This is a genomic window from Streptomyces sp. NPDC057743, assembly GCF_042798755.1.
Taxonomy (GTDB): Bacteria; Actinomycetota; Actinomycetes; order Streptomycetales; family Streptomycetaceae; genus Streptomyces.
In genome coordinates, this window is sequence record NZ_JBHVJX010000047.1 from 1 (window position 1) to 49019 (window position 49019).

The 49019-nt window shown below is 69.4% G+C and carries 41 protein-coding genes and 2 pseudogenes; 16 read left to right on the forward strand and 27 right to left on the reverse strand.

Annotated elements, in window-relative coordinates:
* The first annotated feature begins 174 nt into the window (after nt 1-174).
* Entirely contained in the window at nt 175-537 is a 363-nt protein-coding gene (locus ACFVFQ_RS34030; protein ID WP_383423608.1) for a cytidine deaminase, read from the forward strand.
* Between the two features lie 98 nt (nt 538-635).
* Nucleotides 636-1583: a GTPase Era gene (gene era / locus ACFVFQ_RS34035; protein WP_383423610.1), complete on the forward strand. Its 948-nt coding sequence runs from the start codon at nt 636-638 to the stop codon at nt 1581-1583.
* A gap of 543 nt (nt 1584-2126) precedes the next feature.
* On the opposite strand, the gene ACFVFQ_RS34040 is transcribed toward era, so the two are convergent.
* Both ACFVFQ_RS34040 and ACFVFQ_RS34045 read right to left on the reverse strand, forming a co-directional pair.
* Entirely contained in the window at nt 2127-2393 is a 267-nt protein-coding gene (locus ACFVFQ_RS34040) for a protealysin inhibitor emfourin (protein WP_383423612.1), read from the reverse strand.
* Nucleotides 2394-2455: 62 nt separating this feature from the next.
* Nucleotides 2456-3547 (reverse strand): M4 family metallopeptidase, encoded by a 1092-nt coding sequence (locus tag ACFVFQ_RS34045; RefSeq protein WP_383423614.1) that lies wholly within the window; start codon nt 3545-3547, stop codon nt 2456-2458.
* 291 nt (nt 3548-3838) lie between these two features.
* On the opposite strand from ACFVFQ_RS34045, the gene leuA reads away from it, so the two are divergent.
* A complete protein-coding gene (leuA, locus tag ACFVFQ_RS34050) occupies nt 3839-5596 on the forward strand; it encodes a 2-isopropylmalate synthase (protein WP_383423616.1) in 1758 nt (585 codons plus the stop codon).
* A 238-nt stretch (nt 5597-5834) separates the two neighbouring features.
* The gene (locus tag ACFVFQ_RS34055) at nt 5835-6554 is read left to right on the forward strand and encodes a TerB family tellurite resistance protein (RefSeq protein ID WP_383423618.1); all 720 of its coding nucleotides are present in this window, start codon (nt 5835-5837) and stop codon (nt 6552-6554) included.
* Nucleotides 6555-6702: 148 nt separating this feature from the next.
* Here ACFVFQ_RS34055 and ACFVFQ_RS34060 read toward each other — a convergent pair whose 3' ends face one another.
* From ACFVFQ_RS34060 to ACFVFQ_RS34095, 8 genes are all read right to left on the reverse strand, one after another.
* Nucleotides 6703-7935 (reverse strand): cytochrome P450, encoded by a 1233-nt coding sequence (locus tag ACFVFQ_RS34060; RefSeq protein ID WP_383423620.1) that lies wholly within the window; start codon nt 7933-7935, stop codon nt 6703-6705.
* Nucleotides 7851-9278, reverse strand: coding sequence for a cytochrome P450 (locus ACFVFQ_RS34065; RefSeq protein ID WP_383423622.1), 1428 nt, complete (start codon nt 9276-9278; stop codon nt 7851-7853). The genes ACFVFQ_RS34060 and ACFVFQ_RS34065 overlap by 85 nt, the downstream gene beginning before the upstream one ends.
* Nucleotides 9275-9853, reverse strand: coding sequence for an ATP/GTP-binding protein (locus ACFVFQ_RS34070; protein ID WP_383423624.1), 579 nt, complete (start codon nt 9851-9853; stop codon nt 9275-9277). The genes ACFVFQ_RS34065 and ACFVFQ_RS34070 overlap by 4 nt, the downstream gene beginning before the upstream one ends.
* Nucleotides 9854-9875: 22 nt before the next feature.
* Nucleotides 9876-10238, reverse strand: a complete 363-nt coding sequence (locus ACFVFQ_RS34075) for a DUF742 domain-containing protein (protein WP_383423626.1) — start codon at nt 10236-10238, stop codon at nt 9876-9878.
* Nucleotides 10235-10663 (reverse strand): roadblock/LC7 domain-containing protein, encoded by a 429-nt coding sequence (locus ACFVFQ_RS34080; RefSeq protein ID WP_383423629.1) that lies wholly within the window; start codon nt 10661-10663, stop codon nt 10235-10237. The genes ACFVFQ_RS34075 and ACFVFQ_RS34080 overlap by 4 nt, the downstream gene beginning before the upstream one ends.
* A complete protein-coding gene (locus ACFVFQ_RS34085) occupies nt 10660-12240 on the reverse strand; it encodes an ATP-binding protein (protein WP_383423632.1) in 1581 nt (526 codons plus the stop codon). Before ACFVFQ_RS34085 ends, ACFVFQ_RS34080 begins: the two co-directional genes overlap by 4 nt.
* A gap of 232 nt (nt 12241-12472) precedes the next feature.
* On the reverse strand, nt 12473-12742 hold the full coding sequence (locus ACFVFQ_RS34090; RefSeq protein ID WP_383423634.1) for a DUF397 domain-containing protein: 270 nt from the start codon (nt 12740-12742) through the stop codon (nt 12473-12475).
* Nucleotides 12724-13557: a helix-turn-helix domain-containing protein gene (locus ACFVFQ_RS34095; protein ID WP_383423637.1), complete on the reverse strand. Its 834-nt coding sequence runs from the start codon at nt 13555-13557 to the stop codon at nt 12724-12726. The genes ACFVFQ_RS34090 and ACFVFQ_RS34095 overlap by 19 nt, the downstream gene beginning before the upstream one ends.
* 119 nt (nt 13558-13676) lie before the next feature.
* Between ACFVFQ_RS34095 and ACFVFQ_RS34100 the strand changes: the two genes are divergently transcribed.
* The 4 genes from ACFVFQ_RS34100 to ACFVFQ_RS34115 all read left to right on the forward strand — a co-directional run bounded on the left by ACFVFQ_RS34100 (nt 13677) and on the right by ACFVFQ_RS34115 (nt 15848).
* The gene (locus ACFVFQ_RS34100; RefSeq protein ID WP_383423639.1) at nt 13677-13886 is read left to right on the forward strand and encodes a hypothetical protein; all 210 of its coding nucleotides are present in this window, start codon (nt 13677-13679) and stop codon (nt 13884-13886) included.
* Nucleotides 13883-14116, forward strand: coding sequence for a hypothetical protein (locus ACFVFQ_RS34105; RefSeq protein WP_383423641.1), 234 nt, complete (start codon nt 13883-13885; stop codon nt 14114-14116). Before ACFVFQ_RS34100 ends, ACFVFQ_RS34105 begins: the two co-directional genes overlap by 4 nt.
* A 57-nt stretch (nt 14117-14173) precedes the next feature.
* The gene (gene recO, locus ACFVFQ_RS34110) at nt 14174-14920 is read left to right on the forward strand and encodes a DNA repair protein RecO (RefSeq protein ID WP_383423643.1); all 747 of its coding nucleotides are present in this window, start codon (nt 14174-14176) and stop codon (nt 14918-14920) included.
* A 109-nt stretch (nt 14921-15029) separates the two neighbouring features.
* Nucleotides 15030-15848, forward strand: coding sequence for an isoprenyl transferase (locus ACFVFQ_RS34115; protein ID WP_383423645.1), 819 nt, complete (start codon nt 15030-15032; stop codon nt 15846-15848).
* Between the two features lie 74 nt (nt 15849-15922).
* On the opposite strand, the gene ACFVFQ_RS34120 is transcribed toward ACFVFQ_RS34115, so the two are convergent.
* From ACFVFQ_RS34120 to ACFVFQ_RS34135, 4 genes are all read right to left on the reverse strand, one after another.
* A complete protein-coding gene (locus tag ACFVFQ_RS34120; RefSeq protein WP_383423646.1) occupies nt 15923-16354 on the reverse strand; it encodes a Fur family transcriptional regulator in 432 nt (143 codons plus the stop codon).
* 160 nt (nt 16355-16514) lie between these two features.
* Entirely contained in the window at nt 16515-17411 is an 897-nt protein-coding gene (locus ACFVFQ_RS34125; RefSeq protein WP_383423648.1) for a metal ABC transporter permease, read from the reverse strand.
* Nucleotides 17411-18235, reverse strand: coding sequence for a metal ABC transporter ATP-binding protein (locus ACFVFQ_RS34130; RefSeq protein ID WP_383423650.1), 825 nt, complete (start codon nt 18233-18235; stop codon nt 17411-17413). Before ACFVFQ_RS34130 ends, ACFVFQ_RS34125 begins: the two co-directional genes overlap by 1 nt.
* Before the next feature lie 73 nt (nt 18236-18308).
* Nucleotides 18309-19271 (reverse strand): metal ABC transporter substrate-binding protein, encoded by a 963-nt coding sequence (locus ACFVFQ_RS34135; RefSeq protein ID WP_383423652.1) that lies wholly within the window; start codon nt 19269-19271, stop codon nt 18309-18311.
* A gap of 220 nt (nt 19272-19491) precedes the next feature.
* Here ACFVFQ_RS34135 and ACFVFQ_RS34140 point away from each other — a divergent pair, with 220 nt between their 5' ends.
* Nucleotides 19492-20874 carry a glycine--tRNA ligase gene (locus ACFVFQ_RS34140; protein ID WP_383423654.1) on the forward strand — a complete coding sequence of 461 codons (1383 nt, stop codon included), beginning with the start codon at nt 19492-19494 and terminating at the stop codon, nt 20872-20874.
* 184 nt (nt 20875-21058) lie between these two features.
* On the opposite strand, the gene ACFVFQ_RS34145 is transcribed toward ACFVFQ_RS34140, so the two are convergent.
* The 3 genes from ACFVFQ_RS34145 to ACFVFQ_RS34155 form a co-directional block, all read right to left on the reverse strand.
* A complete protein-coding gene (locus tag ACFVFQ_RS34145; RefSeq protein ID WP_383423656.1) occupies nt 21059-21643 on the reverse strand; it encodes a TetR family transcriptional regulator in 585 nt (194 codons plus the stop codon).
* 860 nt (nt 21644-22503) lie between these two features.
* Nucleotides 22504-23508, reverse strand: a complete 1005-nt coding sequence (locus ACFVFQ_RS34150) for an aldo/keto reductase (RefSeq protein ID WP_383423658.1) — start codon at nt 23506-23508, stop codon at nt 22504-22506.
* Nucleotides 23509-23650: 142 nt separating this feature from the next.
* Nucleotides 23651-25117, reverse strand: coding sequence for an MFS transporter (locus tag ACFVFQ_RS34155; RefSeq protein WP_383423660.1), 1467 nt, complete (start codon nt 25115-25117; stop codon nt 23651-23653).
* Between the two features lie 89 nt (nt 25118-25206).
* On the opposite strand from ACFVFQ_RS34155, the pseudogene ACFVFQ_RS34160 reads away from it, so the two are divergent.
* A pseudogene (locus tag ACFVFQ_RS34160) lies at nt 25207-25506 on the forward strand (XRE family transcriptional regulator); the annotation flags it as partial.
* Nucleotides 25507-25978: 472 nt separating this feature from the next.
* Here ACFVFQ_RS34160 and ACFVFQ_RS34165 read toward each other — a convergent pair.
* Nucleotides 25979-26887, reverse strand: a complete 909-nt coding sequence (locus tag ACFVFQ_RS34165; RefSeq protein ID WP_383423662.1) for a radical SAM protein — start codon at nt 26885-26887, stop codon at nt 25979-25981.
* Between the two features lie 1147 nt (nt 26888-28034).
* Here ACFVFQ_RS34165 and ACFVFQ_RS34170 point away from each other — a divergent pair.
* A complete protein-coding gene (locus tag ACFVFQ_RS34170; protein ID WP_383423664.1) occupies nt 28035-29264 on the forward strand; it encodes a helix-turn-helix transcriptional regulator in 1230 nt (409 codons plus the stop codon).
* Between the two features lie 1351 nt (nt 29265-30615).
* On the opposite strand, the gene ACFVFQ_RS34175 is transcribed toward ACFVFQ_RS34170, so the two are convergent.
* From ACFVFQ_RS34175 to ACFVFQ_RS34185, 3 genes are all read right to left on the reverse strand, one after another.
* Nucleotides 30616-30795, reverse strand: a complete 180-nt coding sequence (locus ACFVFQ_RS34175) for a hypothetical protein (RefSeq protein WP_383423666.1) — start codon at nt 30793-30795, stop codon at nt 30616-30618.
* A 14-nt stretch (nt 30796-30809) separates the two neighbouring features.
* Nucleotides 30810-31982 carry a phage major capsid protein gene (locus ACFVFQ_RS34180; protein ID WP_383423668.1) on the reverse strand — a complete coding sequence of 391 codons (1173 nt, stop codon included), beginning with the start codon at nt 31980-31982 and terminating at the stop codon, nt 30810-30812.
* Nucleotides 31983-32897: 915 nt separating this feature from the next.
* The gene (locus tag ACFVFQ_RS34185; RefSeq protein ID WP_383423670.1) at nt 32898-34337 is read right to left on the reverse strand and encodes a recombinase family protein; all 1440 of its coding nucleotides are present in this window, start codon (nt 34335-34337) and stop codon (nt 32898-32900) included.
* A gap of 165 nt (nt 34338-34502) precedes the next feature.
* Here ACFVFQ_RS34185 and ACFVFQ_RS34190 point away from each other — a divergent pair.
* Nucleotides 34503-35216: pseudogene (locus ACFVFQ_RS34190) on the forward strand (XRE family transcriptional regulator); the annotation flags it as partial.
* 123 nt (nt 35217-35339) lie between these two features.
* Here the strand turns inward: ACFVFQ_RS34190 and ACFVFQ_RS34195 are convergent.
* Nucleotides 35340-36797 carry an MFS transporter gene (locus ACFVFQ_RS34195; RefSeq protein ID WP_383423672.1) on the reverse strand — a complete coding sequence of 486 codons (1458 nt, stop codon included), beginning with the start codon at nt 36795-36797 and terminating at the stop codon, nt 35340-35342.
* Between the two features lie 65 nt (nt 36798-36862).
* On the opposite strand from ACFVFQ_RS34195, the gene dusB reads away from it, so the two are divergent.
* From dusB to ppdK, 3 genes are all read left to right on the forward strand, one after another.
* Entirely contained in the window at nt 36863-37999 is a 1137-nt protein-coding gene (gene dusB / locus ACFVFQ_RS34200; protein ID WP_383423674.1) for a tRNA dihydrouridine synthase DusB, read from the forward strand.
* A gap of 589 nt (nt 38000-38588) precedes the next feature.
* On the forward strand, nt 38589-39320 hold the full coding sequence (locus ACFVFQ_RS34205) for a type 1 glutamine amidotransferase (RefSeq protein ID WP_383423676.1): 732 nt from the start codon (nt 38589-38591) through the stop codon (nt 39318-39320).
* A 325-nt stretch (nt 39321-39645) separates the two neighbouring features.
* A complete protein-coding gene (ppdK, locus tag ACFVFQ_RS34210; RefSeq protein WP_383423678.1) occupies nt 39646-42390 on the forward strand; it encodes a pyruvate, phosphate dikinase in 2745 nt (914 codons plus the stop codon).
* Between the two features lie 156 nt (nt 42391-42546).
* Here ppdK and ACFVFQ_RS34215 read toward each other — a convergent pair whose 3' ends face one another.
* On the reverse strand, nt 42547-43032 hold the full coding sequence (locus tag ACFVFQ_RS34215) for a hypothetical protein (RefSeq protein ID WP_383423681.1): 486 nt from the start codon (nt 43030-43032) through the stop codon (nt 42547-42549).
* Nucleotides 43033-43612: 580 nt separating this feature from the next.
* Between ACFVFQ_RS34215 and ACFVFQ_RS34220 the strand changes: the two genes are divergently transcribed.
* Nucleotides 43613-44455 (forward strand): ArsR/SmtB family transcription factor, encoded by an 843-nt coding sequence (locus ACFVFQ_RS34220; RefSeq protein ID WP_383423683.1) that lies wholly within the window; start codon nt 43613-43615, stop codon nt 44453-44455.
* Nucleotides 44456-44506: 51 nt separating this feature from the next.
* Here ACFVFQ_RS34220 and ACFVFQ_RS34225 read toward each other — a convergent pair whose 3' ends face one another.
* The 4 genes from ACFVFQ_RS34225 to ACFVFQ_RS34240 all read right to left on the reverse strand — a co-directional run bounded on the left by ACFVFQ_RS34225 (nt 44507) and on the right by ACFVFQ_RS34240 (nt 48842).
* A complete protein-coding gene (locus ACFVFQ_RS34225) occupies nt 44507-45457 on the reverse strand; it encodes a TauD/TfdA dioxygenase family protein (RefSeq protein ID WP_383423685.1) in 951 nt (316 codons plus the stop codon).
* A 365-nt stretch (nt 45458-45822) separates the two neighbouring features.
* Complete coding sequence (locus ACFVFQ_RS34230; protein WP_383423687.1) at nt 45823-46659, reverse strand: carbohydrate ABC transporter permease; 837 nt, start codon at nt 46657-46659, stop codon at nt 45823-45825.
* A gap of 6 nt (nt 46660-46665) precedes the next feature.
* Complete coding sequence (locus tag ACFVFQ_RS34235) at nt 46666-47589, reverse strand: carbohydrate ABC transporter permease (protein ID WP_383423689.1); 924 nt, start codon at nt 47587-47589, stop codon at nt 46666-46668.
* Nucleotides 47586-48842, reverse strand: coding sequence for an ABC transporter substrate-binding protein (locus ACFVFQ_RS34240; RefSeq protein ID WP_383423691.1), 1257 nt, complete (start codon nt 48840-48842; stop codon nt 47586-47588). Before ACFVFQ_RS34240 ends, ACFVFQ_RS34235 begins: the two co-directional genes overlap by 4 nt.
* Nucleotides 48843-49019 lie beyond the last annotated feature (177 nt).

Below are 49019 nucleotides of genomic sequence, written 5' to 3' on the forward strand. Positions count from 1 at the left end.
GACGTAAAGCGAAGCAGTCTGGCATACCGCCCCCGGAGGCCCGTCACCGCAGCCGACAGCCCCGCGCAGCGGATCAACGCCCGCGCCGCAGGCGCAAAAAACAACAGCACCCCGCACGGCGGGACAGCCAACTACGTGGGAAGCCAGCCAAGCGCAGCGCATACGCTGGGGCGCATGACCGACTCCGCACCGCTGGATCCCGAAGACCGCAAGATCATCACGCTCGCGCGTTCGGCGCGGGCCCGTAACGGCGTCCCGGAGGGTGCCGCCGTCCGCGACGAGACCGGCCGCACCTACGTCGCCGGCACCGTCGCGCTGGACTCCCTCAAGCTCAGCGCGCTCCAGACGGCAGTCGCGATGGCCGTCGCCAGCGGCGCCACGTCCCTGGAGGCCGCGGCCGTCGTCACCGACGCCGAGCAGGCCGCCGACGCCGACCGGGCGGCCGTCCGCGACCTCGGCGGTCCGGACACCCCGGTCCTGGTCGCCGCCCCCGACGGCACCCTGCGCGCCAGCACCCCGGCCGCCCCGTCGGCCTGACCGCACCCCGGGCGGGGCGCCGTACCGACGTGCCCCGCCCCGGCTCCCCCGTCGGACGGAGCGGCGGATGGTCGGAGCGACCGCGGGGATCGGGGAGAATGGGCGCCATGAGCGTTCGTACCGAGTCCACCGCCCCGCACCGCGCCGGCTTCGCCTGCTTCGTCGGCCGCCCCAACGCGGGCAAGTCCACCCTGACGAACGCTCTCGTCGGGACGAAGGTGGCGATCACCTCCAACCGCCCGCAGACCACCCGCCACACCGTCCGCGGCATCGTGCACCGCCCCGACGCCCAGCTCGTGCTGGTCGACACCCCGGGTCTGCACAAGCCGCGCACGCTGCTCGGCGAGCGGCTCAACGACGTGGTCCGCACGACCTGGTCCGAGGTCGACGTGATCGGCTTCTGCCTCCCGGCCGACCAGAAGATCGGCCCCGGCGACCGCTACATCGCCACCGAGCTGGCCGACATCAAGAAGACGCCCAAGGTCGCCATCGTCACCAAGACCGACCTGGTCGACTCCAAGGCGTTGGCCACCCAGCTCCTCGCCATCGACCAGCTCGGCAAGGAACTCGGCATCGAGTGGGCCGAGATCATTCCGGTGTCGGCCGTCGGCGACAAGCAGGTCTCGCTCCTCGCCGACCTCCTCGTCCCGCTGCTCCCCGAGGGCCCGGCCCTCTACCCGGAGGGCGACCTGACCGACGAGCCGGAGCAGGTGATGGTCGCCGAGCTGATCCGCGAGGCGGCGCTGGAGGGCGTCCGCGACGAGCTGCCGCACTCGATCGCCGTCGTCGTCGAGGAGATGCTGCCCCGCGACGACCGCCCCGCCGACAAGCCGCTGCTGGACATCCACGCCAACGTCTACATCGAGCGCCCCAGCCAGAAGGGGATCATCATCGGCCCCAAGGGCAAGCGGTTGAAGGAGGTCGGCACGAAGTCCCGCAAGCACATTGAGGCGTTGCTCGGGACGCCGGTCTTCCTCGACCTTCACGTGAAGGTCGCCAAGGACTGGCAGCGGGACCCTAAGCAGCTTCGCAAGCTGGGTTTTTAGGCTTCCCACGTTGTTGGGTTTCCCGCCGTGAGGGGTGTTGTTGTTTGCGCCTTGCGGCGCGGGCTTGTTGTCCGCTGCGCGGGGCTTTTGGGGTGCGGTGACGGGCCTCCGGGGCAGGGTGTTCGGACTGCTTCGCTTTACGTCCGAACACCCTGCCCCTCCGGCCCGTCCCCTCCCGTGGGGGGTGGGTGAAAACGGTGGGTGCCACGTCCGCCCGGTGGGCCAACTCGGGCCGCTGGGTTGAGTGGTGACCGTCAGCGGACGGGCGGCCCCAGCCACACCAGGCAACGGCCGTCAGGGGACCACAAGGATCAGCCCCCACCCAGGGAAAACCACCCTCCCACGGGAGGTGACGGGTCGGAGGGGGCGGTATGCCAGACGTAGAGCGAAGCAGTCTGGCATGCCGCCCCCGGAGGCCCGTCACCGCAGCCGACAGCCCCGCGCAGCGGATCAACGCCCGCGCCGCAGGCGCAAAAAACAACAGCACCCCGCACGGCGGGAAAGCCAACAACGTGGGCGTGAAGCCACGAACGTGGAAGGGCGCTACGCGCCTTCCTTCAGCAGGCGAGTGACCAACTCGCGCTGCGCCTCGGTGAGATCGGGATCCGCGCAGTACGCCGTCTTGCCGTCGACGGTGAGGGCGTAGCGGAAGCCGTCGGGGACGCCGGTCGGGGGCGTGGCGTGCGCGGTGGCCATCGCCTGGTCGGCGAGGGCGTGCCATTCGGTGGCGTCGGGGCGGTCGGTCGTGTCGACCTCGGCGCGTCGCTCGATGGCGGCGAAGCCGCCACTGCGGCGGATGTGGATGTGCATGGGGGAGTCCTACCCGTTGGGGCGGGAGTAGTCGTGTGTCACCCCCGCCCCCCCCGGAGGGGTTACTTACCGGTGACGCCCACCGTCGACCATGCCTTGACCACGGCCTCGTGCTCCGCGCCCGAGCCGCCGTAACGGGTCTGCGCGGCCTGGACGGTGAGGTTGGCGAAGTCGGCGAACTGGGCGTTCTTGGCCAGGTGGCCGCCGGTGAGGACGTCGTACCAGATCTGGCCGGCGCGCTCCCACGCCTTGCCGCCCAGCGCGCTGGCGACGAGGTAGAAGGCGTGGTTGGGGATGCCGGAGTTGAGGTGGACGCCGCCGTTGTCGTCGGCGGTCTGGACGTAGCCGGCCATCGTGGCGGGCTGCGGGTCCTTGCCCAGGTGCGGGTCGTCGTAGGCGGTGCCGGGGGCCTTCATGGAGCGCAGGGCCTTGCCGTGCACGCCGGCGGCGAGCAGGTCGGCGCCGATCAGCCAGTCGGCCTGGTCGGCGGTCTGTTTGAGGGCGTACTGCTTGATGAGGGAGCCGAAGACGTCGGAGAGGGACTCGTTGAGGGCGCCGGACTGACCCTGGTAGTCGAGGGCGGCGGTGTACTGCGTGACGCCGTGGGTGAGTTCGTGGCCGATGACGTCGACGGGGATGGTGAAGTCCTTGAAGAGGGTGCCGTCGCCGTCGCCGAAGACCATCCGCTGGCCGTCCCAGAAGGCGTTGTCGTACTTCTCGCCGTAGTGGACGGTGGCGTCGAGCGGGAGGCCGGCGCCGTCGATGGACTTGCGGCCGTACGCCTTGAGGTAGAACTCGAAGGTCGCGCCGAGGCCGGCCTGTGCGCGGTTGACGGAGGCGTCCTTGGCGGGGCCGTCGGTCTCGGCGTGGACCTTGGTGCCGGGGAGGTTCTGCTGGTGACCGGCGTCGTAGATGGTGCGGTTGGGCTTGTCGGCGTCGGCCCGGGCCTCGCCCGGGGCGATGAGTTGGGCGGTCAGGTCGTTGCGCCGGGTGCGGTGGAGGGCGTCGTGCTCCAGGGTGCGGCGGGCGGGCTCGTGGTGGGCCGGGTCGTCGGACTCGGACAGCTTGCCGAGGATGTGCGGCGGGATGATCGAGCAGAAGACGGGCGAGGCGGGGGCCAGTGCGGTGCGCTGCTGGGTCACGGATTCCTTCATAGGAAAACGGTGGCATTGCGTAATGCGTCTGTCACTGGCAGCGGCCGAAGTTCCCGAAAACGTGTGGTTGGTCGCATTTTCGCCGCTGTGTCCCGGCGGTCCCGCATACTGATACGCGACTGCGGTTCCCCCGCGCCTCCGCTAACGTGCTGTGCATCATGCGTTTCGGGCTGCTTCTCCTTAGCTGCCGCGGCGAGGGCCTGTAGTCGTAGGCCGACCCCCTCCCCGCGGGATCTGGTGCTGCGTTCGACCGTCGGCCGTCCAATGGATCTCCCCGAGGAGCCCTACGCAATGTCGCAGCCCGTCGGCCGCCGCACCCCGATCACCAACGCCACCCACACGCAGGCCCCTTCCGGCATGCCGGTCCACAAGTACCGCCCGTTCGAGGCCGTGCAACTGGCCGACCGCAGCTGGCCGGAGCAGCGGATCACCAAGGCGCCCCGTTGGCTCTCCACCGATCTGCGCGACGGCAACCAGGCGCTGATCGACCCGATGTCGCCGGCCCGCAAGCGCGAGATGTTCGACCTGCTGGTACGCATGGGCTACAAGGAGATCGAGGTCGGTTTCCCGTCGTCCGGCGAGACCGACTTCGCGTTCGTGCGGTCGATCATCGAGGACGGCGCCATCCCGGAGGACGTGACGATCTCCGTGCTGACGCAGGCCAGGGAAGAGCTGATCGAGCGGACCGTGGAGTCGCTGCGCGGGGCGCCCCGGGCCACCGTGCACCTCTACAACGCCACCGCCCCCACCTTCCGCCGGGTCGTCTTCCGCGGCTCGAAGGAGCAGGTCAAGCAGATCGCGGTGGACGGCACCCGGCTGGTGGTGGAGTACGCCGAGAAGCTGCTGGGTGACGAGACCGTCTTCGGCTACCAGTACAGCCCGGAGATCTTCACCGACACCGAGCTGGACTTCGCGCTGGAGGTCTGCGAGGGCGTGATGGACGTCTGGCAGCCCGAGGAGGGCCGCGAGATCATCCTCAACCTGCCGGCCACCGTGGAGCGTTCGACGCCCAGCACGCACGCCGACCGGTTCGAGTGGATGAGTCGGAATCTGAGCCGGCGGGAGTTCGTGTGTCTGTCGACGCATCCGCACAATGACCGCGGTACGGCGGTGGCCGCGGCCGAGCTGGCCGTGATGGCCGGGGCGGACCGCGTCGAGGGCTGCCTGTTCGGGCAGGGCGAGCGCACCGGCAACGTCGACCTGGTCACCCTGGGCATGAACCTCTTCTCCCAGGGCGTCGACCCGCAGATCGACTTCTCGCAGATCGACGAGATCCGTCGCACCAGCGAGTACTGCAACCAGATGGAGGTCCACCCGCGCCACCCCTACGCGGGCGACCTGGTCTACACCGCCTTCTCCGGCTCCCACCAGGACGCCATCAAGAAGGGGTTCGACGCGATGGAGGCCGACGCGGCCGCCCAGGGCAAGACCGTCGACGACATCGAGTGGGCGGTGCCGTACCTGCCGATCGACCCCAAGGACGTCGGCCGCTCCTACGAGGCGGTCATCCGGGTCAACTCGCAGTCCGGCAAGGGCGGTATCGCCTACGTCCTGAAGAACGACCACAAACTGGACCTGCCGCGCCGGATGCAGATCGAGTTCTCCCGGATCATCCAGGAGAAGACCGACGCCCAGGGCGGCGAGGTCACCCCGAAGGACATCTGGGACACCTTCCAGGACGAGTACCTGCCCAACCCGCTGAACCCGTGGGGCCGCATCCAGCTCAAGGCCGGCCAGACCACCACCGACAAGGACGGCGTGGACACCCTCACCGTCGAGGCCGAGATGGACGGCGTGGAGACCGTGCTGGTGGGGTCGGGCAACGGTCCGATCTCCGCGTTCTTCCACGCGCTCCAGGGCCTGGGCATCGACGCCCGCCTGCTGGACTACCAGGAGCACACCATGAGCGAGGGCGCCTCCGCGCAGGCCGCCTCGTACATCGAGTGCGCCATCGACGGCAAGGTGCTGTGGGGCATCGGCATCGACGCCAACACCACCCGCGCCTCCCTGAAGGCCGTGGTCTCGGCCGTCAACCGCGCGGCGCGCTAAGCCACTTCGCGTCGCCTCTCTTCACCCGGCCCCGCCGCTCCCGCCCGGAGCGGCGGGGCCGTCCCGCGTGCCCGGCCTCCCGTACCCATCGCGTACACCTCGCGTTCGCATCCGCGCCGGTATTCCGGCCAGCTGTCCGGCCGTTGTCCGATACGGGGTGCTGACGCCGCATCACCGATGTGGCTAACATCACGTAACGAACGGCAAAGAGGCCGCGGCATGGCGGAGGGCTGACGTGATGCGCAACGTATGTGTGGTGGGGGTGCGCACCTCGTGGCGGACCGTTGCCGACGGTGAGTTCTTCTGTCCCGACTGCGGCGGCGACCGCAACTACCTCCGCCGCACCGGCCGGCGCCGCCTGCTCGTCCTCGGCGTCCCCGTCCTCGGCCGCGGCGCCGCCGGCCCGATCCTCGAATGCGTCGCCTGCCAGGGCCACTTCGGGCTGGACGCGCTCGACCACCCGACCACCGTACGGCTCTCGGCGATGCTCCGGGACGCCGTCCACACCCTGACTCTGGCGCTGTTGGCGGCCGGCGGCACGGCCTCCCGCACGGCCCGGGACGCCGCGGTCGCCACGGTCCGCGCGGCCGGCTCCGCCGACTGCACCGAGGACCACCTGCTGACCCTGCTCGCCGCGCTCGCCGCCGACACCGGCCGGATGACCGGCACCTACGAGGCGGTCACCGGCGGCCACTGCGCACACCGCGGGCTCGACCCCTGCGGCACCGCGCTGGCCATAGAGCTCCACGAGGCGCTGGAGCCGCTGGCGCCCCATCTCGCCCCCGCCGGGCGGGAGTCGCTGCTCCTCCAGGGCGCCCGGATCGCGCTCGCCGACGGCCCGTGCAGCCCCGCCGAGCGCGAGGTGCTGAGCACCGCCGGCGATGCGCTCACGCTCCGCCCGCGGGACGTGGACCGCCTGGTGGCCGCGGCGGCGCGGACGCCGCGGTATCCCGGCTGAGCGGGAGACGCCCGCCTACGGGCCCGTTGAACCGTTGACGCCCCGCGCCGCCGCCGGCTACGAGCCGGGGCGACGCGGGGCGTCAACGGTTCAACGGGCACCGGGCGGACTACAACCGCCCTGTAGGGCGGGCCCGATCAGGGGCGCCTCACGGCCTCAACCGCACCGGCAGGCTCGCCAGCCCGCCCGCGATGAAGCCGCCCGCCGGGGTCAACTCCTCGGCGGGGACGGCCAGTTGCATGTCCGGGAAGCGCGCGAAGAGGGCCGGGAGGGCGGTGCGGGCCTCCAGGCGGGCCAGCGGGGCACCGATGCAGTGGTGCACCCCGTGGCCGAACGCCAGGTGCTCCTGGTCGGTGCGGGTCAGGTCGAACGCGTCGGCGTCGGCACCGTGTTGCGCGGCGTCCCGGCCGGCCGCCGCGTACATCGCCAGGATCGCCTCGCCCTTGCGGATCACCTCGCCGTGCGGCAGCTCGATGTCCTCGACCGCGAACCGCAGCGGCAGGCTCGCGATGGACGGCGTCCAGCGCAGCGTCTCCTCGATGACGTCGTTCCAGGACGCCTCGCCGTCGCGCACCAGCTTCAGTTGGTCGGGGTGGGTCAGCAGCGCGTACACCGCGTTGCCCAGCAGGTCGACGGTGGTCTCGTGGCCGGCGCCGATGACCAGCAGCAGGGTGTCGAGGAGCTCCTGCTCGGTCATCGCCTGGCCCTCGTCGTCGCGGGCCGCGACCAGCGAGCTGGTCAGGTCCTCGGCGGGCTCGGCGCGCTTGGCGGCCACCAGGGAGCCGAGCAGCTTGTTGACCGCCACCCAGGTCGCGGTGGCCTGCTCCGGCGTGGCCGTGGTGTCCATGATCTCGGCGATGACGCGGGCGAGTTCGGCCCGCGGCTCGCCCTCGGGGTAGCCGAACAGCTCGCAGATCACCTGCATCGGCAGCGGGAGGTTGAAGGACTGCCGCAGGTCCACGACCTCGCCGGCGGGGCGCGCCGCCAACCCGTCCAACAGGTCCTCGGTGATCCGCTCCACCCGGGGCAGCATGGCGTCGGTGCGGCGCGCGGTGAACGCCGGGGCGATCAGCTTCCGCAGCCGGCGGTGGTCGGCTCCGTAGGCGGTGAACATGTTCGTCACGCCTATCCACGACTGGAGCCAACTGCCGCGGATCTCCTCGCGCTGCCACTCCGGCCAGTGGTCGCGCGGGTTCTTGGAGACCCGGTCGTCGGTGAGGAGTTGTTTGAGCAGGGCGTGACCGGTGACGCCCCAGGCTCTGATGCCGCCGGGAAGCTCGATCCGGGCGGCCGGGCCTAGCGCGCGGAGGCGTTCTCCTTCGCCGTGGATGTCGGTTCCGGCGGGGTCGATGACGAAGCTCTGCTCTCGCTGTTGTGCCATGGCGTGGCTCCTGCCTGATCCGGGGTGATGGGGGTGAAACGGGCCGGGAGGGCGGCCAGGGCCCGGTGGAAGGCCCCGTTGCGCCACGTCAACTCGTCCGGGGTGCCGACGAGTTCGATGTCCGAGAGCCAGGCGGTGAGCCGCTCGATCGCGGTGACCGCGATCAGCAGCGCATGCCGCTTGACCGGGCAGGCGTGCGGACCGGCCGCCCAGGACAGGTGGGATCCGCTGCCCGACCCCGGCCCGTGCGTGGCCGTGGTGTCGAACTGGCTGTTGGCCGCCGCGTAGGAGACCATCACCAACTGGCCGGCGCGCACCCAGGTGCCGTGGAAGAAGACGTCCCGGACCGGGAAGTGCGCGGAGTAGTTGGTCAGCGGCGGGTCGTTCCACAGCACCTCGTTGATGGCGTCGTGCACGGTCAGTGCGCCACCGGAGACGGTGTTGTAGTAACGGTCGTCGGAGAGCATCCGGGCGAGCGCGTTGCCGATCAGGTTGGCCAGCGGCTCGTTGCCGGCGCCCATCACGAGGATGATTTGGTGGATCAGTTCCTCGTCGCTCAGGCCGTTGGGATGGTCCATGAACCACGAGGTGAGGTCCGGTCCGCGCTCGGCCTTCTTCGCGCCGACCAGCTCCATGATGTACTGCGTGTACGCCTCGTTGGCGGCGTTCGCCTCCTCCGGCGAATTGCCCTCCAGCATCCCCGCGATGGCCGCGATCAGCCGGTCGCTGTAGGAATCGGGCAGCCCGAAGAGGGAGTTGAACATCAGAAGCGGGATCAGCCGCGCGTACTCCGCGATCAGGTCCGCCTCGCCGCGGTCGCCGAAGCGCCGGATCAGGGTGTCCGCGGCGTGGTGCACCCGGGCCCGCAGCTCGTGCGGTTCGACGAGCTTGAAGCTGTCGACGATGACGTCGCGGTAGCGGACGTGCGCCGGGCCGTCGGCGTAGAAGACGTTCGGCCGCCAGTGCAGCATCGGCATGACCGGCGAGTCCGCCGGGACGGTCTGCATCCAGGCCCGGGAGTCCTTGGACCAGGTCGCGTCGTCGTTGAGCAGCTCCAGCGCCGCCCGGTAGTCGGTCACCAGCAGCGCGGGCACCTCGGGTGCGATCTCCACCGGCGCCACCGCCCCGAACTGCCGCAGCCGCGCGTAGACGCTGTGCGGGTCGGCGGCGAACTCCGGCCCGTACAGCTTCACCGGCGCGTACGGGTCCGGTTGGGCCGGGGCCTGCGGTGGCATCCCGTGTGCCGGGCAGCCCGGCGGGGGCGCCGCGGCCTCCGATGGCGAAAAGCCCTGCCCGGGGCGGGACGGCGGCTGGGCGGCGCCCGGCTGGTGCGGGGAAGTCACGGGTTCGGGGTCTCCTCGGGCGTGTGGGCCAGGACGTGGCGGACCAACTCGATGAGTGCGTCTACGGATTGGTCCCGGTCGCGGGCGTCGCACAGCACCAACGGGGTGTCGGGGTGCAGGTCGAGCGCGTCGCGGAGGCTGTCCACGTCGTACTGCGGGGCGTCGGGGAAGGTGTTGACCGCGACCGCGTAGCGCAGCCCGGCCTCCTCGATGATGTCCATCACCTCGAACGAGTCCGCCAGCCGGCGGGTGTCGGCGAGGACCAGGGCCCCCAGCGCACCGCGGGCGATGTCCTGCCACAGCGGGCGGAACCGCTTCTGCCCGGGCGTGCCGAACAGGTACAGCACGAGGTCCCCGGGCAGCGTCAGCCGCCCGAAGTCGATGGCGACGGTGGTGGTGGTCTTCTCCCGCACGCCGGCGAGGTCGTCGACCAGCGCGCCGGACTGCGTCATCACCTCTTCGGTGTGCAGCGGCGGGGTCTCCGAGAGCGCGCGGATCAGGGTGGTCTTGCCGACCCCGAACGGACCGGCGACCAACAGCTTCACCAGCGTCTGGTCCGTGCCGGAGAGGTACATGCGGTCGGTCCCGGCGCCGGCGCTAGGACTTGAGAGAGCGGAGTCCATCGAGAACCCTCTCCAGGATCTGTCGGTCGAATTGCTCGGCTTCGGGTATGGGGACGCGGGCGTGCAGGCGCCCGGCGTCGACGAGGTCGGCCACCAGCACCTTCACCACGCTCACGGGCAGGTGAAGGTGGGCGGCCACCTCGGCCAGAGTCAGCGCGCCGGGCTGGAGAAGCTCCAGAATCCGGTGCTCTTCGGGGCGTACCTCACTGGTGATCGGCATGTCCACGCCGACCAGCACGGTCAGCCGGTCCAACGTGTTGCGGCTCGGACGAGCGCGTCCGCCGGTCGCCAGATAGGCCGGTACGAGACGTCGTCCGCTGCTCTGGCGCGGTGTCATGCCGGGCTACCGAGGTCCCGAGCCGGGCTGTTCATGACCTTCTTGCCCAGGGTCGTCACCTGGATCTGCATGTGGTGCGCGACGACGCCCATGTTCACCTCCGGATCGGCGAAAACGGCCAGGCAGGTGTTCTCCCCCGCCGGGATCGCGAAAACGAAACCTTCCTCGGACTCGATCACCGTCTGCCGCAGCCGCGCGTCGTCCTTCTCGGCGAACGCCGCGGTCACCGCGCGCCCGGCCCCCTGGAGCGCCGACATCATCGCCGCGACGCCCTCCGCGGCCTCCCGCGACAGGCCCGGCGAGGCCCCCTCGATGAAGCCGTCGCCGGAGATGACGGCGGCGTGGACGACATGCGGCAGCTCCAACAGGGGAGCCAGCACCCAGGACTTGTCCTCGGTGACACGGCGACGGGTGGGGCTGTTCATGACTGGGCGTTCCCTTCGGGACTGCGCGGGTAGTCGGACTGCGGGAAGTCTGACGACTGCTGGTAGTCGTGCGACTGCGGGAAGTCTGCCTGTGCGGGCTCGGGTTGGGACGCGGCCGCCCGGCCGGACTCGGTGCCGCGCTGGAGCGCCGCCCAGCGGGACCCGGTCTCCTCCGGGGAACGCAGGTTGAGGGTGTCCGAACGCTCCTCGGGCTGCTCGGACTGCGGCCGGCGCCGGCGCCGACGCGGCAACTCGCCCTCGGCGCGCGGCTGCTCGGCCTGCTCGGGCCCGGACGGCAGCGGCTGCGCGGCCGGCTGCTCGGCCACCGGCGGGGCCGGCTGGGCGGGCTCAGCGGGCTGCTGGGCCACCGGCGCGGGCTGCGCGAGCGGCGTGGCCCCCGCGGGCGTGGCCGGCGCGCCCGCACCGGTCGGCATCGCGGACGGCGCCGACACCCGGTCCCGCGGACCGCCCGGCGCGCGGTGCGGCATCGGCGCCATCACCGACATCGGACGCGCGCCCTCGTCGAGGACGGTCAGCAGCGGATCGCCCGGTATGTAGACCACGGCTCGGACCCCTCCGTACGGCGACGGCTCCACGTGCACCCCGAACCCGTACTGCCGCACCAACTGGCCGGCAGCGGCGAATCCGGACCGCGGCGGGTCGCCGAGCTGCGTCAGCAGCAGGTCGTCGTTGCTGGCCAGCAGCTCCATCGCGTGCTTGAGCTCGTCGTCGTGCATGCCGACGCCGTAGTCGTCGATGATCACCGACGCGCCGCGGTTGCCCTGCTGGAGCGTGACGGTGACCGGCAGTTCGCGGTGCGAGTGGTGCAGCGCGTTCGCCAGCAGCTCGGTGACGGTGATGGCGATCGGCTCGACGGCGCGCGCCACCACCGCGATCGGGTCCCGGAGTTGGTTGCTGATCTGCACCCGCTCGTAGCCGCGCAGCCGCGACGAGGCGCCGACCACCAGCTCCGAGAGGTAGGAGTCCTCGCGGGTCAGGCCCGGCCAGGCGCCACAGACCACGCCGGTGGCCTGCACGCGGCGCAGCGCCTGCTCGTTGAGGAAGTCCGCGTCCAACAGGTCCTGGGCGATCTGCGGGTCGTCGTACTTGTGCTGCATCGTCTGCAGCGCGGTCTGCACCTGGTACAGCAGCGCCTGGATGGTGGTGGTCGCGCCGCGCAGCGTGGACTGCGCCGCCGCGTCGACCCGGGTGCGCTCCTTGGTGATCGCCTCCCGGACCTGCTCCAGCACGGCGCCCAGCGCCTTGTCGGTCTCCGACCCGGCGAATCGTTTGTCCGAAAGTCCGCGCACCGGCACGTGCGGATGCGCCAACGCCAGCGTCAGATCGGGCAGCCGAGCCTCGGCCAGGTGCCGGATCTCCACCTCGGTGGCCCGGAGTCTGGCGGTCAACTCCGTGTTGTTGTGCAGCGTGGCGCTGCTGTGTTCCTCGGCGGCGCTCAGTCGGGTCCTGAGCCCGGCGCGCTCCTTGTGTACGCGGAGCAGCAGCGCCGCCAGCACCACGGCGGCGGCCGTTCCTGCGCCAAGGCACCACAACAGCGCCTGCGGTATGGATGTCATCGAGATCCTCGTTCGGGGGCTTACGGGGATGTCTCGGTCGCCACGGCTGCCGTGCCGCCGAACCTCACCGGATGCTACCTGCCGCTAGACACGCCGTGAGGGGTCCTTGACGTGCGGGGACGGAGAAGTACCGAAGGTCACGTTAGCCGTTGATGACCTCTCAGTAACGTGATGTGGCCCCGTCGTCCGGAATGGACGGCGGGGCCGCGGGGGTGTTGCGGGTGAAATACGGTCAGGCTGTCGTGAATCGGCCGCCGTTGAGCGCACCGATGAACGAAGTCCAGCCATCGGCCGGGAAGACCAGTGCCGGACCGTGCGGGTCCTTACTGTCACGGACGGGGACGAGGCCGGGGAGGTCGTCGGAGACCTCGATGCAATTTCCGCCGTCGCCGTTGCTGTGACTGCTTTTACGCCAGCGGGCGACCTCGACGCAGCTGCCGCCTTCACCGTTGCTGTAGCTGCTCTTGAACCATTCGGCTGTGCTCAAGTCGTACTCGCGCATCGTCGGAAGCCCTCCGCCGCCGACTCGATCAGTGCCAAGGATGCTGCGGGCGGCAACGCAGCGAGCCTAATCAGATCGTAGGCGCGTTGGACGCGCTTCACCACCGCCGGGTCGTCCAGCAGCATCCCGGCAAACGACGTCTCTGTATAGGCAGTTGGTGGGGCGTCTGCGAACTCCATGAGCGTGAGCATGCCGCCCATCGACGGGTACGCGCCCACCGAATACGGGATCACCGTCACCATGCCTGTCCGGTCCCGCATGAGCTTTGCGGTGTGCTCTAGCTGATCGGCCATGGTGGCTGGTCCGCCAACCGCCGTGCGGATCGTGTTCTCGTGCAGGACCGCCCAATACTCGGGTGGGGTCTCACGGTTGAAGATGTCTGCTCGCTCTATCCGGGCCGACACCCGCTCTTCAACGTAGTTGTCGCTGACGAACGGGTTGGCGGTGACGGTGACGGCTCGCGCGTACGCGGGAGTCTGCAGCAAGCCAGGAATGACCGTGGGCGCGAACTCGCAGATGGAGGTCGCCTGCGCCTCCAGCTCCACGACCCGCGCGAAGTAATCCGCATACCGCTGATCATCAATCAGCTTGCGCCACGTGCGCTCGAAAAAACCGTCGGTTTGTAGAACCTGGTCGATGCGGATCGCCACATCGAGTTGCGGGCGGCGGATCGCCTGCTCGAACTGGCCGATATAGCCGCCGGATACGAAGACCTTCTCTCCTAACATGTCCTGTGTCAGGCCGGCGTTCTCCCGGTGGCGTTTGAGTTCCGCTCCCCAGTACTCCCAGAGTACCTGGCGTGAGGCGTTGGCCATGGTTAACTTCCTTTCCCTGCCCGGCAGTTGCAGCGCTCGCCTGCTTGCCCAGGCTAGCCCCGCGCCGGCACGCTTTCGCTGCGAACGGTGAAAAAGACTCGACGCGGAAAGCGGTGACGATGGGGAAAGAACTGACCGAAGTGGAAAGCGCGCTCACGGAATTGCGCGAGGCTTTGGCCCGGGCTGGCATCATTTTGCCGTCGCTCGGCCTCGACCCGGTTTCGTACGCGCACCGCACCATGCCGCCCCTGGTGGAATTGGGGCGCTGCAATAGCGACACCGCCCGTCGCCTGGCCGAGGTGCTGGCCAAGGTGGCGGGGGAGCGGTGAGGGCGGCGGTGGTGGTCCCGGCGTTCGGCGCGTACGTCGTGGACGTCCAAGGCGGGCGGCTCGGGCAGGTCGTGGGGCGGTCGGGGGCCGGCCTCCGGCTGCGGCCGGTCGGGGGCGGGCGGGAGTGGGACTGCGCCCCCGAGGTGATCCGGTGCGCCACCGTCGCCGAGCGGCTACGGGCGGACACCGCGTACGCCAACGCCCGCAGCCGCGGGGAGCGGGCCTGGTGAACGTCCCGCGCCCGGGCCGCGGGACGGGCGGGGCCGGTGGTGCGCGAGAATGGCCGTATGACTCTGTTCCGCGACGACGGCATCGTGCTGCGCACCCAGAAGCTGGGTGAGGCGGACCGGATCATCACCCTGCTCACCCGCGGCAACGGCCGGGTGCGGGCGGTGGCGCGGGGCGTGCGGCGGACGAAGTCGAAGTTCGGCGCCCGGTTGGAGCCGTTCTCCCACGTGGACGTGCAGTTCTTCGCGCGCGGCGGGGAGCTGATCGGGCGCGGGCTGCCGCTGTGCACGCAGAGCGAGACGATCGCCGCGTACGGTGGCGCGATCGTCACCGACTACGCCCGTTACACGGCCGGCACGGCCATGTTGGAGACCGCGGAACGGTTCACCGACCACGAGGGCGAGCCGGCCGTCCAGCAGTATCTGCTGCTGGTCGGCGGGTTGCGGACGCTGGCCAACGGGGCGCACGCCCCGCACCTGGTGCTGGACGCGTTCCTGCTGCGCTCGCTGGCGGTGAACGGTTATGCGCCGAGTTTCGACTCCTGTGCGCGGTGCGGAATGCCCGGTCCGAACCGGTTCTTCTCGGTGGCGTCGGGCGGGGTGGTGTGCGGTGACTGCCGGGTGCCCGGAAGCGTCGTACCCTCCTCTGAGGCCATCGGGCTCCTGGGCGCGCTGCTGACCGGCGACTGGGAGACCGCGGACGCCTGTGAGGCGCGGCACGTCCGGGAGGGCAGCGGCCTTGTCGCGGCGTATCTGCACTGGCACTTGGAGCGCGGTCTGCGGTCCCTCCGCTACGTGGAGAAATAGCGGGGGGACGGGCCCGGTCCGGGGCCGCCCGTCCGGCCGCAATGGCACGGCACCCGCCGGAACAACCGACAACACCGTCCATCGATATTGCATAGGAGACGTGGGGCGCATGGCAGTACGCGGGATTCTGGGGCGCAACCGACGTGAATACCAGACGCCCGAGCCGCACCCGTCAGGTGCGCGTCCGCCGAAGATCCCCGGCGAGCTGGTGCCGAACCACGTCGCGGTCGTGATGGACGGCAATGGGCGGTGGGCCAAGGAGCGCGGACTGCCGCGCACCGAGGGCCACAAGGTTGGTGAGGGCGTCGTGATGGACGTTCTCAAGGGCTGCATCGAAATGGGCGTGAAGAACCTCTCGCTCTACGCCTTCTCCACCGAGAACTGGAAGCGATCGCCGGACGAGGTCCGCTTCCTGATGAATTTCAACCGGGACGTCATCCGCCGGCGCCGGGACGAAATGGATGCGCTGGGTATCCGTATCCGCTGGGTCGGCCGGATGCCGAAGCTGTGGAAGTCCGTCGTTCAGGAACTCCAGGTCGCCCAGGAGCAGACCAAGAACAACGACGCCATGACGCTGTACTTCTGCGTGAATTACGGCGGTCGGGCGGAGATCGCGGACGCCGCGGCGGCCATCGCGGCGGACGTGCGGGCCGGGAAGCTGGACCCGTCCAAGGTCAACGAGAAGACCGTGGCGAAGTACATGTACTACCCGGACATGCCCGATGTGGACCTGTTCGTCCGGCCGTCCGGTGAGCAGCGCACCTCGAACTACCTGATCTGGCAGAGCGCTTACGCGGAGATGGTGTTCCAGGACATCCTTTGGCCGGATTTCGATCGCCGGAACCTGTGGGAGGCGTGCCTGGAGTACGCCAAGCGCGACCGCCGGTTCGGTGCGGCGCCGCTGGAGTCGGGCGAGACGGCCACCTAAAGGCCGCTTGCACCACGGCGAACGGGCCGCCTCCCCGGTGTGGGGAGGCGGCCCGTTGTACGTCGTCAGGCGCCCTAGCCGTTCGCCGCGTCCTTCTTGGCGGCGCACTCCCCACAGGTGCCGAAGATCTCGACGGTGTGCGCCACATCGCGGAAGCCGTGCTCGGCCGCGATCTGGTCCGCCCACTTCTCCACCGCCGGGCCCTCGACCTCGACGGCCTTGCCGCAGCCGCGGCACACCAGGTGGTGGTGATGGTCGTCGCTGCTGCACCGGCGGTAGACGGCCTCGCCGTCGCTGGTGCGCAGCACGTCCACCTCGCCGGCGTCGGCGAGGGACTGCAGCGTCCGGTAGACGGTGGTCAACCCGACCGAGTCGCCCCGGTGCTTGAGCATGTCGTGAAGCTCCTGCGCGCTGCGGAACTCGTTGACCTCGTCGAGTGCGGCCGAAACCGCGGTGCGCTGCCGCGTCGACCGGCCGCGGACCGGAGAACCCGCGCTCGTCGCCACCGTTGCCTCCCTAGGACGTCAGGACTTCTCCCGCGCATGCGTGTGGCCATTGTGCCAGGTGATGACCGGGAGCCAGGTGCGGTGCTTACCGCTCCCTCCTCCGCATCCCGCTGGATTCCTTAGCCGGGCTCGTCCCACACCGCGGTGCCCGCGCCGCCCGTCACACCCGGACGTCGTCCTCGACGGGGGTGCTGCCGCCCGATACCTCCAGGGTGCACCCCTTACCGTCCGTCGTGCCGGCCCGCGCGCGCTTTCTGGCCAGCGGGGTGGCCAGCGCCGTGAAGCCCACGAACAGCACGATGGCGAAGAGCACGATGGTCGCGCCGGACGGCACGTCGACGTAGTACGAGGCGGTGGTGCCGGTCAGCGTCACCACCACGCCGATCCCGACCGCGGTGGCGAAGGTCGCCGCGAAGCTGCGGCTGAGCTGCTGGGCGGCCGCGACCGGGATCACCATCAGCGCGCTGACCAGCAGCAGGCCGACGACCCGCATGGCGACCGTGACGGTGACCGCGGCGGTCACCGCGATCAGCAGGTTCAGCAGCCGCACCGGCAGGCCGGTGACCCGGGCGAACTCCTCGTCCTGGCAGACCGCGAAGAGCTGGCGACGCAGCCCGAGCGTGATCGCCAGCACCAGGGCGGCCAGCACATAGATCGTGATCATGTCCTGGGGCGAGACGGTGGTGATCGAACCGAAGAGGTAGGTCCCCAAGTTGGCGCTGGAGCCCGCGTCGGAGAGGTTCATCAGCATCACGCCGCCCGCCATGCCGCCGTAGAACAGCATGGCCAGCGCCAGATCGCCGCGGGTCTTGCCGTACCAGCGGATCAGTTCCATCACCACCGAGCCGACCACGGCGACCACGGTGGCCATCCAGATCGGGCTGGTGTTGAGCAGGAAGCCGAGGCCGACGCCGGTCAGCGCGACATGGCCGATGCCGTCGCCCATCAGGGCCTGGCGGCGCTGGACGAGGTAGATGCCGATGGCGGGGGCGGTGATCCCGACGATCAGGGCGGCGATCAACGCCCGTTGCATGAAGGCGTAGTTGAGGATTTCCATCAGCTCAGCAGCCCCGTTCGGAGCGGTTCGGCCGACGCGTCGGCGTGCGGGTGGACATGGTCGTGGCCGGGCAGGGCGTGCTGGCCGACGGCCTCCGGCGGCGGGCCGTCGTGGACGACGCAGCCGTCCCGCAGCACCACCGCGCGGTCGATCAGCGGCTCCAGCGGCCCCAGTTCGTGCAGGACGAGCAGGACCGTGGCGCCGCGGGCGACCTGCTCGCGCAGCGCGGCGGCCAGCACCTCCTGGCTCGCCAGATCCACGCCGGCCATCGGCTCGTCCATGATCAGCAGATCGGGTTCACCCGCCAGCGCCCGGGCGATCAGCACCCGTTGGTGCTGACCTCCCGACAGTGCGTTGACGGAGTCCTTGATCCGGTCGGCCATCCCGACCAGTTCCAACGCGCGGTGCACCGCCGCCCGGTCCGCCTTGCGCAGCAGACCCAGCCTGGTGCGGGCCAGCCGGCCGGCGGTGACCACCTCGCGGACGGTCGCCGGCACCCCGCCGGCCGCCGTGGTGCGCTGCGGCACGTAGCCGATCCGCGCCCAGTTGCGGAAGCGGCGGAACGGCGTGCCGAAGAGCGCCAGTTCACCGCCGGTCAGCGGGACCTGCCCGATGACCGAGCGGACCGCGGTGGACTTCCCGGACCCGTTGGCGCCGAGCAGCGCGACGACCTCGCCGGCCCGCACGGTCAGGTCGACGCCGCGCAGCACCGGGCGGGAGCCCAGCGACGCTCTCGCGCCGCGCAGCTCGATGACCGTCGACGGCTGCGGGTCCGACGACTCCTCGGCCGTCGCCGCTATGACGGCCTGGCCGGTGTCCTTCATCTGCTGACCTCCGTCGTGCGGTGCGTCGTGGCGGGCGGGGTGTGCCGGGTGGGCACGGGGTGCGCGGGGCGGGTCACTTGGTGCCGAGCGCCTTCTGGAGCGCGGCGAGGTTGGCGCGTTGCACGGAGAAGTAGTCCTTGCCGCGGGACTTGTCGGTGATGCCCTCCAGCGGGTCCAGCACATCGGTCTTCAGGTGCAGGTCGCCGGCGAGGGTCTTGGCGGTGGCCGGGTTGGCCAGCGTCTCGAAGAAGACCGTGGAGACGTGGTGGGACTGCGCCAGGGTGTGCAGTTCCTTGATCCGGTTGGCGCTGGGCTCGGACTCCGGGTCCAGGCCGCTGATCGCCTCCTCGACCAGGCCGTAGCGCTCGGCGAGGTAGCCGAAGGCCGCGTGCGTGGTGATGAAGGTGTCCGAGGCCCGGTTCTTCAGGCCGTCCTTGAACTCGGTGTTCAGCGCGTCCAGCTTCTTCACCAGCTCATCGGTGTTCTTCTGGTAGGCGGCCTTGTTCTTCGGATCGGCCTGCCCGAACGTCTTGTTGACGCCCTTGGCGACCTCGGCGAACTTCACCGGGTCCAGCCAGACGTGCGGGTCCTGGCCGGGCTCGGCCTCCGAGTGCGAGCTGTTGTCGCCGGTGGTGTGGTGGTGCCCGTCGACCTCGGTGCCGTGCGCCTCCATGCTGGTCAGCTCCGCCGCGTCGGCGATGTGCTTGACCCCGGACTGCTTGACCGAGTCGTCCACGGCGGGCTGGAGCCCCTTGAGGTAGACGATCGCGCCGGACTCGTCGAGCTGCGCGGTCTGCTTGGCGGTCAGCGTCAGGTCGTGCGGCTCCACGCCCGGCTTGGTGAGGTTGGACACCTCCACGTGGGAGCCGCCGATCTGCTCCGCGAGGAACTGCAGCGGATAGAACGACGCCGTCACCTTCAGCTTGCCGTCGTCGGAGCGCCCGGAGGCGGTGGGGGAGCAGGCGGAGAGGGTCACGAGACCGAGGACCGCTGCTCCGGCGACGGCCGCGGTGGATATTCGAGGGCGCACGTTCATGAATGCCATTTTCAACAAACATGGAAATGATTGTCAACAAAGTGCGTGCCAGGTCACAGGCCGAACAGAACCGGCCGGAAGCGATCCGTTATCGATTTGGTCCGGGGGGTACGCCCGCCGCTACCCTGAACTATTCGCTCGCGCGATCCCTGAGCAGCACCCTTCGTCGAGGCGCACCGCGCCCCTGTCCACCGTCCGACGTCGTACTGAAGAGAGCACCGTGGCCGCCGACAAGATCGATACCATCGTCAGCCTGAGCAAGCGCCGTGGCTTCGTCTACCCCTGCAGCGAGATCTACGGCGGCTCCCGCGCTGCCTGGGACTACGGTCCCCTCGGCGTCGAGCTCAAGGAGAACATCAAGCGCCAGTGGTGGCGCGCCATGGTCACCTCCCGCGAGGACGTCGTCGGCCTCGACTCCTCGGTGATCCTGGCCCCCGAGGTGTGGCAGGCGTCCGGCCACGTCGCCACCTTCACCGACCCGCTCACCGAGTGCACCTCCTGCCACAAGCGCTTCCGCGCCGACCACCTGGAGGAGGCGTACGAGGCGAAGCACGGCCGCCTCCCCGAGAACGGCCTCGCCGACGTCAACTGCCCGCACTGCGGCAACAAGGGCGGCTTCACCGAGCCCAAGCAGTTCTCCGGTCTGCTCTCCACCCACCTCGGCCCCTCGCAGGACACCGCCTCCGTCGCGTACCTGCGCCCCGAGACCGCCCAGGGCATCTTCACCAACTTCGCGCAGGTCCAGCAGACCTCCCGGAAGAAGCCGCCGTTCGGCATCGCCCAGATGGGCAAGTCGTTCCGGAACGAGATCACGCCGGGCAACTTCATCTTCCGCACCCGCGAGTTCGAGCAGATGGAGATGGAGTTCTTCGTCAAGCCGGGCGAGGACGAGCAGTGGCACGAGTACTGGATGGAGCAGCGCTGGAACTGGTACCGCGACCTCGGTCTCCGCGAGGAGAACGTCCGCTGGTACGAGCACCCCAAGGAGAAGCTCTCCCACTACTCCAAGCGCACCGCTGACATCGAGTACCGCTTCCAGTTCGGCGGCTCGGAGTGGGGCGAGCTGGAGGGCGTCGCCAACCGCACCGACTACGACCTCTCCTCGCACGCCAAGGCGTCCGGCCAGGACCTCTCCTACTTCGACCAGGAGGCCGGCGAGCGCTACACCCCGTTCGTCATCGAGCCGGCGGCCGGTGTCGGCCGCACCATGCTCGCCTTCATGCTCGACGCCTACACCGAGGACGAGGCGCCCAACGCCAAGGGCAAGTTGGAGAAGCGCACGGTGCTGCGCCTCGACCCGCGCCTGTCGCCGGTGAAGGTCGCGGTCCTCCCGCTCTCCCGCAACCCGCAGCTCTCCCCGAAGGCCAAGGGGCTGGCGACGGACCTCCGCAAGTTCTGGAACATCGAGTTCGACGACGCCGGCGCCATCGGCCGCCGCTACCGTCGCCAGGACGAGATCGGCACCCCGTTCTGCGTCACCGTCGACTTCGACACCCTCGACGACAACGCGGTCACGGTGCGCGAGCGCGACACGATGAAGCAGGAGCGGGTCGGCCTGGACCAGATCCAGTCCTACCTGGGCTCGCGACTGCTGGGTTGCTGAGCCGCCTGACGGCGGGGTGGCCGCCGAGTCCGCCTGACGGCGGGGTGGTCGCCGACGGTGGTGCGGGTCACGGTCGTTGGGCCGTGGCCCGGGCCGTCTCCTAGGGCAATGTGAACGCCGGCCGGTTCCCGAGGAATTCGGGAGCCGGCCGGCGTTCGCGTACCGGGGCGGCCGCCGTTCTGAACTACTGCTGCCGCAGGCCGCGGAGTACCAGGTCCCGCACCACCTCGAAGTCCGTGGTGATCTCCGGACGGGACCACTCCTCGGCGTAACAGGGGTCGTGGAACCGGCCGGTGGCGGCGAAGACGGCGTGCGCGGTGGTGGCCGGCGGGTCGGCGCGGAAGGCGCCCTCCGTGACGCCCGCCTCGATGATCGCGGCCAGTTGCCCCTCAAGATCACTGACGTGCCGGTCGACGACGCCACCGCTCTCCCCGATCAACGCCATGTACGTGGCGAAGAGTTCGGGATCATCACCGGCCTTGTGCCGCTTGGCCTGGAACAGCGTCGCCAACCAGCGGCCCAGCCGCTCCTCGGCGGGCCCGTCCTCCTCGACGATGGCCGCCAACTCCCGGCTCGTACGGTCCAGCCAACGCGCCGTGACCGCCTCCCGCAGCGCCGTCTTCGTACGGAAGTGGCGGTACACGCTGCCGTGGCTCACGCCCAGCGCCCGCGCGACGTCGACGACGGTGGCCTTCGCCGGCCCGTAGCGGCGCAGCACCTCCTCGGTGGCTTCGAGGATCCGCTCGGGCGTCAACGTCTCGGGGGGCATGGGAAGCGGTGGCCTTTCACGAATGCGGTGCTCTTCTTATGTACGGACCGTACCGTGAGCCTGCGGCTGGCTGCGCCCCACGTACTTGGCTTTCCCGCCGTGCGGGTTGCTGTTGTTTCGCCTTGCGGCGCGGGCGTTGTGTCCGCTGCGCGGGGCTGTCGGGTGCGGTGACGGGCCTCCGGGGGCGGTATGCCAGACTGCTTCGCTTTACGTCTGGCATACCGCCCCCTCCGACCCGTCCCCTCCCGTTGGGGGGTGGTTTTCTGTGGGTGGGGGCTGGTCCTTGTGGTCCCCTGACGGCCGTTGCCTGGTGTGGCTGGGGTAGCCCGTCCTCGTACGGTCGCCGCCGGGTCGCTGGGGCCGCCCGTCTTCTGGCGGTCACCACGCAGCCGCACGCGTCCTCGTCCGTTGACGGTCACCACTCAACCCAGCAGCCCGAGTTGACCCAGCGACCCGAGTTGATCCCGAGGGTCGAGTTGACCCAGCGGCCCGAGTTGGCCCACCGGGCGGGCGTGGCACCCACCCGTTTTTCCCACCCCCCACGGGAGGGGACGGGCCGGAGGGGTGAGGGTGCCAGACGTAAAGCGAAGCAGTCTGGCACCCCCACCCCGGAGGACCGTCACCGCACCCAACAGCCCCGCGCAGCGGACCAGACAAGTCGGCCCGCCCCGCGCAGCGGCAGCGTCCCGCGCAGCGGCACCGCCCGCGCCGCAAGGCGCAAACAACAGCAATCCGCACGGCGGGAAAGCCAACCACGTGGGAAGCAAGCCAGCCCCAGGCGCCACGGCGGGAAAGCCACCAACGTGGGAAGCCAGCCAGCCGCAGGCGCCACGGCGGGGAAGCCACCAACGTGGGAAGCCTCAACGCTCGCTGTCGAGATGCGCCATCTGGCTCTCCGGGTAGCGGGCACCTGACGCTGCCCCCGCGGGAACGACTCGTTCGATGGCGGTGAGGTCGGTGGGGGTGAGGGTGACGTCGAGGGCGCGGAGCGCCTCCGTGAGGCGGTCGCGGCGGCGGGCGCCGATGAGGGGGACGATGTCGGTGCCGCGGGAGAGGACCCAGGCGATCGCGGTCTGGGCGACCGTGATCCCCTTCTCGTCGGCGATCTTGCGGAGGGCGTCGACGAGGTCGAGGTTGCGGTCGAGGTTGTCGCCCTGGAAGCGGGGGGACATGCCGCGGAAGTCGTTGGCGGCCAGCTTGCGGTCGCGGGTGAAGTGGCCGCTGATCAGGCCGCGGGAGAGCACTCCGTAGGCGGTGACGCCGATGCCCAGCTCGCGGGCGGTGGGCAGGATCGTGTCCTCGATGCCGCGGGAGAGCAGGGAGTACTCGATCTGGAGGTCGGAGATCGGGGCGACGGCGGCGGCCCGGCGCAGGGTGTCCGCGCCGACCTCGGAGAGGCCGATGTGGCGGACGTGGCCGGCCTCGACCAGCTCGGCGATGGCGCCGACGGTCTCCTCGATCGGGACGTCGGGGTCGACGCGGGCGATGCGGTAGATGTCGATGTGGTCGGTGCCCAGCCGCTGGAGGGAGTACGCGGCGAAGTTCTTCACCGCGGCGGGGCGGCCGTCGTAGCCGGTGAAGCCGCCCTCGACGGTGCGCAGGGCGCCGAACTTCACGCTGAGCAGGGCCTTTTCGCGGGCGGCGGCGGGGGCCGTGCGGAGCGCCTCGTTGATCAGCAGCTCGTTGTGGCCCATGCCGTAGAAGTCGCCGGTGTCGAGGAGGGTGATGCCCGCTTCGAGGGCGGCGTGGATCGTGGCGAGGGATTCGGCGCGGTCCGCGTCGCCGTAGAGGGCGGACATGCCCATGCAGCCGAGGCCGAGGGCGGAGGTCTGCGGGCCGGCGGTGCCGAGGGTGCGGGTCTGCACGTCGTGCTCCTGGGATGGAAGGGGTGGGGAGGGGCGACGGCGGGTGTGGTCGCCCGTCGTCGCCGTATCCACCTTCGCATGACGGCTGACAGATTTCAATATTTGTCATTCGTGAGGGTGAGGGGCCCCGTCCCGCCGCAGGTCAGCGCATGGTGCGGGGGAGTCGAAGGCCGAGGAGGGTGGTGCCCGCGACGATGGCGAGCTGGGTCAGCAGGGCGGCGAGGAACCCGTCGCGGATGCCGGCGGAGGGGAGCAGGGAGAGGAAGAGCGTGCCGAGGGTTGCCACGCCCAGGGCCAGGCCCGACTGCTGGGTGGTGACCATGACGCCGCCGCCCACCCCGGCCTGGGTGACCGGGAGTTCGCTCAGCACGATCCGCAGCAGCACCGGCAGCACCAGGCCCTGGCCGAGGCCGAGCACCGTCATGCTCGGGGCGAGCGCCGCGACCGGGACGGTGGGCCAGCCCGCGTGCACGGTCAGGGCCAGGGCGACGAGCCCGGTCCCCTGGATCAGCGAGCCGGTGATGATCACCTTGCGTCCGAAGCGGTGCACCAGACGGGGGCCGGCCAGCGACGCCAGGAAGTAGGCGAGGCAGAGCGGGAAGAGGGACATGCCGGCGGCCAACGGCCCGTAGTGCAGCCCGCTTTGGAGGGCGACCGCGATCACGAACATGAAGCCGCCGAAGCCCACCGAGAACGGCACGATCATGGTCAGGCCGCTGCGGACGGACGGGATGCGCAGGAGCGAGGGCGGGATCAACGGCGTGCGCCCGGTGCGCTCCGCGCGGCGCTCCACCCTCAGGAACGCCCCGGCGGCGAACGGGAAGAGCGCCAGCAGCAGCCAGGACCACAGGGGCCAGCCGGCGGCGCGGCCCTCGGTCAGCGGCAGCAGCAGGGCGACCATCGCGACGGCGAGCAGCACGGTGCCGGGGATGTCCACCGAGCTGGGGTGCGGCGAGCGGCTCTCGGGCACCGTACGGGCCGCGAGCAGCAGGGCCACGGCGGCGATCGGGACGTTCACCAGGAACACCGCCCGCCAGCCGCTGCCCGCCAGGTCCACCGAGACCAGCAGCCCGCCGAGCACCTGGCCGACGGCGCTGGAGACCCCGGCCGTGCCGCCGTACAGGCTGACCGCCCTGGCGCGCCGGCTGCCGGTCGTGGCGGCCTGGATGGTGGCCAGCACCTGCGGCAGCAGCAGTGCCGCGGCCGCTCCCTGGGCGACCCGGGCGGCCACCAGCGTCCAGGCGTCCGGGGCCAACCCGCAGGCCAGCGACGTCAGTCCGAACGCCGCCAGCCCCCACAGGAACAGCCGGCGCCGGCCCACCATGTCGCCGAGCCGGCCGCCGAGCACCAGCAGCGTGGCGTAGGCGACGCCGTAGCCGGCCACGATCATCTCCAGCGTCGCCGGGTCGGCGTGCAGATCGCGGTCGATGGTCGGCAGGGCGACGTTGACGATGAAGAAGTCGATCATCGGGAGGGCCGCGCCCAACAGGACGGTCAGCAGGCCCAGGGGCGTCAGTAGCGGGGCGGCCGCCGGACGCCGGCGGGCGGTGGCGGACGGGGTATCCGGGAGGGTGGTGGCTATCGGGGTTTCGCTCACGGGATGCAGCATCCCGCCTCGCTCAGAGGGGTACCAGAGTGTCCTTATCCTGGTATCAGCGCTACCTGGCAACCGGCTGCGGGCTGCGGCACGCTGGACGCATGACCGTGGATGCGAGCGTAGATGCGACGGGGGCCCGCGGGGCGGCCCGGCCGGGCGCGAGGGCGCCGCACACGACGGGCGCGGCAGGGACGGCGCCGCCGCGCGGCGGCGGGCACCGCGCCGACGACGCGGTCCGGCGGGCGGAGTTGGCCGCCTTCCTGCGCAGCCGGCGCGAGCGGATCACCCCCGAGCAGGTCGGGCTGCCGCGCGGCAGCCGCCGCCGCACCCCGGGCCTGCGCCGCGAGGAGGTCGCCCAACTCGGCGCCGTGGGCGTGACGTGGTACACGTGGCTCGAACGGTACACCCTTCGGGATACGTGCCGGACGGCGTTCGCCTGAGCAGCACGAAGCCCCGCCCATGCACCACGGGGGCAGCGCATGAACGGGGCCTCACTGGTCAGTGCGTAGGGTGCACTGGGGGGTTCTGGGCTCGCAGTTCTGCCAGCCGCCTTTGGTACAGCGCTCCGGCCACGTGGGCGGCACGTGCCGGAGACGGGGCCGCATCCTCGATCAAGTGCTGGGCCACCGCCTTGAGTTGGGCACTCCACGCCAACACGTGCTGTTGGGCTGTGCGTCCGCACTCCTGGGGCTCACCGGGAAGACATAGCGGAATCGTTCCCGGGCCAAGAAGCTTGAGGGCGGCATGCCGCACGTACCCGGCGATCACAAGCCACTGTTCCTCAGACCGCTGAGCACCCCCCTGCCCTTCTTGAAACCACATGGCGAAGTCGTCCCCGTGATCGTCCATTTGTGCGCTCCTGCGGGTCTCTGGTTACGCGGGTGCGGCGATCGTAGCCGTCTCCGCTGACGCGTTTGCCTCCCTTGGGTCGCAGTGACCCACGGACGGGGGACACGGCCCGCACGGGCCGCACATGGGGAGGAATTGCGGGGGCGTGCATGACTGCGCCCCTTCGCCGTGAACCGCCGTGATATCGGCCAGCACCTGTTCCATCTGGGCGCCACCCCAGATTTGGGCGAGAGGGGATTGCAGTACGTTGCCGATGTTGAGGAAGCGCCCCAGCACGCACGGCCACACGTCGCCGTTCGGGCCGATAGCGCATTTCTCATGTGCGCAGTGCCCGCAGAGGTCAGCGATGGTCGGTGCTGCGCCCTTGCTGGCCCTTCCGAACGCCCGTGTGCGGTCTCCGCCGACTTGGCCCACGCCGAGCGTTTGGAGGTCTTGCAGCGCCTCTTGAACGCGCTGTTCCTTCTGAACCGCGACGACTCCACCCCGCACGGGAATGTTCAGGCTGAGTGCCTTCTGAACGTTGTTCCGCGTGCGCTTGTGGGAGCCGCGAAGGTTGGTCACCGCGTCGTGCTCCTGAGCGGTGTCGGAGTAGTACGAGGTAGCGAGTTTGACGCCGTGCTGCGTGAACGCTTCCCACAACTCATCCCGAATGTGGGTCATGTTCGAGAAGACTTCGACGGACAGCCCCGCCCCGTGCGCGTGCTGGATCAGCTCCGGAAGGCCCGGGTAGAGGGTCGGTTCCCCGCCGATGAACTGAACGTCAGCGGCGCCCATGTCGGCGAGTTGATCGATGGTGCCGCGCCAGTTGTCCACGGTCATCGTGCCGTGAGTCCCCTTGGGGGACGAGTCGGCATAGCAGTGGTCACAGAATTCGTTGCAGAATCCCGTGACTTCTAACCATGCGAATTTCAGTCGGTTTCGGGCAGTGCTCACTGCGAGACTCCTTACGACTGTCGGTGTGTGAGCCCCGCCCCTGCCGAGATTCCGAATTGATGCGGGGGAGCATGATTCGGTGACGTTCGGCAGGGACGGGAGTTTATAGGTGGCCGGTAGCGGCCATGGTGGGAATGGCGCCGACGAGAACGGCCACAACGAATACGAACGTGGGCCAAGCCATCCGGTCGAGGAATCTTTTCACCATCGGAACGGCTCTCCTTTCCCGCCCGCGCAGAGGGGGCAGGGGACACGGCCCCGGTAATTGCAAGGCTTGCAGCCGCCGAACCCGCAGCAGTCGGAGCACCACGTTTCGCGGTGCCCGAAGCACCCGGCGCAGATGGTGCACAAGGCTTCGTAGGTGAGGGCAGGGGCGGACTTGGGGCGCTTCGCCGGGGCCTTTCTCGGCTTTCGCTTTCGGGCGGGCTTGGCGTCCGTTGCGGTGCTCACAACCGCCCCCGCCTCTTCTGACGGGCCATTTCGGCGCGCACCCGCCGCATGGTGGGGCTCTCCGAAAGATCGTCGGCCGCGCGGTCGTGCTGCGGCTCGTCATCGCCCTGGTCGGGGCATTGAGGGTGCCCGCATGTGCACTTCGGCCACGCGGCCAGCGCCGACCGGAGCGGCTGACAAGCGTCTTGGAGAAAGCCGATCGCCGCCCCGTCGTGTTGTGACTCGCTGCCGCTCACGACCACTGGGGCACCTCCGGAAGGTCCATTCCCGCAGTGGCCAGCACGAGGGAACGGCGACTCTGCCGAAGCGCCTGTTGGCGTCGCTCATGGGCTACGAGGTACGGGCGGACAAGCCCGATGTCCTCACCCCTCAGCGCGGGCACGGGGGGCGCAGGGACGGCCTGAACGGGCGCGACGAACGGGCGGGACTCCGGTGCCCGGTGGCGCCCTCCAGCGGGGAGGAACCGTCGCAGTAACCGGGTCAGGAGTCTGGTTGTATTGGGCATGTCGTCAACCTCCCGGGGTTGGTGGCCACGCCCCCGGACCGGTCGGACGGTCGCGGGGGTACTGCGTCTGACCACGGAACTGCGTAACTGGGGGCAGCACCACGGCAGAAAGGCCGCAGTCCTGCCGCAGCTAGGCCGCACTGGCTACGCTGACCAGGGCGGACAGAGCCAGCGAGGGGAGGACCGGCAACGATGACCAGCAGACGGCAGAGGTTCGCGGAGCGCCGGAAAGCGTGCGGGTTCAATCAAGAAGAGTTCGCGGAAGCGGTGGGCGTTGACCGTTCCACTGTCCAGCGTTGGGAGAACGGAAAGACCGGCCCTCAGCCCTGGCAAAGGCCGAAGATCGCTAAAGCGCTGGAAGTAACGGCAAATGAGCTTGAGTCTCTACTCGTCCCCGACGCGTACTTGTTGCCGCAACCGCCTAGCGGATGGATTTCTGTTGCACCTCCCACGACTGATGACGAGTTCGACGCCTTCGAGTTGACGCGGCGGGTGTCTGCAAGCGACGTGGGAAAGGAGACATTGAGCCGACTCGAAAACGCCTTTGATGAGCTGGCCATGAAATACCCGGTATCCCCGCCGCAGGAATTGTTGGAGCGCGTGCGCAAGCATTCTGCCTACGTCGCCCATCTAATGGACGCGCGAATGACACTTGCCGAACAGCGTCGGCTCTATGTCGTTGGGGGCTGGTTTCAACTCCTGGCCGCTACGCTCCATATCGATCTCAATCAAGAGCACGCCTCTACTGCTCGATTGCAAACGGCGGCAACTCTCGCGCAGCACGCCGAACACCGAGAAATTGAGGCTTGGTGTTACGAGACGGATGCTTGGCGTGTGCTCACGGATGGCGATTATGGTCGAGCGCTGGAATTGTCCCAAGTCGCCCAGCAGCTAGCACCCGTAGGAAGTTCGGTCGAAATTCAGGCTACGGCTCAGGAGGGCAGGGCAAGGGCGCGCCTCGGGTATTCGACAGAAACGTACGCGGCGATTGACAAGGTCCAGCGAATGTCAGCGGCGATGGTGCTACGAAAGGGCACGGAACACCACTACCAGTACGACCCCGGTAAGTCGCTGGCCTACACGGCAACCACGCTCGCATGGATCGGAGATACGGCGGCAGAAACGTACGCACGCGAAGTGATCGCCCGACTAGCCCCGGCTGACGATATCCACAAATGGCCCCGACGGGTTGCGTCAGCCAACATCGATTTGGCGTTGACGCTGCTCAGCGGTGACCGGTTGGACGAAGCGTGCAATGCAGCCCAGCGGGCAATACTGTCCGGCCGAGTCGTTCCCTCTAATCACTGGCGAGCGTTGGAAGTCGTCAAGGCCGTGGAAGCGCGCCAGTTGCCGGAAGCCTCCGACCTTCGGGAGGCATACCAGGGTCTCAAAGCCCTCCCGAGCGGGGACCAGGGTGCCTAAGAATTGAAGGCAGCTAGATCCCTTGGGAATGCTTGCTTGTTGTTCGCAAGAGCCCCCGCTGGCCAGGGGAGGCGCCTTTCTTTCGAAGGTGTCCAAATGCGGAAAGCCCCGATAGTCACCCAGCACGGGCGACTATCGGGGCAGTGGTCTCAGAAATGGCAGGGACAGACCATGCAGGCGAACAAGTCGGTAGGGATCGGAGCGCGCCCCATCTCCGCCGCGAAGAGGGCGGCAAAAGGAGCCCACAACGGATGCGTCGGCGGATCGGGAATGTCGGCCAACCGGCAGGCAAGCGCGGCTAGTTGAGTGCTTACCGGGTGCTGGTCGGGCATCACAAGCTCTCCGCGTCGTACTCGTCAAGCGCCTGTTGGGCTAGCCGTTGCATCTGCTCCAGGGCGCTTCCCTCGCTGCCAGGCGCCGTGCCCGTCTCAAGGTCCCGCATTGCGGAGTGGAGTGCAGAGAAGCACCTGAGCGCTGGGTGAGCGACGGGAAGCCCGCTGGCACCGATGACCATGAAGCCGTCAGTGGCTATCTGGCGAACCAACGCACCCCAGAGTGCCCGTACGTCATCGAATCGGTCCGGGGTACTCTCCGGGGCGTTCAGCGGCTTTACGACGGCAAGCCCGCCGTTCTGCCCCGCTGCCTTCCGGGCGCGCGATGCAGCCACGCGGCAACGGGAGTCGCAATACCGCTGCCGCGCATCGGAATTCTTCGGGAACGGCTTTCCGCACGGCTTGTGCTGGCAATGGGTCACCTTCACGGGCGAACCTCCTTTCAGGGAGAACAACTCCAAAGGGCGTGTTCGTTACGCACACGTTTTTCGAGCTTGGGCCGGGATCGCCAGAGCACATGTCCGCTGAACTTTCGGAGCACTCTGCCCTCCCCTTCAGCGCGGAAGGCAGGGTGAATGCGCTCAGGCGTCACGGCGCGTGTCATTCACGGGACGACATCGCTTGCATTCGATGGCCCAGCAATCCGAGCGCTCATCGCGCCGCGTATCTGCGGGCAATTGCTCCTTGAGTCGGTAGCCGATTCGCTGGCACGAGCGGCAGCGCGCGGGAACGCGCGGCCTGTTGTCTCCGCTGGGAACTGCCCGACCTTCCGGCCGCATCCACGCGGGGCGCATCCACGAAGGCCAGTCGCTCAACTTCTCAGCGGTGCCGGGAATCTCGCGCACCTTGAACGCGATTAGCGTGCGGCCGTCGCTGAGTTTGTGGGCAGCCCCCCTCTTGCGAGCCCACCCCTTTCCGGTGAGGTACCCCCCTATGTCGTCGGGGCACTGAATGCACATGCCCACCCCCAGGGGTACGCGGTCAATGCGCACCCCTGAGAGCAATTCTACGAACACGGATCAGACTCGATCAGCAAGCCCGGAACCGGTCAGCCAATTAGCCTCGGACTGCGGAACGTCGTACTCTTCGCCATTCAGTAGAACGCGCGACGCCTCGCCCTCAGAATTCGGCGGACCATAGGACATGTGGCCGGTCATGTGAATGCGAACGGTCGGCTCGTTAGGGTCAAAGAAAGTCATTGCTTGTGCTCCTCTTAGGCGGAAAGGGTGATCTTGCAGACGGCCGCAGCGTTGGGAACGGCGATCGTAGCGCGGGCAATCGCCCGAACGGCTGTGCCGTCCTTCAGGAATCCGAACTGGTCGGAGATCTGAAAGCCCGCGTCCTTACGCCACACGGCAAAGATTTGGTCCGCCTCGTAGGCGAGAACATCCGTGTTCGGCATGAAGGAAGAAATCCACACGGGAACACCCAGGATCGACCGCTGAACACCAGCCGTGGGCGAACCGGCACTCTCGCTCAGAAGGGGCTTCAGGGAACCCGACGTTTCCCGCAGCGCCATAAGCCCCGCCCACGTGGTCGGGTGCATCACAACGGCCGTGGCCTTCGAGTTCACCGCTTCGAGCTTCCCGAATGCAGCGACGAAGGCGTCAAGATCCTTGAATCCACCCTTGACCTCATGGGTCTGAATTCCCGGCGTATTTGCGATGCCCACAAACCCCTTGTTGGCGCCCGTGCCCACCAAAGCCTCACGGTCGAAACCGAGAGAAACCGACCGCATAAGCGACTTGGCCACCGGGTTCATGAACGCCGAACCCCCGTCCTCCACAAGCTCATTTGCCAACATGTCTGCGGCGGCAATCTTGCGAGGAGTGACCTTCAAGGGCTCAGCGCCGAAACCGCCGGTTGGCAGGTCATCAAGCTCACCGATGAATCCGGCCGTGAAATCCGAGCGGACCACCGGGAACGAGTACGTCTCGGCATTCGTCTGCACCCGATTAACGCCGGACGTCATGACAACAGACTGAGGAGCCAGAAGGTCAACGAACTTATTCGCCATCTCTTCGGGGGAAAATGCCTTGCCAGTCGCTGCCGTGGTGACGCCGCGCGCTGCCTGAATGGAACGGCTCAGGAGTTCACCAGCCGTTGCCGTATTGACGTTGCCGCGAGTGGCTGCAAAATCGCGCTTGACTCCCATCTCCTGGAGTGGAGAGTTAACGCGCATAGCCTCATCCTCAACGGCAGCGGCGGTAATGTGGCGCTTGGTCGTTGTATCGTATTCAGCTATTTCGTCCAGCAGGGCAGTTTCCTGCTTTCGTTCATCAGGCGTCAGAGAGCGATTCTGAGTCTGCGTGGAGAACTTCCGCAGCTTATTTGCTGCCACCTCTCGCTTCTCCATGGCATCGTTTGCAATTTCGGCGTGATTCAAGGGGTGCTCCTCAGTGGAAATGGGAATCGTGAGCACCGACTCACGTGAGTCAGTGCTCTGGATACGAAAAAAGCCCGGACCTCTGCCGTGACCGTGGCAGCGGTCATTCAGCAGAAATCCGGGCTTGGGCTCATGGGGCGCACTGCCATGCGCTATGCAGAGGTAAGGGCGACCCGTGGCCGGAGTGGATAACTCAACAGCCACGGGGCGCACCCCAACGCACCCCTACATAATCACTAGAGCGCAAGGGTTTCCTGAAATCACCCACCAGCACCCTTGCGGAGTCGGTAAGCCTTCTGTCTGTGTGCCGGAGAGCAATACTGGCGGGGTCGCCCATCACCCAGCCAGCGTTGTTCTGGCATCCGGCGAGTCCGCAGATTGCATCCCAGCGGGCAGCGTCAGCGTCTTCGCGCTCCTTGGCGGCGCATTCATTGCACGTCTTGTGATGCTGGTTCACCGGATCAAATAGCTCATTGCAGAGCGGGCAAGATCTTCCCCGGAGTTGTTCATTCGTCCGACTGGCCGCCCTCTTGAGGGCTTGTCGGCAGGCAGGTGAACACACCATCTCTTGCCGCCCGCTGAGAGGCCGATCGCAGCGGGCGCAGTGCGTGCGGCGACTGCCGCTCTCCCATGTGTAGTAACCCATGGTCCTCCCCTTGATGGGCGTTACGAAAATGGGCGTGGCGAGTGCCACGTCTTCTGTTTTCTTGTGTATTTCTCACGTACAAATAGAAAAGTGGGTACGTAGCACTTGGGATACGTAACAAATGCCGTTGGCTGCGACCCTTGGCGCTGAACCCTCCCTCAAGAGGGGAGCGCACGGGTTGCCCGCGCCTCTGTGCGCTTCACAGGAACGCGAACGGTCCGTCGCCGGGGTAATCCCAGCAACGGGCCGTTAGCGGCGCTCAGATGGCCTTATGCGGCCTTCTGGTAGGTGGCAGGCTTCGGCTCCTCCGCCGACTTCTCTACGGGCGTCCAAGTGACGCTGACGCGTCCCCCGGGGTGGCCGTTCGGGTAGACGGTGACCTTGCACCCCCAGTTAACGAGAAGTCCGCGCCGCGAGTCGGCCGTAGCGGCCTCCCATGCCTCCCAGAGCAGCGTTTCAGTCAGCTTCCATGTCTCGGTAACCTCTGGGGCGTGTTCCGCCTCCAAGCGGGCGTACATGGCTTTGAGTTCACGGAGCTTGCTTGTCAGCATGTCGTCAGCGTCGTCACCCATCTTGGCAATGGCGTTCGTGATGCGCTGGCGCTGTGCAGTGTTGTCTTCCATCGCTGCCGAATGATCGATGCCCCCGGAGTAGGTGACTTCGTAAAGCGGCTCGTTGCCGTGCTTATCGCGGAAGTCGGCGTACACCAGTGGCTCTATCCGGTCCGCCATGATTGACCCGTGCCCGTTCTCGCACTTGTACAGGGGCTTCTTCCGGCCGGACAGTCCGCCGTTCATCTTGCACCCCTGAGAGCAGACCACCATTCCGGCCAGCCACGGGGCGTCCCGCCGTTCGGCGCGCTCCCCAATCTCCAATTCCTTGAGTCGATCCTGTACACGCTTGTATGTCGCAGCGTCGATCACCTCCGGCCCGAACTGGACAGGGGTACCGTCCGCTTCGGTGACAAGCTCACCCTTGAACTCTCGCTGACCGCGCAGCACCACGCCGCGAAGGAGTTTCCGCCACTGTGCCCGACCGATCGGCAACGGCTCAGCAGTAGCCGCGAGACTTCCGTTCTTCCCGCCCGCGAGAAGCGCGTCTATCTGCTTCCGAACCAGCGCGAATGCTTCCGGGTCTTCCGCCAAGTAAGCCTTACCGTCGCGCCGTTCGACCTTGTAGGGAAAGGGAGCCTTTCCGGATATCCAGCGCCCTTGCTCGCGGCGCTCTTCGTGGGCCGAAGTGCTGCGCTCCGTGATGATGTCCAATTCCCATTCGGCCACAAGGGCAATGAGCTTGGCGACGAATCGGCCGGTACCGCTCCGGTCCGTGCTGTCCAACAGGCCATCGGTCGTGACTAGCCGAACGCCGTTCTCGTCGGCCCACATCAAGAGCTTGTGGAATTCGGTGACGCTACGGGCGAACCGGTCCAGCTTCCACGCGATCACGGTCACGGGACGATCGGCCATGATCCGCACCATGCCCCGCTTACGGGACTCCAGCGCTGAACCACCCGAAACGCCGTCGTCCACGTAGGCGTTCAGGGCAGCGCATTCGATGGTCTCAGCGTCGAATCCGAGTGCTTCGGCTTTGGCGCGGCAGGCGCGTAGCTGAACGTCCAGCGAAGAGGATTCGTCGGAGGCGCGGGACAGTCGGAGGCTGAACGCAAGGTCGGGGCGGCACAGTGGGGCGGTGGTGGTGGGAGTCTTCACGCTCACCCTTGAGCGCAAGGGTTGCCCGTCAACGAGGGTGACAAGGGCGGGGGCGGTCAGGGTGGCGGTGGGCATCGGTCCCCCAGGGGTGTCCTAGGGGGTCACCCGCTGGAAGGAGCAAGTGACCCCGCCGGATACGCGGTATCCGGAGCGGCGAACAGTTCCCTGGAGCAGGCCAGGGACATCCACGTCTCCCCCCAGGTGTTGGACGCGGTCGCCCGCGCCCTCCAACTGGACCGCGCCGAGCGCAGCCACCTCTTCGCGCTGGCCGGGGCCGTCGACCCGTTGCCGGGCAAGGAGTGCACCGGCATCCCCCGGGCGCTGCGCGAGGTCCTGGACCAACTGGCGCCCTATCCGGCCGTCATCCAGAACAGCCGGTTCGACATCCTCGCCTACAACGGCGCCTACGGGCAGCTGATGTGCGACCTGGACGCGCTGCCCGAAGAGGACCGCAACTGCCTGTGGTTGGCCTTCACCCACCCCGGGTGGCGGGCCAGTCTGGTCGACTGGGACGCCACGGTCCGGACGATGACCGCCAAGTTCCGCGCCTCGATGGCCGAGCACCTCGCCGAGCCGGGCTGGAAGGCGCTGGTGGCCCGACTGACGGAGGCGTCGCCGGAGTTCCGCGCGATATGGGCGCAGCACGAAGTCGAGCGCACCACCAGCGCGGTCAAGGTCTTCCGGCACCCCGTCGTCGGCGTCCTCCAACTGACCAGCACCAACCTGTGGTTGGGGCCCAACCCGGGCTCGAAGATGCTCAGCTACACCCCGCTCGACGAGGCGTCCCGGGAGCGGCTGGGGGAGCTGGACCAACTGGCCCGGAGGGCGGCCGGGTTGGTGGCCGGGCCGGCGGTCGACCGGGCGACCGTGGCGCCGTAGCGCGGCCCTTTCGGGGCGGCCGGTGCCGTGCTGAACCGGTACCGCTACGAGCCGCTGCGTTACGCGCCCGTGCCGTTAGGAGCCGGTGCCGTTGCGCGCCCCTGCCGTTACGAACGCCTGCCGTTACGAGCCGGCGCGCGCCCGGCTGTGGTCCGGGGCGGTCTCGTCCTCGAAGAGGGCCGCGGTGCGCTCGGCGGTGGTGCGGGCCCAGCGGCCGGTGGTGAGGGCGCCGAGGAGGAAGATGGCGCCGCCGCAGCCGACGATGATCCACCAGGCCGGGTGGGCGGCGGCCAGGAATTCGGGGTGGCTGGCGCCGGCGTGCGCCCCGCCCGCCAGGACGGCGCCGAACACCGCGACCCCCAGGGACTGCCCGACCTGCCGGCTGGTGGAGGCCACGGCCGCCGCGACGCCCGCCTGGGAGCGCGGCATGCCGGACACCGCGGTGTTGGTGATCGGGGCGTTGACCAGGCCGAAGCCGATGCCGAAGAGGACGTACCCGGTGAACAGCAGGCCGGTCGCCGACTCGGTGTTGAAGGCCGCGAGGAGGGCGCCGCTGAGCGCCATGGCGCAGCCGGCCAGCAGCAGCGGCAGCCGTGGCCCGCGGCCGCCGACCAACCGCCCGGACAGCGGCGCGCAGACCAGCGTCATGCCGGCCATGGGGATCATGTAGAGGCCGGCGTCCAGGGCGGACAGGCCGCGGATGTTCTGCAGGTAGAGGGTGTTGACGAACAGGAAGCCGCCGAGCGCGGCGAAGGCGCAGACCGCTATCACGGTGGCGCCGGCGAACGGCGCGCTGTGGAAGAACCGCAGATCGATCAGCGGCTCCCGGCGCCGCCGCTCGTAGCCGAGCAGGGCGACGAGCGAGACCAGCGCCACCATCACGAACCCGAGGATCTCCGCCGAGTCCCAACCGGTCGACGGAGCCTCGATGATCGCGTACGTCAGCGAGCCCAGGAGCGTGATCACCAGCAGTTGGCCGATCGGATCGACCCGGCGCGGCCGGGGCGCGCGGGACTCCGGCACGTAGCGGAGGGTGAGGAAGAGCGCCAGCGCGCCGATCGGGACGTTGATCCAGAAGATCGAGCGCCAGCCGACGTTCTGCACCAACAGCCCGCCGATCACCGGCCCGGCGGCCATGCTGATGCCGACCACGCCGCCCCACACCCCGATGGCGCGGGCCCGCTCCCGGGGGTCGGTGAAGGTGTTGGTGATGATCGACATCGCGACCGGGTTGAGCATCGAGCCGCCGACCGCCTGCACCATCCGGAACACCACCAGCCACCCCAGGTCGGGCGCCAGGCTGCACAGCAGCGAGCCGAACGCGAAGACCACCAGCCCGGCCGTGAAGACCCGGCGCCGGCCGAGCCGGTCCGCGGTCGAGCCGGCGAGCATCAGCAGCGAGGCCAGCACCAGGGTGTAGGCGTCGATCGTCCACTGCATACCGGAGACCGAGGCGTGCAGTTCACGCTGCATCGAGGGCAGGGCGACGTTGAGGACGGTGTTGTCCAGGCTGACGATCAGCAGGCTCATGCAGCAGATCGCCAGGACGAGCAGACGCCGCCGACGGCTGAGGTCAGGCATGGTTGAACGCTACAACGATCCGGTCCGCTTGGCCCCCGGCGGGGCCTCCGGTCCAGTGCGGGACAATGGGGTGCATGAGTTCGCTGCAGATCGGCCCGCACGCGGTGCAGCCCCCCGTGGTGCTGGCCCCCATGGCCGGGATCACCAACGCCCCGTTCCGGACGCTGTGCCGGGAGTTCAGTGGTGGTAAGGGTCTTTTCGTCAGCGAGATGATCACCACCCGGGCGCTGGTCGAGCGCAACGAGAAGACCATGCAGCTGATCCACTTCGACGCCAGCGAGCGCCCGCGGTCGATCCAGCTCTACGGTGTCGACCCGGTCACCGTCGGCAAGGCCGTCCGCATGATCGTGGAAGAGGACCTGGCCGACCACATCGACCTCAACTTCGGCTGCCCGGTCCCCAAGGTGACCCGCAAGGGCGGCGGTTCCGCCCTGCCGTACAAGCGGCCGCTGCTGCGCGCCATCCTCCGGGAGGCGGTCAGCGGCGCCGGCGAGCTGCCGGTGACGATGAAGATGCGCAAGGGCATCAACGACGACCACCTCACCTACCTCGACGCCGGCCGGATCGCCGTCGAGGAGGGCGTCACCGCCATCGCCCTGCACGGCCGCACCACCGCCCAGCACTACGGCGGCACCGCAGACTGGGACGCCATCGCGCGGCTGAAGGAGCACGTTCCGGAGATCCCGGTGCTCGGCAACGGCGACATCTGGTCGGCGGACGACGCGGTGCGGATGATGCGCCAGACCGGCTGTGACGGCGTGGTGGTCGGCCGCGGCTGCCTGGGCCGCCCCTGGCTCTTCGGCGATCTGGTCGCCGCCTTCGAGGGCGGCGGCGCGCCCGCGGCCCCCAACCTGCGCGAGGTCGCGGCCGTCATGGTGCGGCACGCCACCCTGCTCGGCGAGTGGCTGGGCGACGAGGCCCGCGGCGTGATCGACTTCCGCAAGCACGTCGCCTGGTACCTCAAGGGCTTCGCGGTCGGCTCCGAGATGCGCAAGCGGCTGGCGATCAGCTCGTCGCTGGCCGAGCTGGCGGAGGGGCTGCACGAGCTCGACCTCGACCAGCCGTGGCCGGCCGGCGCCGACGGCCCGCGCGGCCGGACCTCCGGCAACAACCGCGTGGTGCTGCCGGACGGTTGGCTCAAGGACCCCTACGACTGCGCCGGCGTCGGCGAGGACGCCGAACTGGACACCTCCGGCGGCTGACCGGACCGGCCCCCTCGCCCTCCCATCTCCCCGTAACGGGAGAGCAGTTCACCGGCCCCAAAGCCGATTCCGATTCCGATTCCCCTTCCGATAGCGCCGATCCCGTTCCGGCCCCGATACCGATGCTGATCCTCGTATGGGTATCGGGGCCGCCGCATTGTCGATCCGTATCCGTATCCGTAACCGCGGTCGGTGATCCGCGTCGATCCGCGTCGCCCTCAACGGATCGCTCGAAACGGTCGGAATGATCCGTGCCCGGAACAACTCGCGCCCCCGGAAAGGGAATTCCGAATACCGTGCGGAATGGCGCGCCGACGGCGCGGAACGGCGCGAAACGATCCGGTGCGGGACGGTGCGCGGGAAAGCCGCGGCCGGGAAAGAAAAGGCGCGGAGCGCGGAACCGGAATTCGTCCGCGGGGCGCGGGAAGGAAGCCGCGGCCCCGCCCGCGCGCGCCGTTGCGCCCCGCCGTCTTCCGGGCGGACCCGTCGGGCGGCACCATGCGGCACCGGGGAACTGGAACCCAAAAACCCCGAACGCACCGTCCAGCACGGGCCGTTGGGCCCGCAGCACGGGAGGGAAGTGACGGCCATGCGCGCCCTGGTCATCGTGCACGACCACATGTCCACCGCCGGCCACGTCGGCGAGCGGCTGGCCGAACGGGGCTACCGGCTCGACGAGCTGTTGGTCGTCCCCGCGAGCCGGTATACGACTCCGGACGTCGAGGTGGCGTTTCCGCCGGCGACGAACTATGGCCTGATACTGGCGCTCGGCGCCCCGTGGTCGGTGACCCGCCGCAACGCCTGGATCGAGGCGGAACTGGCCCTGTTGCGCACCGCCCACGCCGCCGGGGTCCCGGTCCTCGGCATCTGCTTCGGCGGACAGGCGCTGGCCGCCGCGCTGGGCGGGGAGGTGACGCCGGCACCCCGCTTCGAGCTGGGCTGGCGTCGGATCGCCACCGACGCCCCCGAACTGGTGGGCCCCGGGCCGTGGTTCCAGTTCCACGGGGACCGCTGGCGGCTGCCGCCCGGCGCCCGCGAGCTGGCCCGCAACGAGGTCGCCTCCCAGGCGTTCGTGGTGGGGCGGTCGTTGGGCGTGCAGTTCCACCCGGAGGTGACGCCCGAGGTGCTGCGGGCCTGGTTCGACGGGGTCGATCCGCAGCTCCCGGCCCGGGTGGGCGTCGACCCGGAGCGGCTGGTGGCCGAATTGCGCGCGGAGTTGCCCGCCGTACGGGAGCGGGCCCGGGTTCTGGTCGATGCGTTCCTTGATCGCGTCGCCGCGGAGGGTCCAAATGACGGGCCCACTGCACACATGAGCGCGTGATTCTCGCCACCCTTGATAGGGGTTGCGCTCAGATGAGCGCGATCATGTGGGCTCCACCTCTCGCATAGGTGGCACCGGGTGCCAACCCTCTTGCGTTCAACTCATCAAGCAAATGGCTGCGTAGCGTAATGGTTCGCTGGCATGCGACTGCGGAGTGCAGTGATGCTTTCAGGTAGTAAACGATGGTCGAAATGCATGATCACTTTCGATCTGCTGGCTGACGCCGGGTTACGCACGTATGTCGACCAAGTGGACGTACCCATACGCCTTCGATCTGGGTATGTTCCTCGCCGTCAGGGCAGCCCGTCGGCGAGGAGTCAGAGCCGTGCCGGAAACACAAGATCCCCACGTCAGCCAGTCTTCCTCCGTGAAGTTCGTCTACGACTTCACCGAGGGGAACAAGGACCTCAAGGACCTCCTCGGTGGCAAGGGCGCCAACCTCGCGGAGATGACCAACCTGGGGCTTCCCGTCCCGCCCGGCTTCACGATCACCACCGAGGCGTGCAAGGTCTACCTGGAGAGCGGCAGCGAGCCGGCGGCACTGCGTGCCGAGGTCTCCGAGCACCTCGACGCCCTTGAGCGCAAGATGGGCAAGGAGCTCGGGCAGGCCGACGACCCCCTGCTGGTATCGGTGCGATCCGGGGCGAAGTTCTCCATGCCCGGCATGATGGACACCGTCCTCAACATCGGCCTCTCCGACGCGTCGGTTTCCGGCCTCGCCGCGCAGGCCGGCGACGAGCGGTTCGCCTGGGACTCCTACCGGCGCCTGATCCAGATGTTCGGCAAGACCGTGCTGGGCGTCGACGGCGAGCTCTTCGAGGAGGCGCTGGAGGAGGCCAAGCACGCCAAGGGCGTCACCGTCGACGTGGACCTCGACGCCGCCGATCTGCGGGAACTGGTCGGCCAGTTCAAGCAGATCGTCACCAAGGAGACCGGCCGGGAGTTCCCGCAGGACCCGCGCGAGCAGATGGACCTCGCGGTCCGCGCGGTCTTCGAATCCTGGAACACCGACCGCGCCAAGCTCTACCGCCGCCAGGAGCGCATCCCCGGCGACCTCGGCACCGCGGTCAACGTCTGCTCCATGGTCTTCGGCAACCTCGGCCCCGACTCCGGCACCGGCGTCGCCTTCACCCGCGACCCGGCCAGCGGCCACCAGGGCGTCTACGGCGACTACTTGCAAAACGCGCAGGGCGAGGATGTCGTCGCCGGCATCCGCAACACCGTGCCGCTCGCCGAGCTGGAGTCGATCGACAAGGCGTCGTACGACGAGCTGATGCGGATCATGGAGACGCTCGAAACGCACTACAAGGACCTGTGCGACATCGAGTTCACCATCGAGCGCGGCAAGCTGTGGATGCTCCAGACCCGGGTCGGCAAGCGCACCGCCGGCGCCGCCTTCCGGATCGCCACCCAGCTCGTCGACCAGGGCCTGATCGACGAGGCCGAGGCCCTCCAGCGGGTCACCGGCGGGCAGTTGGCGCAGCTGATGTTCCCGCGCTTCGACCTCGACGCGCAGTCCGAGCTGATCGGTCGGGGCATCGCCGCCTCCCCGGGCGCGGCGGTCGGCAAGGCCGTCTTCGACTCCTACACCGCCGTCAAGTGGTCGCGCTCCGGCGAGAAGGTCATCCTGATCCGCCGGGAGACCAACCCCGACGACCTCAACGGCATGATCGCCGCCGAGGGCATCCTCACCTCCCGCGGCGGCAAGACCTCGCACGCCGCCGTCGTCGCCCGCGGTATGGGCAAGACCTGCGTCTGCGGCGCCGAGGAGCTCCAGGTCGACACCAAGGCCCGCCGGCTGACCACCTCCGACGGCACCGTCATCGAGGAGGGCGACGTCGTCTCCATCGACGGCTCCACCGGCAAGGTCTACGCCGGCGAGGTTCCCGTCGTGCCGTCCCCGGTCGTGGAGTACTTCGAGGGCCGGATGCACGCCGGCGCCGACGACGCCGACGAGCTGGTGCAGGCCGTCCACCGGATCATGGCCTACGCGGACCGGGTCCGCCGGCTGCGGGTCCGTGCCAACGCCGACAACGCCGAGGACGCCGCCCGCGCCCGCCGGTTCGGCGCCCAGGGCATCGGCCTGTGCCGCACCGAGCACATGTTCCTCGGCGAGCGCCGGGAGATGGTCGAGCGGCTGATCCTGGCCGACACCGACGCCGACAAGGACGCCGCCCTCGCCGAGCTGCTGCCGCTCCAAAAGGCCGACTTCATCGAGCTGTTCGAGGCGATGGACGGCCTGCCCGTCACCGTCCGGCTGCTCGACCCGCCGCTGCACGAGTTCCTGCCCGACATCACCGACCTCTCGGTCCGGGTCGCGCTCGCCGAGGCCCGCCACGAGAAGCACGAGAACGACCTCCGCCTCCTCCAGGCCGTGCACAAGCTGCACGAGCAGAACCCGATGCTGGGCCTGCGCGGCGTCCGCCTCGGCCTGGTCATCCCCGGCCTGTTCGCCATGCAGGTGCGGGCCATCGCGGAGGCCGCGGCCGAGCGGAAGAACGCCAAGGGCGACCCGCGCGCGGAGATCATGATTCCGCTGGTCGGCACCGTCCAGGAGCTGGAGATCGTCCGCGAGGAGGCCGAGCAGGTCATCGCCGAGGTGGAGAAGGCCCGCGGCGTCAGCCTCAAGCTCACCCTCGGCACCATGATCGAGCTGCCCCGGGCCGCGCTGACGGCCGGTCAGATCGCCGAGTCCGCCGATTTCTTCTCCTTCGGCACCAACGACCTCACCCAGACCGTCTGGGGCTTCTCCCGGGACGACGTGGAGGCCAGCTTCTTCACCGCCTACCTGGAGAAGGGCATCTTCGGCGTCAGCCCGTTCGAGACCATCGACCGGGACGGCGTCGGCTCCCTGGTCCGCAGCGCCGCGGCGGCCGGCCGGGCCACCCGCCCCGACCTCAAGCTGGGCGTCTGCGGCGAGCACGGCGGCGACCCGGACTCGGTCCACTTCTTCCACGAGGTCGGCCTGGACTACGTCTCCTGCTCCCCGTTCCGCATCCCGGTCGCCCGGCTGGAGGCGGGCCGCGCGGCGGCTGTTTCCACCGGTCCCAAGGGCAGCGACAGCCGCTGACCAGCGGGGCCACCGGCCCCACCGAACCCCCGGATCCGGCGGCGGACAGCCTGAACCCTCAACGCCCGTCGCCACTCCGGTACCCGCCGAGGGCGGCACCTTGTGCGGAGGTGCCGCCCTCGGCCCCGTGCGCGTCCGTGCGCCGCGCCGGCCCGGTCAGGCGCCGCGCACGGCGCCCGCCGGCCAGATCACCTCGACCGGCAGGCCCGCCGCGCGCGCCTGAAGGACGGCGTCCGCGGTGCCACCGCCCTTGCCGGTGGGGGGAGTTCCGTCCCAGACGGCCACCAGGCGGTCGGCGCGCCGGAGCAGCTCGCCGTTGGCGGCCTCGTACGCCCGCCGGTCGGCGGTGGCGTAGGGCATGGTGACGACCTCGGCGACGGCGGCGAGGCGGTCGAAGGTCGGGGCGTGGTCGGGCCGGACCTTGGCCGCCCGGTAGTCGCGGGACGGCAGGACGACGACGAGCCGGCCGCCGGCCGCCAGCACCGCCTGCGCGAACAGGGTGTCGGCGCCGCGGGCGAGGCAGCTGACGCCGACCAGTTTCCGGTCGGCGTGGGCGTGCAGCAGCGTGGTCAGGGCGTCCAGGACCAGGCGTTCGGTGCGGCCCGTCAGGTCCAGGTGCCCGGTCACGGCGAGGGTGGTCATGGCGGTCTCTCTCGGGGGTGGCGGGGGCCCTGCGGGGCGGTCCCGGGGCGTCGCCGCCGACCGTATACGGCCAACGATCCGCCGGATAGGGCCAGTTGACGCACGGCGAAGGCGGCACCTGTGCGCACAGGTGCCGCCTTCGCTTTCTCCGGACTCCCCCCTCGGGAGCTGCCGTCCTCCCAGTCGGCGTGGGAGGCGGCCTCCAACGGACGCCGCGGGGCCGGTTGTTTGCCCATCACCCCCCACGGGATCGAGCAATCCGGGCCGTGCGCACCGCCGTTGAATTGCCTCCAGCATTCACCGCAGGCGGGGCCCCGCGCGACCCTTTTCAAGTCTGGCCAAAAGGGCATGGTGACCGCACGTGGCGGCGTGCATACTCAGGCGTGCCGGGGGCCCAGGGAGATAACCAAAGAGTGGGGGTTCGGTGTTACGCGTCCATTTCAGTGGACTCGATCTGGCCCGCGTGCGGATTGCCGCACGCCCGGATGCGCTGTGGGAGACGGTCTTAAGCTTTCACCGACTTCGCGACCGGCGCGACGATTCCACGTTCGGCAGTTGGCGATCGGAAACCCGTGGAAGGTTGAATGGCGAAACGCGTCTGCTGGCACCGCTGGTGCCCAGCCGCGGCTATTTCCCGGATTTCCTGACGCCCGCGGAGGGCCTGCTCGGCATGGACGAGGCGCTCGCCGCGCTGCGCGAGACGCCCGCCCACCGGCTGCACGACGAGCTCGTCCGGCTCACGCCGGTCGCCGGCCGCCCGCTGCCCGCCTGGATACGCGCCATGGCCGACGGCGAGACCCGGGCGCTGGGCCGGCTCGCCGGGATACTGCAGAGTTACCACGACGCCGCCGTCGCCCCCTACTGGCACCGCGTCCAAAGCCGCATAGAGGCCGACCGGGCGGCCCGCGGCCGGGCCCTCCTGGACGGCGGCGCGGACCGGCTGTTGGCATCGCTGCCCCCGATGATGCGCTGGCGCCCGCCCGTCCTGGAGGCCGACTACCCGGTCGACCGGGACCTCCACCTGGGCGGCCGGGGGCTGCTCCTGCTGCCCTCCTACTTCTGCCGCCGCACCCCGGTCACCTTCTACAACCCCGACCTGACGCCCGTCCTGGTCTACCCGGTCGAGCACCCGGCGCCCCGGCTCACCCCGCCCTGCCCGCCGGACCGTTCGCTGGGCCGCCTCGTGGGCCAGACCCGCTCGGCGATCCTGCACGGCATCGGCGTCGGCTGCACCACCAGCGAACTCGCCCGCCGCGTCGACGTCTCGCTGGCCTCCGCCAGCCAGCACGCCACCGTCCTGCGGGACGCCGGCCTGCTCTCGACGCTGCGCCAGGGCAACGCCGTGCTGCACACCCTGACGCCGCTGGGCGCCGCACTGCTGCGCGGCGCCCGCCTCGACGGGACGGCGGCCTTCGAGCGGTGAGCCCCGACGCGGGCCCGAGACCCCGCCCCGGCCCCCGGGGCCGCCGCGCCCCTAGAACGGCCGGTCCCCGGCGATCGCCACCCGCTCGGCCACCCGCCGCCGCGCCCCGTAGTCGAAGACCGCGTAGTGCTGGGTGGCGCGGTTGTCCCAGAACGCCACGTCGCCGGCCCGCCAACGGAACCGCACCTGGAACTCCGGCACGTGCGCCTGCTGGAACAGCAACCGCAGCAGCCGGTCGCTCTCCGCCACCGGCAGGCCCACGATCCGGGTGGTGAACGACGCGTTGACGAACAGCATCCGCCGCCCGGTCTCCGGGTGCCGGCGCACCACCGGATGGACGACCGGCGGGAACTCATCCTGGAATGGCGCAAGTTGAGTGGCGGAGTAGAAACGGGAGAACCCCGGGAGATAGTCGTGCACCGCCCGGGCCCCATCGATCCGCTCCCGGATTTCCGGCGGCAAATTGTCGTACGCCGCCGCCATATCGGCCCACAGCGTGTCCCCGCCCGACTCCGGCACCTCGCGCAGCTGCAACACCGCCCCCATCGCCGGCCGCTCGCGGAAGGTTACGTCCGTGTGCCATACGTTCTCGAACGTCGGCACGCCACCGGCCGCCTTGTCAAACCGCACCACCTCCTTCGCGTCTCCCGGGGCGAGTAGCGGGTTGGTCTCCAACTCCCCCCAATGGGAAGCGAATTGACGCTGCGCGGCCGAGCTGAGGTGCTGGTCGCGGAAGAACAGCACCTTCCACTCCAGCAGCGCCCGGTTCAGCTCCGCCCGCAGCGCCGGGGACAGCGGGCGGGCCAGATCCAGTCCCCGGATCTCCGCCCCGATGGTCGCGGCCAGCGGCACCACCTCGAACAGCTCGTAGGGGCGGTCCGGCCAGTCGCCCGGGGTGCGGCGCAGGATCCGGCGGCCCTCGTAGAGGCCGTCGGCGGGGATGCGGTGCGGGCGCAGGGCGGGGGCGGGAGCGGGGGAGTCGGTGGCGTCGAGGGTCGTCAACGGGTCCTCCTTCGGGCCGAGTTGGGGAAGGGGAAAAGGGAGGAAAGGGGGAAAGGGGGGAGGGGAAGGCGAGGGGGCCGGCGCCCGGACGGCGACATAACGGCTCCCCTGGGGAGCGCCGCGGGGCTTCAGGCGTTGGGACAGTGGGCCGGTGGGGGCGAGCCCACCCGGCCGCGGCGGCGCAGGAAGCTCAGGCCGCGGGGCGCGCACGCGCCGTGAGGGCCGCGGTCGCGCGGCGCCGCCTCACGGATGAACGGGTGCGTGCACATGGCACGCACCGTACCCCATCCACGGCCCGGTGCCCACGGGTTCGGCATATCGGGCCACGGGGCCCGCCCGGTGGCGCGGGGCGGCCGGGCGCCGGCTCAGTCGTCGATGCCGCTGCGCTCCACGCCCGCCACGATGTACCGCTGGAGCAGCAGGAACACCACCACCAACGGGACGATCGAGACGCCCGCGGCCACGAACAGCTCGTGCAGATTGAGGTTCTGTGCGGTGGTGAACGTGGAGAGCGCCACCTGCACCGTCCAGGCCGACTGGTCCTGGCCGATCACCAGCGGCCACAGGAAGGAGTTCCACGCCCCGATGAAGACGATGGTGCCGACCGCCGCGAACACCGGCCGGGCGTTGGGCACCACGATCCGCCAGTACGTCCGCCAGTACCCCAGCCCGTCCACCCGCGCCGCGTCCTCCAACTCCTTGGGGAAGCCCAGGAAGTACTGGCGGAACACGAAGCAGGCGAAGGCGCTGAACAGGGTCGGGATGACCAGCCCGCGCAGGGTGGAGATCCAGCCGAGCGTGGAGACCAGGACGAAGCTGGGGACGAAGGTCACCGCCGCCGGGACCATCAGCGTGCCCAGGATGGCGTAGAAGACCACCGAGGCGTGGCGGTAGGGGATGCGGGCCAGGCCGTAGCCGGCCATCGAGGCCAGCACCACCGTGCCGACGGTCGTCGAGACCGCGATCACCGCGGAGTTGAGCAACGACCGGGCCAGCGGCAGATCCGGGTCCGCGAACACCTCGGTCAGGTTCGACCAGTGCCACGTCCGCGGGAAGAACGTCCAGTCAGGCGCGGTGATGTCGGACTCGCTCGCCAGGCCGTTGCGGACCAGCAGGTAGAACGGGACGAGGAACAGCAGCGCCAGTGCCACCAACAGCACCACGCGCAGCGCCCGTCCGGCCCGGGTCAGGGCATCGTGCACGACGTCTCACTCCTCCTTGCGGCCGAGTCCGAACCAACGGGCCTGGACCACCGTCGCCACCGCGATGATCAGGGCCAGGATCACCGCGCCCGCGCTGCCCAGCCCGAGGTTCTGGTCCCGGCCGAGCGCGGTGTAGTAGAGGTACACCAGCGGCGGGCGGGCGTACGGGGGGTAACCGCGGGCGTCGCTCAGCAGGTTGTAGAACTCGTCGAACGCCTGGAAGGAGTTGATGACCAGGAGCAGCAGCACCGCCACCGAGGTGGCCCGCAGCTGCGGGAAGGTGAGGTGCCGAAAGACCTGCCAGCCCGGCCGGGCCCCGTCCACCGCCGCCGCCTCGTACAACTGCGGGGAGATCCGCTGGAGTCCGGCCAGGAAGAGGATCATGTAGAAGCCGGCCTGGAGCCAGAGCCGCACGGTGACGATGACCAGCCAGTACCACGGCGGACTGGTGGTGGACAGCCACGCCACCTGGTCGATCCCGAACCAGCCGAGCACCGTGTTCGCCAGCCCGAAGCGCACCCCGTTGAACAGCGACAGCTTCCAGATCAGCGACGCCACGACGTACGAGCACGCGGTCGGCAGGAAGAACACCGAGCGGAAGAACGCGCGGGCCACCCGCAGCCGGTTCACCATCAGCGCCAGCGCGAGCGACAGCGCGAAGGTGGCCGGCACGATGAACGCGGTGAACAGCAGGAAGGTGCCCAGGCTGCCGAGGAACGCGTCGTCGCTCAGCATCGCGGCGTAGTTGTCCAGGCCGATGAAGTGCGTCGGGTTCACCGTGTTGTGCGCGTCGAAGAAGCTGAGGTAGACGCTCCACACCAGCGGTACGTAGGTGAACAGGCCCAGCCCGACCGCGAACGGCCCGACGAACACCCAGAACCACAGATTCCGCCGCTGCGGGCCGAGCAGCCGGGCGGTGCGCGCGCTCACTTCCTCCTGACCCGCTGCAACTCGGCGTTGACCTTCCGCAGCACCGCCTTGAGCTCGGTCTCCGGATGCGCCCCGTCCTTGATGATCCGGCTCAGCGCGTCCTGATACGCGTTGCGGTCCACGCTGGTCCACAACAGCGGCTCGGCGTAGCCGTGTTCGGTCGCCAGCCGCACCGCCTCGGCCGCCGGCCCCTGTTGGAGCTGCCGGGCCCGCTTCGCCAGGGAGAGCCGGGCCGGGATGTGGAACCCGTAGGACAGCGCGAAGTCCTGCTGGAAGTCGGTCCGGTCGATCCACAACCACCTGGCGAACGCCTTGGCCGCCGCGAGGTGCTTGCTGCGGGCGCTCACCGCCGACGCGTACGCGCCCACCGGGACGGTCGGCTTCCCGTGCGGGCCGTCCTTCGGGAACGGCAACACCCCGAAGTCGTCGCCCAGCGCCTTGGTGATCTGCGGCAGCGCCCACAGGCCCGACCACTGCATGGCGGTCAACCCCTGGACGAAGGCCGCCGGGTCGGACCAGTCGGTGGGCGCGCCCAGCAGCAGCGACCGGTCCGCGTACAACTGCCGGATCTTCGCCAACACCCGGGCCGCGGCCGGGTCGTCGAACCCCGGCTTGCCGTCCTCGGTGATCAGGCTCAGCCCCGCGGCGAACAGCGGTGTCCCGCTGAGCACCCCGACGCCGCCGTCGTTCCCGAGGAACAGCCCCTTCACCTTGCCGGTGGTCAACTTCTTTGCCGCGTCCACCAGTTCGTCGACGCTCTGGGGCGGCTGCACGCCCGCCGCTTTGAGCAGGCTCTTGCGGTAGTAGAGCACCTGGGTGTCGACGGTCTGCGGGATGCCCCAGATCTTGTCCTGCCAGATCTTCGGCGCCAGCACCGCCGGGTTGAAGTCGTCCTTCACCGGCGCGACGAGGTCGGTCAGGTCCGCCACCTGACCGCCCTGGATCTGCTCCAGCAGCGGGCCGTTGACCTCGAAGACGTCGGGGCCCGCGTCGGTGAGCAGCGCGGCGGCGGTCTGCCGGTCGTAGTCACCCGGCCGCCACTGGACGGTGACGTTCGCCTTCTTGTACGCGGCGGCGTAACGCCGCACCGCCTGCTGGGTGCCGGGTTCGCCGTACTGGTGGTACCACTGCGCCAGCGCTGGGCCCGAACCGGTGTGGTTGCGGCCGGTGTTGGTGCCGCAGGCCGTGGTCGCCCCGGCGAGAGCGAGGCCGCCTGCGGCGGCGAGGAGCCGTCTTCTGTCGATCACCGTCATGGGACGTACCTTTGCCCATTCGCGTCCGCGTCAACCCCCCACGTTGTTGGCTTTCCCGCCGTGCGGGTTGCTGTCTTTTTCGCCTTCGGCGGAGGGGTGTGTGGGGCGGGGGCGCCCGCTGGGTGGTGGGTGGCGGGTGCGGTCCAACCCGCGCGGGGTTAACCGCAGATTCGCAGT

What these genes read in the sequence shown, in the direction of transcription:
- ACFVFQ_RS34030 (WP_383423608.1), top strand. Translation starts at nt 175, where the DNA reads ATGACCGACTCCGCACCGCTGGATCCCGAAGACCGCAAGATCATCACG.
- era (WP_383423610.1), top strand. Translation starts at nt 636, where the DNA reads ATGGGCGCCATGAGCGTTCGTACCGAGTCCACCGCCCCGCACCGCGCC.
- ACFVFQ_RS34040 (WP_383423612.1), bottom strand. Translation starts at nt 2,393, where the DNA reads ATGCACATCCACATCCGCCGCAGTGGCGGCTTCGCCGCCATCGAGCGA.
- ACFVFQ_RS34045 (WP_383423614.1), bottom strand. Translation starts at nt 3,547, where the DNA reads ATGAAGGAATCCGTGACCCAGCAGCGCACCGCACTGGCCCCCGCCTCG.
- leuA (WP_383423616.1), top strand. Translation starts at nt 3,839, where the DNA reads ATGTCGCAGCCCGTCGGCCGCCGCACCCCGATCACCAACGCCACCCAC.
- ACFVFQ_RS34055 (WP_383423618.1), top strand. Translation starts at nt 5,835, where the DNA reads ATGCGCAACGTATGTGTGGTGGGGGTGCGCACCTCGTGGCGGACCGTT.
- ACFVFQ_RS34060 (WP_383423620.1), bottom strand. Translation starts at nt 7,935, where the DNA reads ATGGCACAACAGCGAGAGCAGAGCTTCGTCATCGACCCCGCCGGAACC.
- ACFVFQ_RS34070 (WP_383423624.1), bottom strand. Translation starts at nt 9,853, where the DNA reads ATGTACCTCTCCGGCACGGACCAGACGCTGGTGAAGCTGTTGGTCGCC.
- ACFVFQ_RS34075 (WP_383423626.1), bottom strand. Translation starts at nt 10,238, where the DNA reads ATGACACCGCGCCAGAGCAGCGGACGACGTCTCGTACCGGCCTATCTG.
- ACFVFQ_RS34080 (WP_383423629.1), bottom strand. Translation starts at nt 10,663, where the DNA reads ATGAACAGCCCCACCCGTCGCCGTGTCACCGAGGACAAGTCCTGGGTG.
- ACFVFQ_RS34085 (WP_383423632.1), bottom strand. Translation starts at nt 12,240, where the DNA reads ATGACATCCATACCGCAGGCGCTGTTGTGGTGCCTTGGCGCAGGAACG.
- ACFVFQ_RS34090 (WP_383423634.1), bottom strand. Translation starts at nt 12,742, where the DNA reads ATGCGCGAGTACGACTTGAGCACAGCCGAATGGTTCAAGAGCAGCTAC.
- ACFVFQ_RS34095 (WP_383423637.1), bottom strand. Translation starts at nt 13,557, where the DNA reads ATGGCCAACGCCTCACGCCAGGTACTCTGGGAGTACTGGGGAGCGGAA.
- ACFVFQ_RS34100 (WP_383423639.1), top strand. Translation starts at nt 13,677, where the DNA reads ATGGGGAAAGAACTGACCGAAGTGGAAAGCGCGCTCACGGAATTGCGC.
- recO (WP_383423643.1), top strand. Translation starts at nt 14,174, where the DNA reads ATGACTCTGTTCCGCGACGACGGCATCGTGCTGCGCACCCAGAAGCTG.
- ACFVFQ_RS34115 (WP_383423645.1), top strand. Translation starts at nt 15,030, where the DNA reads ATGGCAGTACGCGGGATTCTGGGGCGCAACCGACGTGAATACCAGACG.
- ACFVFQ_RS34125 (WP_383423648.1), bottom strand. Translation starts at nt 17,411, where the DNA reads ATGGAAATCCTCAACTACGCCTTCATGCAACGGGCGTTGATCGCCGCC.
- ACFVFQ_RS34130 (WP_383423650.1), bottom strand. Translation starts at nt 18,235, where the DNA reads ATGAAGGACACCGGCCAGGCCGTCATAGCGGCGACGGCCGAGGAGTCG.
- ACFVFQ_RS34135 (WP_383423652.1), bottom strand. Translation starts at nt 19,271, where the DNA reads ATGAACGTGCGCCCTCGAATATCCACCGCGGCCGTCGCCGGAGCAGCG.
- ACFVFQ_RS34145 (WP_383423656.1), bottom strand. Translation starts at nt 21,643, where the DNA reads ATGCCCCCCGAGACGTTGACGCCCGAGCGGATCCTCGAAGCCACCGAG.
- ACFVFQ_RS34155 (WP_383423660.1), bottom strand. Translation starts at nt 25,117, where the DNA reads ATGCTGCATCCCGTGAGCGAAACCCCGATAGCCACCACCCTCCCGGAT.
- ACFVFQ_RS34170 (WP_383423664.1), top strand. Translation starts at nt 28,035, where the DNA reads ATGACCAGCAGACGGCAGAGGTTCGCGGAGCGCCGGAAAGCGTGCGGG.
- ACFVFQ_RS34175 (WP_383423666.1), bottom strand. Translation starts at nt 30,795, where the DNA reads ATGACTTTCTTTGACCCTAACGAGCCGACCGTTCGCATTCACATGACC.
- ACFVFQ_RS34195 (WP_383423672.1), bottom strand. Translation starts at nt 36,797, where the DNA reads ATGCCTGACCTCAGCCGTCGGCGGCGTCTGCTCGTCCTGGCGATCTGC.
- dusB (WP_383423674.1), top strand. Translation starts at nt 36,863, where the DNA reads ATGGGGTGCATGAGTTCGCTGCAGATCGGCCCGCACGCGGTGCAGCCC.
- ACFVFQ_RS34205 (WP_383423676.1), top strand. Translation starts at nt 38,589, where the DNA reads ATGCGCGCCCTGGTCATCGTGCACGACCACATGTCCACCGCCGGCCAC.
- ACFVFQ_RS34215 (WP_383423681.1), bottom strand. Translation starts at nt 43,032, where the DNA reads ATGACCACCCTCGCCGTGACCGGGCACCTGGACCTGACGGGCCGCACC.
- ACFVFQ_RS34240 (WP_383423691.1), bottom strand. Translation starts at nt 48,842, where the DNA reads ATGACGGTGATCGACAGAAGACGGCTCCTCGCCGCCGCAGGCGGCCTC.